Annotated in this window: 38 protein-coding genes and 1 tRNA gene; 11 read left to right on the forward strand and 28 right to left on the reverse strand. The window is 59.5% G+C overall.

Translation table 11 applies throughout. The features are described from left to right. Positions 1-294 precede the first annotated feature (294 nt). The 21 genes from tyrS to infC all read right to left on the reverse strand — a co-directional run bounded on the left by tyrS (position 295) and on the right by infC (position 21,948). Positions 295-1,599, reverse strand: coding sequence for a tyrosine--tRNA ligase (gene tyrS, locus CRD18_RS04990; RefSeq protein ID WP_187406559.1), 1,305 nt, complete (start codon positions 1,597-1,599; stop codon positions 295-297). Between the two features lie 12 nt (positions 1,600-1,611). Next, a complete protein-coding gene (locus tag CRD18_RS04995; protein WP_049189982.1) occupies positions 1,612-2,262 on the reverse strand; it encodes a DNA-3-methyladenine glycosylase in 651 nt (216 codons plus the stop codon). After that, on the reverse strand, positions 2,263-2,436 hold the full coding sequence (locus tag CRD18_RS05000) for a Trm112 family protein (RefSeq protein ID WP_016422889.1): 174 nt from the start codon (positions 2,434-2,436) through the stop codon (positions 2,263-2,265). Next, positions 2,426-3,073, reverse strand: coding sequence for a hypothetical protein (locus tag CRD18_RS05005; protein WP_049189983.1), 648 nt, complete (start codon positions 3,071-3,073; stop codon positions 2,426-2,428). The genes CRD18_RS05000 and CRD18_RS05005 overlap by 11 nt, the downstream gene beginning before the upstream one ends. Further along, positions 3,060-4,691 (reverse strand): VWA domain-containing protein, encoded by a 1,632-nt coding sequence (locus CRD18_RS05010; protein ID WP_187406560.1) that lies wholly within the window; start codon positions 4,689-4,691, stop codon positions 3,060-3,062. Before CRD18_RS05010 ends, CRD18_RS05005 begins: the two co-directional genes overlap by 14 nt. Positions 4,692-4,697: 6 nt before the next feature. Next, positions 4,698-5,849, reverse strand: a complete 1,152-nt coding sequence (locus tag CRD18_RS05015; protein ID WP_069359382.1) for a hypothetical protein — start codon at positions 5,847-5,849, stop codon at positions 4,698-4,700. A 517-nt stretch (positions 5,850-6,366) separates the two neighbouring features. Then, positions 6,367-7,806: an argininosuccinate lyase gene (argH, locus tag CRD18_RS05020; protein ID WP_016422893.1), complete on the reverse strand. Its 1,440-nt coding sequence runs from the start codon at positions 7,804-7,806 to the stop codon at positions 6,367-6,369. A 45-nt stretch (positions 7,807-7,851) separates the two neighbouring features. Then, positions 7,852-9,051 carry an argininosuccinate synthase gene (locus CRD18_RS05025; RefSeq protein ID WP_070652652.1) on the reverse strand — a complete coding sequence of 400 codons (1,200 nt, stop codon included), beginning with the start codon at positions 9,049-9,051 and terminating at the stop codon, positions 7,852-7,854. 49 nt (positions 9,052-9,100) lie between these two features. Further along, complete coding sequence (locus tag CRD18_RS05030) at positions 9,101-9,583, reverse strand: arginine repressor (RefSeq protein ID WP_005511719.1); 483 nt, start codon at positions 9,581-9,583, stop codon at positions 9,101-9,103. A 4-nt stretch (positions 9,584-9,587) separates the two neighbouring features. Beyond that, entirely contained in the window at positions 9,588-10,529 is a 942-nt protein-coding gene (argF, locus tag CRD18_RS05035) for an ornithine carbamoyltransferase (RefSeq protein WP_187406561.1), read from the reverse strand. A gap of 6 nt (positions 10,530-10,535) precedes the next feature. Further along, positions 10,536-11,741, reverse strand: coding sequence for an acetylornithine transaminase (locus tag CRD18_RS05040; protein ID WP_187406562.1), 1,206 nt, complete (start codon positions 11,739-11,741; stop codon positions 10,536-10,538). A gap of 59 nt (positions 11,742-11,800) precedes the next feature. Then, positions 11,801-12,694 carry an acetylglutamate kinase gene (gene argB, locus CRD18_RS05045; RefSeq protein WP_005511727.1) on the reverse strand — a complete coding sequence of 298 codons (894 nt, stop codon included), beginning with the start codon at positions 12,692-12,694 and terminating at the stop codon, positions 11,801-11,803. A gap of 21 nt (positions 12,695-12,715) precedes the next feature. Then, entirely contained in the window at positions 12,716-13,924 is a 1,209-nt protein-coding gene (gene argJ / locus CRD18_RS05050) for a bifunctional glutamate N-acetyltransferase/amino-acid acetyltransferase ArgJ (RefSeq protein ID WP_070560048.1), read from the reverse strand. Further along, positions 13,921-14,961: an N-acetyl-gamma-glutamyl-phosphate reductase gene (gene argC / locus CRD18_RS05055; protein WP_187406563.1), complete on the reverse strand. Its 1,041-nt coding sequence runs from the start codon at positions 14,959-14,961 to the stop codon at positions 13,921-13,923. The genes argJ and argC overlap by 4 nt, the downstream gene beginning before the upstream one ends. Positions 14,962-15,110: 149 nt before the next feature. Then, a complete protein-coding gene (locus CRD18_RS05060) occupies positions 15,111-15,950 on the reverse strand; it encodes a trypsin-like serine protease (protein ID WP_070652654.1) in 840 nt (279 codons plus the stop codon). A 27-nt stretch (positions 15,951-15,977) separates the two neighbouring features. After that, positions 15,978-18,470: a phenylalanine--tRNA ligase subunit beta gene (gene pheT, locus CRD18_RS05065; RefSeq protein ID WP_187406564.1), complete on the reverse strand. Its 2,493-nt coding sequence runs from the start codon at positions 18,468-18,470 to the stop codon at positions 15,978-15,980. 32 nt (positions 18,471-18,502) lie between these two features. Next, positions 18,503-19,552 (reverse strand): phenylalanine--tRNA ligase subunit alpha, encoded by a 1,050-nt coding sequence (gene pheS / locus CRD18_RS05070; protein ID WP_049170371.1) that lies wholly within the window; start codon positions 19,550-19,552, stop codon positions 18,503-18,505. A gap of 98 nt (positions 19,553-19,650) precedes the next feature. Beyond that, positions 19,651-20,481: an RNA methyltransferase gene (locus CRD18_RS05075; protein WP_016422903.1), complete on the reverse strand. Its 831-nt coding sequence runs from the start codon at positions 20,479-20,481 to the stop codon at positions 19,651-19,653. Positions 20,482-20,664: 183 nt separating this feature from the next. After that, the gene (rplT, locus tag CRD18_RS05080) at positions 20,665-21,048 is read right to left on the reverse strand and encodes a 50S ribosomal protein L20 (protein WP_016422904.1); all 384 of its coding nucleotides are present in this window, start codon (positions 21,046-21,048) and stop codon (positions 20,665-20,667) included. A gap of 77 nt (positions 21,049-21,125) precedes the next feature. Next, complete coding sequence (gene rpmI / locus CRD18_RS05085) at positions 21,126-21,320, reverse strand: 50S ribosomal protein L35 (protein WP_005511726.1); 195 nt, start codon at positions 21,318-21,320, stop codon at positions 21,126-21,128. Positions 21,321-21,396: 76 nt separating this feature from the next. Next, positions 21,397-21,948 carry a translation initiation factor IF-3 gene (gene infC / locus CRD18_RS05090; protein ID WP_172954614.1) on the reverse strand — a complete coding sequence of 184 codons (552 nt, stop codon included), beginning with the start codon at positions 21,946-21,948 and terminating at the stop codon, positions 21,397-21,399. A 411-nt stretch (positions 21,949-22,359) separates the two neighbouring features. Between infC and CRD18_RS05095 the strand changes: the two genes are divergently transcribed. Beyond that, entirely contained in the window at positions 22,360-24,813 is a 2,454-nt protein-coding gene (locus CRD18_RS05095; RefSeq protein WP_070652656.1) for a DUF2339 domain-containing protein, read from the forward strand. Position 24,814: 1 nt separating this feature from the next. On the opposite strand, the gene uvrA is transcribed toward CRD18_RS05095, so the two are convergent. Further along, positions 24,815-27,667 carry an excinuclease ABC subunit UvrA gene (gene uvrA, locus CRD18_RS05100; protein WP_070437626.1) on the reverse strand — a complete coding sequence of 951 codons (2,853 nt, stop codon included), beginning with the start codon at positions 27,665-27,667 and terminating at the stop codon, positions 24,815-24,817. A gap of 139 nt (positions 27,668-27,806) precedes the next feature. Here uvrA and CRD18_RS05105 point away from each other — a divergent pair, with 139 nt between their 5' ends. The 4 genes from CRD18_RS05105 to CRD18_RS05120 all read left to right on the forward strand — a co-directional run bounded on the left by CRD18_RS05105 (position 27,807) and on the right by CRD18_RS05120 (position 34,362). After that, on the forward strand, positions 27,807-28,514 hold the full coding sequence (locus CRD18_RS05105) for an MBL fold metallo-hydrolase (RefSeq protein ID WP_187406565.1): 708 nt from the start codon (positions 27,807-27,809) through the stop codon (positions 28,512-28,514). Positions 28,515-28,741: 227 nt separating this feature from the next. Beyond that, on the forward strand, positions 28,742-29,611 hold the full coding sequence (locus tag CRD18_RS05110; RefSeq protein ID WP_187406566.1) for a DoxX family protein: 870 nt from the start codon (positions 28,742-28,744) through the stop codon (positions 29,609-29,611). A gap of 133 nt (positions 29,612-29,744) precedes the next feature. Then, the gene (locus CRD18_RS05115; protein ID WP_187406567.1) at positions 29,745-32,243 is read left to right on the forward strand and encodes an AAA family ATPase; all 2,499 of its coding nucleotides are present in this window, start codon (positions 29,745-29,747) and stop codon (positions 32,241-32,243) included. A gap of 910 nt (positions 32,244-33,153) precedes the next feature. Beyond that, positions 33,154-34,362 (forward strand): hypothetical protein, encoded by a 1,209-nt coding sequence (locus CRD18_RS05120; protein ID WP_187401592.1) that lies wholly within the window; start codon positions 33,154-33,156, stop codon positions 34,360-34,362. 418 nt (positions 34,363-34,780) lie between these two features. On the opposite strand, the gene CRD18_RS05125 is transcribed toward CRD18_RS05120, so the two are convergent. Then, positions 34,781-35,221 (reverse strand): universal stress protein, encoded by a 441-nt coding sequence (locus CRD18_RS05125; RefSeq protein ID WP_187401591.1) that lies wholly within the window; start codon positions 35,219-35,221, stop codon positions 34,781-34,783. Between the two features lie 133 nt (positions 35,222-35,354). Then, the gene (gene uvrB, locus CRD18_RS05130) at positions 35,355-37,487 is read right to left on the reverse strand and encodes an excinuclease ABC subunit UvrB (RefSeq protein WP_187406568.1); all 2,133 of its coding nucleotides are present in this window, start codon (positions 37,485-37,487) and stop codon (positions 35,355-35,357) included. A 598-nt stretch (positions 37,488-38,085) separates the two neighbouring features. Here uvrB and CRD18_RS05135 point away from each other — a divergent pair. From CRD18_RS05135 to CRD18_RS05145, 3 genes are all read left to right on the forward strand, one after another. Beyond that, positions 38,086-38,769, forward strand: a complete 684-nt coding sequence (locus CRD18_RS05135; RefSeq protein WP_224784222.1) for an endonuclease domain-containing protein — start codon at positions 38,086-38,088, stop codon at positions 38,767-38,769. 94 nt (positions 38,770-38,863) lie between these two features. Next, on the forward strand, positions 38,864-39,553 hold the full coding sequence (locus tag CRD18_RS05140; protein ID WP_242458675.1) for a hypothetical protein: 690 nt from the start codon (positions 38,864-38,866) through the stop codon (positions 39,551-39,553). A 104-nt stretch (positions 39,554-39,657) separates the two neighbouring features. Further along, the gene (locus CRD18_RS05145) at positions 39,658-40,872 is read left to right on the forward strand and encodes an aminotransferase class I/II-fold pyridoxal phosphate-dependent enzyme (protein ID WP_187406569.1); all 1,215 of its coding nucleotides are present in this window, start codon (positions 39,658-39,660) and stop codon (positions 40,870-40,872) included. Here CRD18_RS05145 and coaE read toward each other — a convergent pair. The 4 genes from coaE to polA all read right to left on the reverse strand — a co-directional run bounded on the left by coaE (position 40,805) and on the right by polA (position 47,359). Continuing rightward, positions 40,805-41,446 carry a dephospho-CoA kinase gene (coaE, locus tag CRD18_RS05150; protein ID WP_069359775.1) on the reverse strand — a complete coding sequence of 214 codons (642 nt, stop codon included), beginning with the start codon at positions 41,444-41,446 and terminating at the stop codon, positions 40,805-40,807. The two genes, CRD18_RS05145 and coaE, sit on opposite strands and share 68 nt — an antisense overlap. Positions 41,447-41,479: 33 nt before the next feature. Next, positions 41,480-42,589: a glutathione S-transferase family protein gene (locus tag CRD18_RS05155; protein ID WP_370550981.1), complete on the reverse strand. Its 1,110-nt coding sequence runs from the start codon at positions 42,587-42,589 to the stop codon at positions 41,480-41,482. 378 nt (positions 42,590-42,967) lie between these two features. Then, positions 42,968-44,431 (reverse strand): 30S ribosomal protein S1, encoded by a 1,464-nt coding sequence (rpsA, locus tag CRD18_RS05160; protein WP_005510285.1) that lies wholly within the window; start codon positions 44,429-44,431, stop codon positions 42,968-42,970. 282 nt (positions 44,432-44,713) lie between these two features. Further along, the gene (gene polA, locus CRD18_RS05165; RefSeq protein WP_242458676.1) at positions 44,714-47,359 is read right to left on the reverse strand and encodes a DNA polymerase I; all 2,646 of its coding nucleotides are present in this window, start codon (positions 47,357-47,359) and stop codon (positions 44,714-44,716) included. A 444-nt stretch (positions 47,360-47,803) separates the two neighbouring features. Between polA and CRD18_RS05170 the strand changes: the two genes are divergently transcribed. The 3 genes from CRD18_RS05170 to CRD18_RS05180 all read left to right on the forward strand — a co-directional run bounded on the left by CRD18_RS05170 (position 47,804) and on the right by CRD18_RS05180 (position 49,706). Continuing rightward, positions 47,804-48,394 carry a TetR/AcrR family transcriptional regulator gene (locus CRD18_RS05170; protein WP_049190009.1) on the forward strand — a complete coding sequence of 197 codons (591 nt, stop codon included), beginning with the start codon at positions 47,804-47,806 and terminating at the stop codon, positions 48,392-48,394. A 210-nt stretch (positions 48,395-48,604) separates the two neighbouring features. Continuing rightward, positions 48,605-49,582, forward strand: a complete 978-nt coding sequence (locus tag CRD18_RS05175) for a DUF368 domain-containing protein (protein ID WP_070652662.1) — start codon at positions 48,605-48,607, stop codon at positions 49,580-49,582. A 50-nt stretch (positions 49,583-49,632) separates the two neighbouring features. Beyond that, a tRNA-Leu gene (locus CRD18_RS05180) sits at positions 49,633-49,706 on the forward strand. Positions 49,707-49,781 lie beyond the last annotated feature (75 nt).

Consider the following 49,781-nt stretch of genomic DNA (forward strand, 5'->3'; position numbering starts at 1 on the left):
GATGGATATGAACTAGCGTTTTGCCTGTGGAGTAGAACGATTCATTAGGACCGACAGTCCCCACACCGTGACGAAAGCCGGGAGCTTTCGCTCATCGCTACCACCTTTGCTTCGGCTTCTACGCTCCCTTTAAAACAACTAAGGCTCCAAGCTGACCAGGAGCAGATGATTCTGAAATCATCGAACCCTTCGCCTGCCCGGAGCCTTAGCCCAGCTACCTAAAAAGAATCAAGCTGCATAAACACCAATTGATCTAGAGATCAACAATGCACCTACACGGAGACCAACCAGCGCTTACACGAACTTCACACCAGCGAAGTTCTTCTTACCGCGGCGCAGCACAATCCACTTGCCATGCAGCATGTCCTCGGCAGCCGGCTCCCACGCTTCGTCCTCGATGCGCTGGTTATTGGCGTAGGCGCCACCTTCCTTAATGGTGCGGCGTGCCTCGCCCTTCGACTTGGCAAGACCCGCAGCAACGAGAAGGTCAACAGCAGTACGTGGCTCGCCTTCGGCAATCTCCGCAACCTCGGTCTCGGAAACGGCGCCCGCCAGGGTGGCCTCGTCCAGCTCGGTCAGCTCAGCGCGGCCAAACAGGGCCTGCGCTGCCAGCTCAACAGCCTTGGTGGCCTCTTCGCCGTGGACCAGGTTGGTCATCTCCTGCGCCAGACGACGCTGCGCCTCACGCTTGAACGGACGCTCCGCAACAGCAACCTCGTACTCCGCGATTTCCTCCTGAGACAGGAAGGTGAACCAACGCAGGTAGTCAATAACCACCGAGTCACCCGCGTTGAGGAAGTACTGGTACCAGGAGTACGGCGAGGTCTTTTCAGCGTCCAGCCACAGCTTGCCGCCACCGGTGGACTTACCGAACTTCTGACCCTGCGCATCGGTCACCAGCGGCACGGTCAGGCCGTGCACCTTGGCGCCGTCGATACGCCTGTTCAAATCGACACCAGAGACGATGTTGCCCCACTGATCACCGCCGCCAATCTGCAGCACGCAATCGTAGTTGCGGCGCAGCTGCACGTAGTCGTTGGACTGCAGCAGCATGTAGGAAAACTCGGTGTAGGAGATACCGTCAGACTCGAGGCGACGCTTCACAGTGTCGCGATCGAGCATGGTGTTGAGGGAGAAGTTCTTGCCGACATCGCGAAGGAAGTCAATGACGGACATGTTCATAGTCCAGTCCGCATTATTGACCATTGTCGCCGGGGCCTCGCCCTCAAAGTCAATGAAACGACGCAGCTGGCCCTTGATGGCCTCCAGGTTGTGCTCAATAGTGTCCTGGCTGAGCATCGAACGCTCACCGACATCACGCGGATCGCCAATGAAGCCCGTGGCGCCACCGGCCAGCGCAATTGGGTGGTGACCGGCCAGCTGGAAACGACGCAACATAATCATCGGAACCAGGTGGCCCGCGTGCAGCGAATCGCCCGTTGGGTCAAAACCGCAATACAGAGTAATGGGGTTTTCGCACGCCTCACGCAGCGCGTCAACATCGGTGGACTGATTAATCAGGCCACGCCACTGTAGTTCGTCGATAATGTTCTGTTCAGTCACGTCCCCTATCGTAACGTCTCGCTTGCCGACGTTCACCGCGAGGGTGACCTAGAACTCCTCAACGGCCTTCTTGTGGCGCCGATAGGCTGAGACGGAATCGTCCGGAAGCCACAGCCGCCAAGGCCGATTCGCCGCTCGCCGAACGCCCACACGCGGGCCCGCGTGGATGTCTTTATCCGGGTTGATGCTCTCTGGCTGCGCCACGAACACGCGTGACGACGGATCCAGCGCATCTGCCCCATAGTCATTTAAGTCAAGGCCAAGCGCCTGACCAACATTGCCCGGACCACGTCCGAGACCCGCAACCGCAGGTTTTTCACCGCGGCGACGGCGCACCGCATCCAGGCCCTGCTCAATGCGTACGGAGCGGACTAATACTCCCCCGCCCGTGCCGTCCGTAGCGCTGGTGATGTTGGCGCAAAAGTGGATGCCATAGGAGCGGTAGATATACCAATGCCCCGCCGGGCCAAACATGGCGCGATTGCGTGCGGTTGGCCCCATGAAGCAGTGCGCGGCCGGGTCAGGATAGCGCTGGTCAACTGGGCCACCATAGGCCTCGACCTCCGTGATGGTGGCGATAACATGCTCGGCGGGGATGACAATTACGCAGCCGAGCAGCGTCTTCGCAGCCTCAATCGGAGCTCCCGACAGCACAGTGCGGTCGAGGACGCTGTAGCCGTCGGGAAGCGGGAAAGGCAATTACTTGTCCCAGGCGATAGCTTCGTCGGAAAGCATGACCGGAATGCCTTCGTCGATGCGGTAGGCGATCTTTAGGCGAGGATTGACCAGCACCTGCTCGTCTTCGAGGTATTCAAGCGGCCCCTTGTCACGCGGGCAAGCGAGGATTTCAAGGAGTTTCGGATCAAGGCTCATAGTCCACTACCTTACCGAACTGAATTGCCAGGGTGTCACGCTGACCTTCCAAAGCAATCAGGTTGTCCTGACCGATTGCATCCTGGATCTTCTGAACCGCGGAATGCAACAGGTCGATGGACTCCCGCGCCGGATTCTCGGCCTTGTGACGCAGACGCTCCGGGACCGCGAGGTAGGAGTTGACTGTCTGCGGCAAGTACTCCTGGATAATGCCGCCGATGACCACCTTCTGCTCGGGATAATCTTTGAGGTACTTCCACTCGCTCAGGACGGATTCCAGCGTCGCACCCAGGTCATTTGCGGCGTTGCCAAGAGCTTCGCCAGGCTGGGCATCGAAAAGCCTGCCCAATGTCCGGTGAAGATTCCTACGCAGCTCAGATGGATTGAGCGGGCGACGCTGTGGGACCTCAGGCTTCGGCGCCGAGCTAACGGACTTCTGAGCCCCTTTGCTCTGCCTCGGCAACAAAGCAACCGACGCGCCCCAGGCGGCAATCGCAACAACCGGCCACAGGAAACCAAGCCCCACGGTCAGGTGCAGCAGCACGACGGCGATGGCAAGGATGAGCCCGACAATGTTGGCGGGACTGTTGAGAAAGCCACCGCCAGAAGAAGTGCCGGAGGATTTACTGGTAGCCACGAATCTCCTTGAACACATCAGCAAGCTCGGTCTCACGGGATTCAAAGACCTTACCACCAGTCAGGTTCGCAAGTTCCTGCATTTCTCCCGGATCCGCCTCTCCATAGCGGATGACGAATACCGGCGGCAGATTCCCGCCCTTGGACTGGTAGAAATCACGGAATTCCGCAAAGCTCTTGCCCGACGTCACCTGACCATCGGTCAACACCACGATAGACGGGATGGAGTTCTTATCCGAGCTGCCGAGAAGGTCGAAGGCCTGAATCAGTGCGTCGTAAAGCGCCGTCTCGCCCTCTGCGTACAGACCATCGACGGCGGCGGTGAGCTGCGCGCGCGATTCCGGGCCGTCAATTGTCGTGGTCGTGGGCTCGCCGACGCTCGTACTGAACGGCAGGATCGTCGCGATCTCACGGTTTCGCAATCCCACGCTTCCCGTTTCGGTGCGTGCACTGCCGTCGACGATTGCGCGCATTGTCGCCTGTAGATCAGCGATGCGCTCCCCGAACATTGAACCGGAAGTGTCGAGAACAAAGACCGACTCTCCGGGCACGCGCAGGTCATTGTCGTACGCCTCGATGAGACGATCCGTGACTGCGCGATCACCCGGGAACGGCAGCTCGATAATGACGCTGTTGGTCATGCTTTCCGGCAGGTTGGCGTCATCGGAGACCGGGCGAAGGAAGTGGTCGGCGAGAACCTGCGAGTTCGCTTCCAGCCACTGCCCGAGTGCCTCCGTCTGCCGCGCGGCAAGGTCGTTAGCCGGCTGAGCTAGTGGCGTCAGCGGGTAATCCGCACTGATGACACCGTCGCTCGGAACAACAACTTCCAGGTCAGCGCCCTCTTTATTCATCTGCTGCAACACAGCTTCATAGTTGATGAGCGCGTCGACGGAGTCCGGCTCATCCAGGAACTTGTCGCGCAGCCACCCCGACGAACCCGAGGTCATCTTCTGCCCCTCGAAGAACTTCTGCAGTTCAGGCGTGGTGCGGTTGATATCCCCCGTAGTCAGCGCCGATCCGGTGTCGGCGAACGCGGTCGCAACCGACACCACACCGGAAAAGCCCGAGTTCGATTCCGCGGGGTTGGTCATGCCGTAGGCCAATTTGCCTGACGACGCAGCCTCCGCGATCTCAGCCCACGTCGGCTGCTTGGTATCCCAACCGAGCTCCCGAGCCTTCGCCGAATGGATACCGAACGCTACGGGTGAGGTGGCGACTTTCTTGGCTTCGCCCAGCTTGTCAGCCCCACCGAGCAGATCAACGTACCGGTTGGTAGCAAACCAAGTGGCGTCAAATTGGTTGTCGAATTCGCCTGAGACAAGCGCGTGGCTGTTCTTCACGGTGCCGTCGAGAAGCTCAAGGTTAATAGTAAAACCGAGGTCGTCGGAGGCCTTTTGCATCAGTGGCTGGAGCTCTGCAAGCTCCGTGGCCCCGGCGATGCGCATAGTCGAGCCCTTGAGGTCAGAATCGACGTCGACTTTGTTGGTCTTCTCCCCGTCGGAGCCCAGCGGCAGGTTCAGGCCACCGTCGGAGCAGGCCGCGACAGCGAAGATGCCGAGCACACCGACGAGGCCAAGAAGCATTTTGCGGAGGGCAGTTGGTGCCTTATCCATGTTCATTCGGCTTTACCCCTCTTCTGTTTCCGGCCTCGGTGGGCTCTGGTATCCACGGGACACACCCTCAATAAGCTGCTCGAGGATGTCGAAACTCGGCGGATCAATGGAGTCCACAAAATCGGTGGAGACCTCCTGGCCCGTCTTCAACTGCGTCTGGAATTCCTCCATCGCCTCAGGCTGGCTGGAGCGGTAACCGTGCTTGGCCGCCAGCTTCTGAAGCTCAGGGTCTTCGGCGAGGAGCCGTGCGACCGCAGCTCCATTGTCGTTAAAACCCAGCGCCACGTGAGTACTCAGAATCGTCGGCGATGGATACGCCAGGCGCATTTCCGACTTCAACCGGCTGTTCGGGGCACTGTTCTCCCCCAGGAACTGCGACTCGTAAACCATCACCATTGGCTTCGAACCGACACCCTGCGAGAGGTAGTCCGAAAATGGACCAGCCGACGAGGATTCCGTGTACCCCTGGCCGGTGAACAGAGGGGTGAGCTCCGGCAAGACCGCATTGACCTGCCCATTGTCAGACACAATCCGGCCTTCATTGGTAATCCAAGACATGAGCGACAAGTACATTGCGGCCGAGTTCGACGAACGAATGTCCGTTGTGGACATCTGCACCGTGCGCGGCGACGGATAATCGCTCTCCGCGAAGTCACGCCAGCGGACATTGTCGTGCTGCATCGTGGCCAGCGCTGCCATATCTACCTGCCACGTAGTGCCCTGTTGGCGAGCAACATTTTCCCGCGCCAATGCCTGCAAGATGTTGTCGAAAGTAGCGATCGCCATCGGTGTGTAGAAGACGTCGTACCGCTCAGCGCCACTCATTTTCTCGGCAATTTTCTCCGCTGCCGGTGCCGACGACGGGAATGCCAAGTCGAAGGAATCCAGATCCACATCCGTGGCCATCCGACGCGAACCCGCCGTCTTTACTTCCACCACATAGCCGTGAGAGGCAAGAGCCTTCTGGACCTCTTTGTCTTCGAAGAAGGGCTTTTTCTCAGAGCCAACAATCGCCTTGACGACGGTCTTTTCACCACCGAAGAAATCACGGTTTCCTCCGGAGCTGCCACCAGAAAAACCTGGAATACTACCGCCGCGACCGACATAGACTGCAACAGCCGCGATGACAATCAAAATGACTGCAAGAATTGCCCCCGGGCCCATGCACCCTTTCTTGCTACCACTCTGATTTTTATTTTTATCTCGTGAGCTGCGATTTCCACCGCTCGACCGCGTACTTTCCGCCATGAAATTATGGTAAGAGACCCGGCCAAACCTGGCAACAGATATAGAAATAATCAGTAATCTGCGTCACTTCGGGGGGGGGCACCCTGGCATTACAAGGTTACTGGTGGCGTCGGATCGATCCGAGTTACTGACTGCGTTTATGACTGGCGGCGGCGGGTCGAGCCGAGTTACTGACTACGTTTATGACAAAAATGGCCTGAAAAATGGCCTGAAAGTGTCATAAACTTACACAGTTTCACATTTGCAGCCCGTATTCGCACGTGGAGCCCGTAATTTTTCGGGTTGCTAGTTACCGGGTCATCAGTTGTCGGGTTGCTGGTTTTTCTACTCTCCCCCCCCCCGGGCTGTAAAAAATCGGCGTGCGGTCGATTGACCGCACACCGATTAATTAGCCGCTTTAGCTGAGCTAGCAGGTTTGCTAGCTCTAGCAGCTTTAGCCGCGAACCGGCTTTTCAGCCCACTGCTTCAGCTCGGTATTCTTCTCGTCAACGCGAGCGAGCTGCTCTGCAACACGGACACCCGCGGTGCCGCCGCGAGTATCGCGGGAAGCGACAGCGCCGTCAATAGTAAGCACTTCACGGACCTTCGGAGTCAGTGCCGGGTGGACACCGGCGAGGTCCTCGTCGGAAAGCTCGTCCAGACCGATACCGCCCTTGGACTCTGCGATGCGGACACACTGGCCGGATGCCTCGTGAGCGTCGCGGAACGGTACGCCCTCGCGGACCAGCCACTCAGCCAAGTCCGTGGCCAGGGTGTAGCCCGCCGGAGCGAGCTCGCGCAGACGGTCTTCGTGGAAGGTCAGCGTTGCCACCAGGCCGGTCAGGGCCGGCAGCAGCAAGGTTAGCTGCTCAACCGAGTCCACCAAAGGCTCCTTGTCCTCCTGGAGGTCACGGTTGTAGGCCAGCGGCTGCGCTTTCAGCGTGGCCATAAGACCAGCGAGGTTACCGATCAGGCGACCGGTCTTACCGCGGGTCAGCTCTGCCACGTCCGGGTTCTTCTTCTGCGGCATGATGGAGGATCCAGTCGACCAGGCATCAGCCAGAGTGACGTAGCCGTACTCCGGGGTGGCCCAGTAGATGATTTCCTCTGCCAGGCGAGACATGTCCACAGCAATCTGGGCGAAGACAAAAGCCGCCTCAGAGGCGAAGTCACGCGAAGAAGTGCCGTCAATGGAGTTGTCCGTGGCAGAGTCGAAGCCGAGCTCCTCCGCGATGGCCTCCGGATCCAGGTGCAGCGAAGATCCCGCGAGCGCACCGGAACCGTACGGGGACACAGCCAGTCGACGGTCGAGATCGCGGATGCGGTCCAGATCGCGCAGCAGCGGATGCGCGTGAGCCAGCAACTGGTGGGCCAGCAATACCGGCTGCGCTGCCTGGGAGTGGGTCTTGCCCGGCATGATGGCATCCGGATGTGCCTTGGACTGAGCCACCAGGGCGGCAACCAGGTCAGTGACATCCAGTGCAACGCCGCGCACGGCATCGCGCAGCCACATGCGGAACAGAGTTGCCACCTGGTCATTGCGGGAACGACCAGCGCGCAGGCGACCGCCGACCTCCGGGCCGACGCGATCAATCAGACCGCGCTCCATGGCACCGTGGACGTCCTCATCTGTCGGCTCTGGACCAAATTCGCCGGAGGCAACGTCGCGACCGAGCTGATCAAGGCCTTCGATCATGGTGTCAAAGTCGGCATCGCTGAGCAGCCCACGGGCATGCAGCACTCGGGCGTGGGCCTTGGACGCAAGAACGTCGTAAGGCGCGAGCACCCAGTCAAAATGGGTGGACTTGCTCAATGCGGCCATCGCCTCGGACGGGCCACCGGCAAAGCGGCCGCCCCACAGGGAGCCTTCGTTGGTACCGTGCTTTTCGACCATTGTCTTTTCCAATAGGCCTTTCGCTCTAGTCGCTCTGGAGAATCTTTACAGTTTGAAGTCGCGCTTTGCGGCCATCTTCGAGGACAGGCCGTGCAGCTCGACAAAACCGCGAGCCAGGGTCTGGTCGAAGGTGTCGCCCTCGTCGTAGGTAGCCAGGTTGAAGTCGTACAGCGAGGTGTTCGAACGACGACCGTTGACGTTGCAGTGACCTGCGTGCATGACCATGCGGATGTCACCGGAAACGCCCTTCTGGGACTCCTCGATGAAGGCATCCAGCGCGCGCTTCAGCGGCGAGAACCACAGGCCGTCGTAGACCAGGTTGGCCCACTCGCCCTCGACCTGACGCTTGTAACGGGCCAGCTCACGCTCAACGGTGACGTCCTCGAGCGCTGCGTGTGCGGTCATGATGGCAACTGCGCCCGGAGCCTCGTAAATCTCGCGGGACTTAATGCCGACCAGGCGGTCTTCAACCATGTCCAGACGACCGATGCCCTGAGCACCAGCGCGGCGGTTCATCTCTTCGATGGCCTCAAGCACGGAAACCTTCTTGCCGTCGATGGCAGTCGGCTTACCGTCCTCGAAGGAGATGATGACCTCGTCCGGGGAGCTGAAGTTCAGGGTCGGATCCTCGGTGTACGCGTAGACATCCTTGGTTGGTGCGTTCCACAGGTCCTCCAGGTAGCCGGTCTCAATGGCACGACCGAAGAGGTTCTGGTCAATGGAGAACGGAGAGGACTTGGACTGCTCAATTGGCAGACCCTTTTCCTCAGCGAAGGCAATAGCCTTGTCGCGGGTCCAAGCGAAGTCACGAGCCGGTGCAATAATCTTCAGATCCGGGGCGGTGTTGGCGAAACCGACCTCGAAACGGACCTGGTCATTGCCCTTACCGGTGCAACCGTGAGCAACGTGGGTGCCACCGAACTCCTCTGCAGCCTTCGCCATGTGCTTAACAATCAGCGGGCGCGACAGTGCAGAAACCAGCGGGTACTGCTTCATGTAAAGACCATTGGCCTTAATGGTCGGCAGGCAGTACTCCTCGGCGAACTCGTCCTTGGCGTCGACAACGACAGCTTCGACAGCGCCGGCGTCCAGAGCGCGCTGACGCACGGACTCCATGTCCTCGCCGCCCTGTCCGACATCGATAGAAACTGCGACGACCTCGCCGTCCGTCATTTCCTTGAGGTACGGAATAGCAACGGTGGTATCGAGGCCACCAGAGTAAGCAAGAATAACCCGGTTGGTCATAGGGTAAGCGCTCCTTTAATCGGTGCTTTAAAGCATTTCGTGAAATAGTTTACTGGTTCGTTCCGGCGGCTAGACGCTGGGCTAGGTCAGCGCCGGAAAGTGGTTCTCTAGCCAGGCACATTACGGTGTCATCTCCCGCAATTGTGCCAACGATTTCTTTGAGTCCCGCACGGTCAATCACACTGGCTAGATACTGTGCGGCTCCCGGTGGTGTACGCACAACCGCGATGGTGCCCGAATGATCAATGGAGACCAGCAGCTCGTCTAAAACGCGCCGCATCCTGGCCACTGCCCCGCTGGAGACAGCGAGTGCATCTTCGACGATGGAATAACGCGAACCGTTGGCTCCATCGCGAATCTTTCGGGCGCCCAGCTCATCGAGGTCTCTGGACAACGTCGCCTGCGCAATCTCAATGCCTTCGTCGGCAAGCAGCTCGACGAGCTGAACCTGACTGGACACGTGATGCTGCGCCAACAGGTCAGCGATGCGCGTCTGCCGAGCTGTGCGAGAACCTGGTTGTGCTGCGGTCATGACCTTACTGCCTCTCCACCAGCCAGGTCAGCAACGCCTTCTGAGCGTGCATGCGGTTTTCCGCCTCGTCAAAGACTACCGACTGCGGGCCATCGATGACCTCGGCAGTAACTTCGTTGCCGCGGTATGCCGGCAGGCAGTGCAGGAAGATGGCATCCTCATTTGCCTTCGCCATCAGCTCAGCGTTGATCTGGTACGGCAGAAACGGAGTGCGACGATCCAGGCCGTCGTTCTCCTGCCCCATGCTGACCCAGGTATCGGTGATGACAACGTCGGCACCGGCAATGGCCTCATCGACGTCTGCGGTCACGGCCACGGCCGCACCGGTCTGCTCCGCGACCTTCTTGGCGCGGTCGACGTAGACCTGCTCCGGCTGGAAGGTCTCCGGTGCACAGATGGTGACGTCCAGCCCTGCGGTGGCGAAGCCTACTAGGTAGGAGTTGGCCATGTTGTTGGCACCATCGCCGAAGTAGACAGCCTTCTTGCCACGCAGTCCCGCCTGGCCTCCTTCCGGGCACTTGTGCTCGATGATGGTCTGCAGGTCAGCGAGAATCTGGCACGGGTGGAACTCGTCGGAAAGCGCGTTGACAATCGGCACCGTCGCGGTCTCAGACATGGCCTCCAGCCCTGACTGTGCGTAGGTACGCCAGACGATTGCCGAGACAAAACGGCTGAGCACAGCAGCGGTGTCCTGGTAGGTCTCACCCTTGCCCATCTGCGAGTTTCCGGTTTCAACCACAATCGCGTTGCCGCCCAGAGCCGCAATGCCAGCGTCGAAGGAGAAACGGGTACGAGTCGACGTCTTGTCGAACAGCACCGCAACCGACTGTGGCCCCTCAAACGGCCGGCGGGAGTACGGCGCTGCCTTCAGCTCTGCAGCCAACTGCAGCACCTCAGCCTGCTCCTGTGGAGTCAGGTCATCATCGGCGAGAAAATGACGGAGCATCAGTTCCTAATTCCTTCCATTGTTGGCGACAGCCTCGGCGGCGTCGTTCAGGCAGGCATCAATCAACTCGACGGCGCGGTTGATTTCCTCATCACTGAGGTTCAGCGGCGGCACAATTCGCAGCACATTCGCCTGCGGCGCGTTCAGAATGACACCGCGCTCATAACCGGCGTTAACTGCTTCCTTCGCCAGGTTCTCGCACAGCACCAGCCCAAGCATGAAGCCGCGACCGCGCACGTGATCGACATGGTTTAACGACGCAAGCTTGCGAGCCAGGACTCTGCCCTTCTCGGTGACTCGATCGAGCAGCTTTTCTTCTTCCAGCGTCTCGATAACGGACAAACCAGCGGCGGCACAGACCGGGTTGCCACCGAAGGTGGTGCCGTGCGCACCTGGGGTGAACAGTTCTGCTGCGCGGCCGTTAGCGATGACAGCGCCCAACGGCAGTCCGCCGCCGAGCCCCTTAGCCAGGGTCATAACATCCGGCACGATGCCATCGTGCTGATGGGCAAACCACTGGCCGGTACGGCCAATGCCGGTCTGCACTTCGTCGACAATCATGAGGACGTCGAAGCGCTTGGTCAGTTCGCGGACGTCGGCGAGGTATCCCTCTGGCGGTGCGACCACGCCGGTCTCACCCTGAATTGGTTCCAGAATCACCGCTGCGACACCCAACGGATCGGATTCGATGGTCTTGGTAAGGAAGTCAATGTCACCGTAGGGCACGAACTCGACTCCACCCGGCATCGGTTCGAACGGGGTGCGCTTGTCCGGCTGACCGGTCATGGCAAGTGCTCCCATGGTGCGGCCGTGGAACCCGTGGTGGGTCGCGATAATACGGTTGCGCCCCGTCAAACGCGCCAGCTTGAATGCAGCCTCGTTGGCCTCGGTGCCGGAATTGCAGAACATAACCCGGGTGTCATCGGTGTCCCAGCCAGTGAGCTCAATGAGCTTCTCACCCAGTGCCAGTGGCGGCTCAGAGGCGAAAATGTTGGACACGTGCCCCAGCGTGGAAATCTGCTTGGACACGGCTTCCACGATCGCCGGATGCGCGTGACCCAACGCGTTGACTGCAATACCGGCGAGCAGGTCCAGGTATTCCTTGCCCTCGGAATCCGTGACAATAGCGCCCTTACCCTGCACAAGCTCAATGCGCGGCGTGCCGTAATTGTTCATCATCGTGTGTTGCCACTGCTGCTTGAAGTCGCTCATGTCGTCTTTCGACCTGCCTAACGTGTGTGTAGGTAAATTCTTGTCCGTCTTTTTCTGCCTTATCCGGGCTCTACCATTGTGCCGATACCGCCGGAAGTCATCAGCTCCAGCAGCACCGAGTGTGGCTGGCGGCCATCGATAACGTGGGCCGCAGGCACTCCCTGATCCACTGCGTTCAGGCAGGACTCCATCTTCGGAATCATGCCCGAGTCCAGCGTCGGAAGGATTTCTCGCAGGTGCGAAGTGGAAATCTTGGACACCAGCGAATCGCGGTTCGGCCAATCCGTGTAGAGACCCTCGACATTAGTCAGAATCACCAGACGGTTCGCGTTAATTGCCGATGCCAGTGCACCTGCTGCCGTGTCGGCGTTGATGTTGTAGACCTCTTTGCCGTCAGCGGACGGCGCAATCGTGGAGACCACCGGAATACGGCCGGCATCAATCAGGTCCAATAGCGTTTCCGAGTGCACCTCGGTGATATTGCCAACCAGCCCGATATCTGTCTCCTTGCCACCGACGTTTACCGTGCGTCGAGTACCGGTGAACAGGCCACCGTCCTCACCAGAGGTACCTACCGCATACGGCCCGTAGGCGTTGATGAGGTTCACTAGTTCGCGGCCGACCTGCCCGAAGAGAACCATGCGGACAATTTCCATGACCTCCGGAGTCGTGACGCGGAAACCGCCTCGGAACTCTCCCTCCAGCCCCAGGCGCTTGAGCATCGACGAAATCTGAGGACCGCCACCGTGGACAACCACCGGCTTCACACCCACGGTGCGCAGGAAAACCATGTCCTGCGCGAAGGCCTTCTTCAGTTTCAGGTCGGTCATCGCGTTACCGCCGTACTTGACCACCACAATCTTGTCACGGTGGTGCTGCAGCCACGGCAGGGCTTCCGCCAGCACATGTGCCCGCTGTTCGAAGGACAGCCCTTCGGTCAACTGGTGAACCATTGCAGAGTCTCCTCAAAACCTTTAGGACGAATATGCCGAGTTGATGTGAACGTAATCGTGGGAAAGGTCCGTCGTACGAATCGTGGCCTCTTCCGGATTACCAGTACCGAGGTCAACCTCAACGGCGATGTCCTTGCCGGACAGATCCACTTCACGAGCATCAGGCGTGCCACCAGTATCGCGACAGACTACGTGACCGTTGAAGGAAACCGTGATGTGCTCCGGATCCATATCCACCGGCGCGGTGCCGACAGCCGCCAACACACGACCCCAGTTCGGGTCCGAACCGAACATCGCACACTTGAAGAGGTTGTCGCGGCCGATAATGCGAGCAGCTACCAGGGCATCTTCAGCGCCACCGGTGCCACGCACGGTCACCGACACACGTTTGGTCACGCCTTCGGCGTCCGACTGCATCTGGCGTGCGATGGAATCACACACGCTGAGCACTGCCTGATCGAGCTCCTCCTGCGAGGGCTTCACGCCAGAGGCACCGTTGGCCAAAATGATGACGGTGTCATTGGTGGATGTGGAGCCATCAATATCTAGGCGGTTAAACGTAACCTCGCTCGCCTTGGCAATAGCCTCGTGCGCCATTTCTGCGCTTACCGACGCATCCGTCGTAATCACACCGAGCATCGTGGCCATCGACGGGCTAATCATGCCAACACCCTTGCCCATAGCACCGACAGTGAATCCGTCACCATGCGCAACGGCCTGCTTTGCCACCAAGTCAGTGGTCAAGATGGCCTCTGCTGCAGCCGTACCTGCGGCGACATCGCCGCCCAGTTTCTCAATCAGCTTCGGCACACCTGCCAGCACAATGTCCATCGGCAACCGGTCACCAATCAAGCCAGTGGAACAGGCGCCAATCTCGGTAACGTCGACGCCGAGCCCATCTGCGACCTTTTGGCAAACTTCGAGGGCGTCGGCAATACCCGGCTGACCATTGCAGGCGTTGGCATTGCCGGAGTTCAGCACCACTGCCGACAGCTTGCCGTCAGCGATGTGCTTCTTGGATACCGTCACCGGCGCAGCCTGGACACGGTTGGTGGTAAAGACAGCCGCCGCGGTCTTCTCCGGCCCCTGGTTTACGATGAGCGCCATGTCCGGGTTTCCGCTGACCTTGATGCCGGCAATGACACCGCTGGCCGCGAACCCCTGAGGTGCACATACGCCGCCTTCGTCACCAGCGACGTTGACAAGACCTTCTTTTTCTTCCTTCATCATGGGGCAACTCCTACCAGGGGAAGTCCTGCAGTTTCATTCTGTCCAGTAACCAAATTCATGCACTGAACTGCGGCACCACCGGTGCCCTTTGTCAGATTGTCAATCGCCGAGGTCAGCACCAGGCGCTTGGCGCGTTCATCTACCTCGACCTGAATCTGAACCAAGTTAGAGCCAATTACCGACTGTGTCTGCGGCAGCAGCCCTTCGGCCAACACCTGCACAAACGGCTCATCCTTGTAGAACTCGAGGTAGGCTTCCCGTGCGGCTGCCTCCGTAACCCCGTCGACAAGCGGGGCGGTAATAGTGGTGAGAATGCCGCGCGACGTCGGGGCGAGTACGGGCGTGAAGCTGACGGTGAGATCCTCTGCGTACGGTTTGAGGTTCTGCAGGAACTCTGCGGTGTGGCGGTGCCTGCCCGCAGTGTTGTAGGCGCGGAGATTGCCCATAACCTCGGACCCGAGCAGGGGCACAGCCGCCTTCTTGCCCGCACCGGAGGTACCGGTGATGGAAACAACGGACAGGTCCGGCTTAACCAGGTTCTTTGCAACTGCCGGCAGCGCCGTAATTGTACCCCCAGTGGGGAAACAACCCGGCACAGCAATGCGCTTCGAAGCAGCCACTACTTCCCTGTTGCCCGGCAGCTCTGGAATACCGTAAGTCCAGGTACCGGCGTACTCCGAGCCGTAGTAGTGCTCCCACTCAGCGGCATCCTGCAGGCGGAAATCCGCGCCGCAGTCAATAATCACCGTGTCATCCCCCAACTGCTCTGCAATCGCAGCCGAATGACCGTGGGGCAGACCGAGGAACACCACGTCATGTCCAGCGAGTGTGTCACCATTAGTCGGCTCAATACGACGGTCAGCCAAAGGTGCCACATGAGGCATAATGTCGCCCACACGAGCACCCGCGTTGGATGCTCCCGTCAGTGCGCCGATGGTTAGTTCGCCGGAAAGGTACGCCGGGTGCGACAACAGGATGCGGAGGATCTCTCCTCCTGCGTAACCGGTCGCACCGGCAATGGCAACGGAAATACTCATGTCAAACATTCAACACTTTTATTCACTGCGTTGCAAGATATTCATAGAATTCGTTGCCAAAGTGCTGGAATCCTACCAATGTGACGTGAGTGATTTATGAATATAACGCCGTCGTCGGTACATACATCGCGTTCGCCGAGCACGGCAGATTACTCAACGAACGCGACGCTTGGCTCCTGACTCATCACGCCATCTGCCCACTGCGCCACCGATGACGTCGTGGTGTAGAGATAGTAACCTGACTCCTCCGGTGCGACGCTGCCATCAAAAGCCACCGCGCCCGAGAACACCGCCGCTAGCTGGCCGTCGATAAAAAGCGGTCCGCCCGAATCGCCTACCTGCAACGCCGCGGGGCGCTCCATGCGCGCCAACACCGAGTCTTCCCGCACGCACTGTTGATACTTCACCGGACACATCGAAGCGGTGACGGTCGCCGACGGCAGCGTGCCATCCGCAACATCGCCGAGCAGCGATCGCCCATAGACCGTGCCTGCCGTTTCTTGCTCCGAAAACGCTTGACGACGTTCCATTGCGGGATACCCCGGAAGAGCTGCGTCGCCCGCAAGGTGAACAAGCGCTACGTCACCGGTGGGCGCAATTTCCCAGCTATCGATAGGAACACGGTGGGAATCCTGACCGAAACCGACCTCTACTTCCCCAGCCTGCTGCGGGACATCACGCACGCAGTGGGCGGCGGTCATTACCCACTGCGGGGCGATTGCAGTTCCTGTGCAAAAGTTTCCGGTATGGGGACTGGTCCGGACCATGATCGCCACCACGGAGTCCGCCGCCACACTAGGCGCAGCAGCCTCCCCGCCAACCAGCGCAGCCGCACTCGGCGCGCCGGTGAGCAATAGACCTGCCGTGACAGCAGCTGCAGCCACAGTCGCCGCAGGCTTCGCGCTGCTCACAGCGCACGCCCCAACGCGCTGCTCTCGCGCCTCTGCGCTATTCAGCCTGTTGCCGCGGTGCCGCAAGATGCCAATCATGGGTATCTCTCCCTGTGGTCTCCCCTTTTAGCCGCGCAACTGAGCGCCATGACGGGTAGTGGCCAGCTCAATGGCCGCTTCACGAGCTGCGGAAGCTTCCTCTTCCTTCAGCGTACGGTCCGGTGCGCGGAAACGCAGGGAGTACGCCAGTGAGCGAACGCCTTCGCCCATCTGCTCGGAACGGTAAACATCGAAGATACGAATGGATTCGAGGAGCTCACCGGCACCTTCCACCAGAGTCTTCTCCACCTCTGCGGCGGAGACCTCATCGCTGACAACAAGCGCGACGTCCTGGTGGACAGCCGGGAACGGGCTGAGTACCGGCGCCGGCAGGTGCTCCGTCACTGGCAGTGCATCGAGATTAATCTCCATCGCGCAGGTGCGCTCCGGCAGACCAGCGTCCTTGCACACCTTCGGGTGCAGCTCACCGGCGTGGCCGACGACCTCGCCGTCGACAAGCAGCTCAGCGCAGCGGCCCGGGTGCCACGGCAGCACCTCAGCGTTGCGGATCTCCAGCTCGACGTTGGCAGCACGGGCTACGGCTTGCGCGGCTTCGATGGCGTCCGCGACGGTGTACGCGGCCTCGTCACCCCACGGGCTATCCAGGCGGATACGACCGCAGGCGACAGTGGCGACGTGCAGCGGCTGCTCCGGCAGCGAGTCCAGCAGCTCGGCGCGCTCGGCCTCGCTCGGCAGACCCGCGGTAGACGGCATCGGCGAGACACCGTTACCGCGCTCGATGGATACCTGCTCCACACCGTAGAGCGACAGGTCGACCTGGCCGCGAGCAACATTGCGCTTCAGCGATTCAAGCATGGACGGCAGCAGAGTCGTGCCCAGCTGAGCGTGGTCGGACTCCAACGGGTTGATGACCTTGACGGTGTTACGACGCGGGTCATCAGCGTCCAGGCCCCAGACGTCGAAGACATCGTTGGCAATGAACGGTGTCGGCAGAATCTCCAGGTAGCCATTGTGAGCCAGCGCGTGGCCGACGAAGCGGCGACGCAGCTGACGCTCGGTCAGACCGCGACCGGCCGGGGCGATTGGGAGGATAACCGGAATGTCTTCCAGGCCCTCCAGACGTAGGATTTCCTCAACCAGGTCAGCGGACATGGTCAGGTCCGAGCGCCAGGTCGGCGGAGTGACAGCCAGGCGGTCACCGTTGTCGACGACCTCGCAACCGACCTCGCGCAGGCGTCCAATGACGGTCTCACGCGGGTAATCAACGCCCGCAACTTCGCTGGCGCGGTTGACGGCAAAGTCAATAGTCGGCATGGCGGCAACCTCACCGAGCAGGGTGCGACCAGTGTCGATAGTGCCGCCGGCGATGTCAGCGAGCAGCTGGCAGGCCAGATCCAAAGCCGGCTCGACCAGAGCGGTGTCCACGCCGCGCTCGAAACGTCGTGAAGCCTCAGAGCTCAGCTTGTGGCGGCGACCACTGCGGAAGACGTGCAGCGGCGACCAGTTGGCGGCCTCGAAGACAACATCGGTGGTGTCGTCGGCGATCTCGGAGGTGAGACCACCCATGATGCCGGCCAGCGACTGAATACCGTTGTCGTCGCAGATGACAACGTCCGCCGGGTCGAGCTTGCGGTCCACGTGGTCGAGAGTGGTCAGAGTCTCGCCGGCCTTAGCGTTGCGGATGTGCAGGCCACCAGCGATCTTGGAACCGTCGAAAGCGTGCATCGGCTGACCGAGCAGTAGCATCACATAGTTGGTGACGTCCGTGGCCACGTTGACCGGACGCTGACCAGCCAGCAGCAGGCGGCGACGCATCCACCACGGGGTCTCGGCGTTCGGGTCGATGCCGGTGACTCGGCGCAGACCAAAGCGGCGGGTGTCGGTGTCCTCGTCGATAGTGACGTTCAGGACCTCACCTTCGACCGGCAGCTCGTTGACCTTGGCTGGATCGGCGAAGTCGAGGTTGAAGGCGGAGCAGATCTCGCGGCCCAGACCGCGGGCCGACAGCGCGTAACCGCGGTCCGGGGTGATGTTGACCTCGAACTTCTCGTCATCGAGACCGATGAATTCCTTAGCGCACGAACCCAGCTCAGCTGGGGCCGACGGCAGCGTCAGAATACCGGCGGAGGAATCGGTCATACCCAGCTCAGCTTCGGAGCAGAGCATGCCGTTGGAAACCTTGCCGTAAGTCTTCCGTGCGGAAATCTCGAACCCACCCGGCAGCACGCAGCCCGGCAGCGCGACGATAACAATGGAGCCCTCTTCGAAGTTGCGGGCACCACAGATGATCTCCTGCAGCTCGCCGGTGCCATTGGCATCACCGACATTGACCTGACAGAAGCGAATTGGCTTCTTAAAGCCCTCGAGCTCCTCAATGTGGTCGACGCGACCGAAAACCAGCGGCCCCTCGACCTTCTCCAGCGGCTCGTGCCCCTCGGTTTCAAAACCAACGCGGACAAAGCCCTCATCCAACTCGTCCGGGGTAACGGACCAGTCCGGGTTGATGGTGTTCTCTGGGCCGCGAACGATTTCAGTGACCCACGACTGTGGAATGAACATGTAAGTAAAACTCCTATCTGTAGGTCAGTGAATTAGCCGCGGATACCGAACGGCTGCGTGAAGCGGACGTCGCCTTCGACCATGTCGCGCATGTCAGTCAGGCCATTGCGGAACTGCAGGGTGCGCTCCAGGCCCATGCCGAACGCGAAGCCCGAGTACACCTCCGGGTCAATGCCAGAGGCCCGCAGCACGTTCGGGTTGACCATGCCGCAGCCACCCCACTCGATCCAGCCTGCGCCGCCCTTCTTATTCGGGAACCAGACGTCAACCTCAGCGGACGGTTCAGTGAACGGGAAGTAGTTGGTGCGCATGCGGGTCTTGGTCTCCGGACCGAACAGCGCCTTTGCCATGTGATCCAGCGTGCCGCGCAGGTGCCCCATGGTCAGCCCCTTGTCCACAGCGAGTCCCTCCACCTGGTGGAAGACCGGGGTGTGGGTGGCGTCGAGCTCATCGGTGCGGAAGGTACGGCCCGGGCAGATAACGTAAATCGGCAGGTCACGTGACTGCAGAGTGCGAACCTGGACCGGCGAGGTGTGCGTACGCAGCACCTGCTTGGATCCTTCCGGCGCAATGTGGAAAGTATCCTGCAGAGTACGAGCCGGGTGATCCGGCAGGAAGTTCAGCGCGTCAAAGTTGAAGTACTCGGCTTCGACCTCTGGGCCCTCGGCGATTTCCCAGCCCATGCCCACGAAGATGTCACCAATCTGCTCGGACAGGATGGTAATTGGGTGCATACCGCCACGCTGACTCTGCGTGGTGTCCACCGACACGTCGATACGCTCCGCGACCAGGCGACGCGCGTTTTCCTCTTCCTCCAGCACTGCAAGACGCTCAGCATAGTGCTTTTCGACGGCTCCGCGAACAACATTTACGCGACGACCAGCATCCTTGCGCTCAGCCTTCGGAATGGAGCCCAGCGCGCGGCGAGCCTGCGGAATGTAGCCTTCATCCCCCAAGTGCTCACGGCGGGCGGCAGAAAGCTCATCCAGGTTGCCGGCAGCATCAAAGGCACCCGTGGCCTTCTGCGCAGCCGCCTGGAGGGCTTCCTCGGAAAGATCGATAGGATTTGGCGAATCGCTCACGTGTCAACCACTTCTATATAGGACTATCAGTTCTTGTGATGGAACAATCATAGTCGAGGATAACTGCACACGTGCATGCACCTCACCATCGAGGTTTCCTACTTACCCCGAACCGTCTCCCACAGGCACATGGCCGCTGCGGTGGCGAGGTTCAACGACTCTGCCTCGCCCTTAATCGGGATGGACACACTTGCCCCCGCCGAGGCCGTAATCTCCTCCGACAGGCCATGGGCTTCGTTGCCGAAAAGCCAGGCGACGGGACCGTCGGGAAGCGCATCAACGCCGAGCGTGAGAGCGCCATCCATCGCCGTGGCGAGGGTGGTAAAGCCCGCTTCCCTGACTTTCTCCATAACGACATCAATATCGCGCTCGCGTGCGACAGGGGTATGAAAAACAGAACCTGCCGACGAACGCACGGCCTTAGAATTCAACGGGTCAACCGAATCGCCAGCAAGGATAACCGCACCAGCTCCGAGAGCATCAGTCATACGCACAATCGTGCCGACATTACCCGGGTCATTGCACTCCACCGGAATCACCAGACAGCCGGACTGCTTTCCAACCTCAATGGCCTCTTCCAACGAAATGGACACCGCACCTGTGTCGCAGACAGCGAAGAGTCCGGTGGTGGTGACAGTTTCACTTAAAGAGCGGGCGGCGGCGGCGTCGATAAGCGAAACAGACTTACGCTGCGTCCCCGATTCGAGATACCCCGTGAGCAGCTCGCGGAACTGCTCGGCGGCGGCAGCGGTGACGAAAATTTCTACGACAGCCTCTGCGCGGATAGCCGCATCGACGGAATTGAAGCCCTCGATGAGGAAGCGCCCGGCCTTCTTCCGCTTGGCCGCACGGTGGAGCTGAATAGCCGCCGAGACTCGCGGGGTGCGAGGAGTAAACGGCTCGTCGTTGAAGTACAGCGCAGAGTTCATAGTGATTAATCCTAGTGATGCGGCTCGGGATTCATAACCGCCAGCAGGCCAGTGCGGATACGAAAAACCACCGTCGAGGTTATTCGTTAACCCAATCGACGGTGGTTTTTCAAAGATGTTGGCAGGCGCACTGCCGGTCGCAGGCGCTTGCCGACGCTACGTACGAGTTACCTCGTAGCTGCTTTACTTAGCAGCAGGAGCGTTGACGTCCTCCGGCAGAGCATCCTTAGCGACCTTGACCAGAGCAGCGAATGCCTGCGGGTCGTTGACAGCCATCTCAGCCAGGTTCTTACGGTCAACCTCAACGCCAGCCAGGTTCAGACCCTGGACGAAGCGGTTGTAGGTGATGTCGTTAGCGCGGGCAGCAGCGTTGATGCGCTGAATCCACAGACGACGGAACTGACCCTTACGGTGGCGGCGATCGCGGAACTCGTAGGTCTTGGAGTGGAGCATCTGCTCCTTGGCCTTGCGGTACAGGCGGGAGCGCTGACCACGGTAGCCCTTTGCGGAATCGAGAACTTCGCGACGCTTCTTCTTAGCGTTAACAGACCGCTTCACACGTGCCACGGTGATACTTCCTTTTCGTTGTCTTTAAGAACTAGTGAAATTAAGAGGGCGATTGCCCTGGGACGAGACTTGAAAAACTAAGCCTTGCCCAGCAGACGCTTGACGCGCTTGACGTCCGACTTAGCAACGTCCGTGGTGCCCTTCAGGCGACGGGTACGAGTGGACGGCTTGCCCTCCAGGAGGTGGCGGCGGTTAGCCTGCTCGCGGCGCAGCTTGCCGGAACCGGTAACCTTGATGCGCTTTGCGGTGCCCTTGTGGGTCTTCTGCTTCATGTTAAAACTCTCCCCTACCGATCTTTGACGCTCGTGGCGCAAAAATCTCGTTTACAACCATTTCTGGTCAGGTCGGTTACTTCTTACCCTTATTCCGAACCGGCCCCAGGACCATAGTCATGTTGCGACCGTCCTGCTTCGGGCGAGACTCGACAATGCCGTACTCTTCGACATCGGCGGCCAGACGCTCCAACAGGCGGAATCCCAGTTCTGGACGAGACTGTTCACGGCCACGGAACATAATCGTGACCTTGACCTTCGAACCCTTCTCCAAGAAACGAACAACGTTGTTCTTCTTGGTTTCGTAGTCGTGGTCATCAATCTTCGGACGGAACTTCTGCTCCTTGACCACAGTCTGCTGCTGGTTCTTTCGAGCCTCGCGTGCCTTCTGGGCTTGTTCGTACTTGAACTTGCCGTAGTCCATAATCTTGGCGACCGGCGGCTTTGCTCGCGGAGCAACCTCAACCAGGTCAAGGTCTGCTTCGTAAGCGAGCTTGAGTGCGTCACCGGTGCGGACAACGCCCACCTGCTCACCATTCGGTCCTACAAGGCGGACTTCCGGTACTCGAATATCCTCGTTAATACGAGCTTCAGCGCTGATGTGGCCTCCTAGGTTGAACCTGAACAATCTTCGTTTCAAACCGCGATAGCAAGCGGGAAAGGAAGAAAAGCCACGCGTCTACAGCGGATTACTACACACTGTATAAGGACGCCTTCCAATCGTGCGATGTGACATCACCGATTAGGGTGGACCCCGGCGCTACCGTAATTCTTTGGCGCACCTAGGGTGGGACTTAAATCCTCTTCGCTGCCGAATGCAACTAAATGCTCCCCGAAGGCAGCAAGCATCGCATTCTGGCGGTCGTAGACGAGATGTTAACACAGCTGTTCTCGCACACCAAAACCGACTCTTATGCCAGGTTATTTACCATCAGCTCCCCGGCGCGAAACCGAGCGCTAAATAGCGCAATCCGAATTGTAATCAGATTGGTAGATTCTCTCCATAGTTTTTAGGCCAAACACGATTAAAGTCGTCACAATGAATACTGGCTCCAACGGCTTTGGCCCTAAAGCCGAGAACACCAATCCTAATCAGCATTCCGCCCGATACGGCAAGCCACCGACCGGCGATTTTGTCCTGACCGGCGACTCCGTCTCAGAGCTTTCCCATGCTCTGGCAGATCTCGAGGCTAGCTCGCTTCGGCTGGCTCAGCTCACCCATACTTGGCAGGTACGCCTTTCCCAGGCAAGCGAGCACGAGCCGACCGTACCGCGCTCGCCTCAAACTATGGGCACGGAATCTGCGCCAGCACCTCAAGCGCCGCCCCATGCTGCACCTCAAGGGACACCTCAACACAATCCGCAACCGCCGCCAGCACACAGTCCGCCACTAGAGCAGGCGCCTCCTCCCCGTTGGGAACCGCAGGCTGAGCAGGCACTGACCACACCGCAGTATCCCCAGCAGTCTCAGCAGATGCAGGTGCCACCACCGCCAACGCAAGCTGACTGGCGGAACCAACCAGCACCCCTGCCACAGAGCGACGCAACTGCGCAGCCGATGTTCGGCTTCCCCTCTGCCCACCAATGGCGGCGGGATTCGAAGTCGCCACAGTCTTCTCCCACAGACTCCACCCCGCCACCGAAGCTGCCAGAGGCATCGCGCGAACCTCGCGAGCCCTGGTGGCGCAACGAGAAGGCAATCATCAGAATCATCGCCATCTTCGGTGGTCTCATCACCGCTGCCGGTATCGCGTTTTTCGTCGCGGTCGCAATCCAATCCGGCCTGATTGGACCGGCCGGTCGTGTGGTCCTGGCTTACTTGTTGGCCGCTGTGCTCGCGGTCGCGGCTGTGCGAGCGCACCGTCGTCAAGCACCGCCTGCTGGTGTGACGGCGTTGATTGCGACATCACTAGCCGCTGCGCACCTGACAACGATGTCGATGTCCTACCTCCTCGACTGGATTCCGGTGGCCGCGACGCTGGTCATCATGCTGCCTTTCGCCGCAGTCGGTCTATACGGCGCGCGGTGGACGAAGTCGAGTGCAACCGCGGCGTGGACAATCACAATCAACACCGGATTAATGCTGTGGGCGACGATCGGCCTCAACTTCCACGCCCGCCCGCTGAGCTCTTCGCTCGCGCAAATCACCCTTCAACTGATGGTCATCGCCGCTATCGTCTGCCTCCTGAACGTCCCCTTCCGGAAGTACGTAGTCGCATTCCTGCTCGGCGCAAACGTTCTCATCGGCGTAATCACGACCAACAATGCACTGGTGATGCCCGCAATCGCCGCACTCACCATTGCCCTTTTCGTGTTTGCCCAGTTCGGTCCGCTGGCGTTGACTCGCCAACTCACTCCCGAGCTTGACGACGAGCCTTCGGAAACCAGCACTTGGGAAGACGATCTGGTCACCATCACGTCAGTAGTTGCCTTCTCGACTCCGGTTGTAGCTGCAGTCCCAATGGTCAACGCCGCACAGTCCGCCTCCAGCCTCTGGCTGCTGTTCTACGGCGGATTCGTGCTGTTCATCGCAATTGCTGCAGTATTCCTTTGGAACCGTGCCATCTTCCGCTATCTCGCCCCAATGGCCTTGGCCACGGCAATCCTGCCCTGGCTAGCGCTCGCGGTGGCAGGCCCGGAAAGGAGCTCAGGAACCGATACTGGAACCCACACTTGGGGTCTCATCCCAATCTCCATCGGTGCCGCGCTTTTTGTCTGGGCGCTGGCCACAGCACCGAAGCACGGCGCGATTGGCGCACGACTACAGGCTCCTGAACCAACCCGGGATGCCGTGGCACCATATACAAAGATTGCGGCACTGACCTGGCTGCTCGGCGCAACGGTAGTACACCTCTACATCCTGCCCGCAGCATTGAATGCCGGTGCTGCGGACGACTACTCGGCAACGTGGGCAGAAATGCTTTCGCTGTTGTTCCTGCTGTGCGCCGACGTCGGCCTGGCCGTGACGGCAGCGAGGTCGCAGCTACCGCCAGCTTTTGCACTGATTGGCCTGGCTGCACTGGGTATGCCATTTATCGTGCTGCTCACAACTATTGGCGTGAGCTTCAATGCTGCACACATGTTGCTGAGTATTTTCTGGGCCACGATTGCCGGCATGCTGGTGCTATCGAAGAGGTTCCACCACATTCCGGCGCGACTGGCAGCGGGTTTGACGATTGCGGCGCTGTCTATCGTCAAGCTGATCTTCTACGACATGGCAACACTCGATGGCGTTATCCGCGCCTTGGCGTTCCTCGGCTGTGGTTTGATTCTGCTGGCCATGGCGGTCTCCGGGGCGAAGCAGAAGAGTGCCGAGGAGCCGGCGGCACCGGAGCGTGACGGCACCGCCAGCGATACTGACGCTGCCGGCACTGCTGCCGACGCTGCCGGCGCGAGCGGCGCAGCAGATGCCGACCCCGCTGCTGACAGACTGGAAGGCTTCACCCGCACCGGCGGTCCTGGAATTTCCGACGGAAACGAGCCGACTACCTAAGCTACTTAAGCAGCGGCTTCAGGTACTGCCCGGTGTGGGAGCCGGAACAGTTCGCGACATCCTCCGGCGTGCCCTCTACAACCACGGTGCCACCGCCGGAGCCGCCTTCCGGCCCCATGTCGATGATCCAATCCGCAGACTTGATGACATCCAAATTGTGCTCAATGACAATGACGGTGTTGCCCTTGTCCACCAGGCCCTGCAACACCAACATGAGCTTGCGGATGTCCTCAAAATGCAGCCCCGTGGTCGGCTCATCCAAGATGTAGACCGTCCGGCCATTGGAGCGCTTCTGCAGCTCACTGGCCAACTTCACGCGCTGAGCCTCACCACCCGAGAGCGTGGTTGCCGCCTGCCCGAGACGGACATAGCCCAGGCCGACGTCGACAAGCGTATTGAGATAACGCGCAATCGACTGAATCGGCTCGAAGAACTCCGCTGCCTCGGAGATGGGCATGTCCAGAACCTCAGCGATGGTCTTGCCCTTGTAACGAACCTCCAGCGTTTCGCGGTTGTAGCGCGCGCCGTGGCAAACCTCGCAAGGCACATAGACGTCCGGCAGGAAGTTCATCTCAATCTTGATGGTGCCGTCGCCCTTACACGCCTCACAGCGGCCGCCCTTGACGTTGAAGCTGAATCGACCGGGCTTATAGCCACGAACCTTGGCCTCTTGCGTCTCGGCGAAGAGGTTGCGGATCTTGTCGAACACACCGGTGTACGTCGCTGGGTTGGAACGCGGGGTGCGACCAATCGGCGACTGATCAACTTGCACCAGCTTGTCCAGCTGATCCAACCCCTCCACGCGGCTGTGTCGACCCGGCACCTGACGAGCACCGTTGAGCTCGTTGCTCATCACCTTGGCCAGGATTTCGTTGACCAAGGTGGACTTGCCGGACCCGGAAACACCCGTAACGCAGGTCAACACGCCGAGGGGGAACTTCACGTCAATCTTCTTCAGGTTGTTTTCGCGAGCGCCCTTGACCGTCACCATGCGCGACTTATCAATCGCACGACGGTTCTCCGGCACCGCCAATACCCGACGACCCGAGAGATACGCACCTGTCAGTGATTCCTCGCAGTCAACGATGCCAGACGGTTCACCCTGGTAGACGATTTGTCCACCGTATTCACCGGCCTTTGGCCCAATGTCGACCAGCCAATCGGCCTCGCGAATCGTGTCCTCATCATGCTCGACCACAATCAGGGTATTGCCCAGGTCGCGCAGGTTTTTCAGAGTCTTGATTAGACGGTTGTTATCACGCTGGTGAAGACCAATCGAGGGCTCATCCAAGACGTAGAGCACGCCAGCGAGCCCCGAACCAATCTGTGTGGCCAGACGAATTCGCTGCGCTTCACCACCGGACAGCGTGCCTGCCGAACGAGACAGGGACAGATAATCCAGGCCAACGTCAAGCAGGAATTTCAGACGAGCCTGCACCTCACGCAGAACACGCCCGGCAATCATTTCCTCGCGCTTGCCCAGAGTCAGCGAATTCAGGAATGCCGAGCCATCGTGAACCGATAGCTCTGTCAGCTCGGCAATATTCTTCTGCCCGAACTCCGCCGAATCCAACGTCACCGAAAGAATCTCCGGACGCAAACGAGTACCGCTACATGCCGGGCACGGCACCTCACGCATGTACCCCTGGAAACGCTCCTTCTGAGAGTCGCTCTCCGCCTGTGACAGCTTGCGGTGCAGGTACGGCATCACGCCTTCGAAAGGTGCGGTGTACTGGCGAGTACGGCCGTAGCGATTGCGGTAACGCACCGTGACCTTGTGGCTGGAACCATGCAGCAGGGCCTTGCGCTGCGGCGCTGTGAGGTCTTCGAAAGGCGTGGTCGGGTCGAAGCTCATCTCGGTGGCGAGGCCTTCAACCAGCTTTTCAAAGTACTTCTTGTTCAGCGTCTGCCGCCACGGCGCAATCGCCTCAATCGTCGGCAGCGACGGATCTGGAATCACCAGGTCCGTGTCCACCTCCAGCTTGGTACCGATACCGTCACACTCCGGGCACGCACCATACGGCGAGTTAAAGGAAAACGACCGTGGCTCCAACTCATCGATAGCAATACGGTGCCCATTCGGGCAGGCCATCTTCTCCGAGAACCGCTGGGTTCGACGCGGGTCGTCCGCCTCTAGCCCGACGGCGTCGATGACCACGACGCCGTCGGCAAGCAGAAGCGCCGTTTCGACGGAATCGGTGAGCCTGCGCTGCTGCGACTCCTTCACCTGGAGACGGTCAATGACCACGTCAATGTCATGCTTGACCTGCTTCTTCAGCTTCGGCGGATCCGTTAGACGGTGCATTTCACCATCGACGATGACACGCGCGTATCCCTCGGATGCGAGGCGTTCAAACAGGTCGACGAATTCACCCTTGCGCGTGCGCACGACGGGTGCGAGGACCTGGAATTTGGTGCCCTCCGGCATCTCCATGACCTGATCGACAATCTGCTGTGGAGTCTGTGAGGAGATTACTTCCCCACAGGTCGGACAGTGCGGAGTACCGGTGCGCGCGTAGAGCAGACGCAGGTAGTCATACACTTCTGTGATGGTTCCGACGGTCGAGCGCGGGTTGCGGTTCGTCGACTTCTGGTCGATCGACACCGCCGGCGAGAGCCCCTCAATCATCTCTACATCGGGTTTTTCCATCTGTCCCAGGAACATGCGCGCATAGGAGCTCAGCGACTCCACGTAACGGCGCTGGCCCTCGGCGAAGATTGTGTCAAATGCCAGTGACGATTTACCCGACCCCGACAGACCGGTGAAAACCACCATCTTGTCTCTGGGCAAATCGATGTCAACACCCTGCAGGTTATGCTCGCGGGCGCCTCTGACCACTAGACGTTCAGCCACAGTGGGAAACCTCAATTCGTCGACGATTCACTGCCGACTAGTCTACAGTCCATAACCAGTTTTTCGCACATGTGTTCAGAGACTCGCGGTTACGTTGCGTTCCTAGCGCGCCGACAGACACCTCATTACCCTGGGGCGCATGAACGACGTCATTACAATTAGCCCCTACTCCAACGCGCCGAGCACGCGCGGCGTTGAACGCATTGACTACGGCAATGTCACTATTTATAAGACCTCCGTCGGACCGATGGACAACAACGTCTACCTTTTGGTCGACTCCCGCGAGCCCGACAGTTCTCTACTTATCGACGCCGCCACCGACGCCGAGCACCTAATCCGCCTGGTTGAGCACGTCGGCGCGCAGGTGCGCACGATTGTCACCACGCACTCCCACGGCGATCACGTCCAGGCGCTCGGCGAACTTCTACAGGCATTCCCGGCCCGCCACATCACGTCCAGCCTCGACGCTGCCGACATTCCCGAGCCCGCCGACCAGCAGCTCGACGGCGGCGAGACCATTACTTTCGGCCAGGGCATCACGCTTCCCATGTTCATCCTGCGCGGGCACACCAAAGGCGGCCTCTGTCTCGACCTGTCCGCCAAGGAAACCGGCGCGCTTTCCGACGACACCCCGTCACACCACCTCTTCGTCGGTGACAGCATCTTCCCCGGCGGCGTCGGTAAAACGTACTCGCCCGAGGATTTTTCGCAGCTTATCGACGATGTCGAGAGCCGTGTCTTCCACGTCTACCCCGCCGACTCGGTGATTCACCCCGGCCACGGTAAGGACACCACGGTCGGAGTCGAGAGCCCCGAGGTGGAGAACTGGCGCGAGCGTGGTTGGTAGAGATGGGCGCTGACTGTGCGTAGTTCGCTGAGCGTAGTGAGCTGTGCGTAGTCGACGGCGCCGACCTATGTCCGCTTGGTTTTTGCAGCATACGGTGAGTCGAGCCTGAAAACCTCGTCATTCCCACGACATAATTAGGCCAGGCTGCGTAGGATTAATAGTGAATTACAGCGACCAGGTGGCCAAAAACACGGTTTCACCTGGACGACAAAGGAGATGGAATTTAGATGATTCGCAAGTTTGCCCGACCAATGCTGGCCTCGGTTTTCGTTGCCGACGGTGTCGACACGCTGATGAACCAGAAGGATCATGAAGAGGGCGCACGCGACCTGATTGCCCGCGTCCGCTCCGTAACCCCGAACCAGTACAACAAGTACGTGCCGCGCAACGAAAAGACCGTCGTCCAGGTCATCGCTGGCACTAAGGTCGCTGCTGGTTCCCTCTACGCTCTGGGTAAAGCCCCGCGCCTGTCCGCAACCGCCCTGGTCGCTGCACAGGTTCCGACGATGCTGGCTCGCCACGCATTCTGGGAGACCCAGGATGAGAAGGAAAAGGCAGCTCGCCGCACGGGCTTCCTCACCAACATTGGCCTGCTGGGTGGCCTGTTCCTGGCTACTGCTGACACCGACGGCAAGCCGGGCGTCGCTTGGCGCGCCGAGAAGGCTGGCAAGCAGCTGAACAAGAAGGTTCAGTCCGCACTGCCGACCAAGTCCGAGACCGAGCAGCGCTCTGAGGAAATCAGCGCCGCCTTCGCTTCTGCCGGCGAGAACGTCCGCGAGAAGGCCGGCCAGCTCCGAGACCGCGCTTCTGAGGCCACCGATGGGGCTCGTGAATACGTCGAGGACAACAAGGACGGCTGGCGCGAGCAGCTCACCGACGCCTTCGACACCGCTAAGAGCTACGTCGAGGACAACAAGGACGACTGGATTGCCAAGGCTACCGAGCTCGCTGAGGACGCTCGCGACTACGCCGAGGACCTGGGCAAGGATCTCAAGAAGGACACTCGCAAGCAGCGCAAGGAACTGCGCAAGCGCGCAGCCAAGGCTTCCAAGGAGGCCAAGAAGTCCGCAAAGAAGGCGCAGAAGCGCCTGCAGTAAGTTTGCTGCCGCAGTTAAGGCGGTATACTTAAACGCTCCCCACGCCACTACGCGTGCGGGAGCGTTTTCATATTTTTATATTCATTCAGCACATCAGTTAGCACTAATTCAGCGATTCGTTGAGGAGACCAGGTTGGCGTCGCGCGCATCCGAGCCCGGGCAGGACCAGACAGGCCGCATTGGCCACACTGGCCAGGCAGGTCTGCCGGACCAAGCAAGTTCAGCACCACAGCGAGAAGAAGAGAGTACCCTCGCTGCCGAACAGGCCTACGTCGACCGTGCGTTCAGCTTCCTCGACCGGGCACGCGAGCGCGACCAAGAGTACCTGCGCCAGGTCATGCTCATCGACGACCCAGACCCGCAAGCCCGCGTTGAACGCGAGGTGGAATACCACCGACTACAGGCTAATCTGGACCGCTACCGCTCAGCCGAGATTGGCCTGGTCTTTGGTCGAATCGATATCGATGACACAGACCCCGACAATCCTTTGTCAGAGGAAGGGCCGGGGGCGACCGTCGATAAGCGATACATCGGGCGAATCGGCCTGTCCGATGAAGACGACGACTACCGCACGGTCATCATGGATTGGCGTGCCGACGGCGCGCGCCCGTTTTACCTGGCCACGACCGCGCATCCCGAGGGAGTCAGTCTGCGCCGACACCTGCGCACTCACGGCCGGAAGGTCCGCAGCATTGACGACGAATGGCTCTCCGGCGAGGAAGCCGACAGCGCACACGAGACCGAAGTTGAAGCGGGCGTCGGTGGCGAATCGGTCCTGCGGGAGGTCATGAATCAAGCGCGCACCGGCCATATGCGCGGCATTGTGGAGACCATTCAGCGCGAGCAGGACCTCATCATCCGCGACTCCACCCGCGGCACCCTGGTCGTCCAGGGCGGTCCCGGCACAGGCAAGACGGCAGTGGCGCTGCATCGCGTCGCATGGCTTCTCTATACCTACCGCGATCAACTGGCGAAAACCGGTGTCCTCATCATCGGCCCGAACACAACCTTCCTCGACTACATCTCGCGCGTGCTGCCGAGCCTCGGCGAAACGGGCGTGGTACTGACCACCATTGCCGATCTCTACCCCGGCGTGCGCGGTTCCAACGCGCTTATCGACGGACACAACCCCGAACCCCTGGTTGCGCAGGAAGTTAAGGGCTCGATTGAGATGCTCACTATCCTGCGCGAAGCCGTGCGGGCCTACCAGGAGCTCCCCGCGGAACCTCTTGAAGTCCGGAACGACAACATCACCCTGACGATCACACCTGACATGGTGAAAACTGCACGCACGCGTGCGCGGCGGACTCGGAAACCCCACAATCTGGCCCGGCCGATTTTCCGCGATCACGTGGTGGAGCTCCTGGCCGCGCAGATGGCCGAGGTCATCGGCGCCGACCCGCTGGGCGGCGAGAACCTGCTGTCCGTGACCGACGTTGCCGACTTACGTGACGAAATTGACGAATCGGGAGCAGTCGCCGACATCCTCGACGAGCTGTGGCCTGCGCTTACGCCCGAGCGGGTGCTGTCGGAACTGCTGAGCTCTCGCGAGGCCATCGACTACGCCGCCAGCGATTACGACGAGCTGACGCGCGAGGCTCTCTACCGGCCGGAAGGCACCGACTGGATGCCTTCCGACGCCCCGCTTCTCGACGAGCTGGCGGAACTCCTCGGCCCGGTTGGTGAATCGGAGGCCGATGAAGAGGATTGGCAGGCCCGCGTCGAGGAGGCGCAGGGCGCGTTGGATACCCTGTCCAGTTCTGCATCCCAGGATCTTGACGACGGCTTCGAGGCCGAGATTTTGTCAGCGTATGACGTCATCGATGCCGAGGCACTGGCCGAACGCCACCGTGAGCGCGACCTGCGATCCACCGCCGAGCGGGCGGCGGCGGATCGTCTGTGGGCCTACGGCCATGTCATCGTCGACGAGGCTCAGGAACTCTCCGCGATGGCCTGGCGAATGCTGCGCCGCCGCAGCCCCAACGGCTGGATGACCCTCGTCGGCGACGTGGCCCAGACGGGCTCCCCCGCAGGTGCCGCGACCTGGGATGATGTGCTGGAACCCATCATCGGCTCGAGGTGGCATCTCCACGAGCTGACCGTCAACTACCGCACCCCAGCTGAGGTGATGGAGGTCGCCGCCAGCGTCCTGGCCGAGATTGATCCGGAGCTGGAGGCGCCGCAGTCTATTCGCGCCACTGGCCGCAAGCCTGTTCAGGCCCCCACTGTGGCGGAGGCGCTGGCGCATGTGGAGCGGGTGGCGCAGCCTGATCGCCTGATCGCGGTCATCGCCCCGGCAGAGTTGCTCGAAGCCACGCGCGCGGAGGTGCGGGAGTTTATCGCTGGTGGTGGTGACAACGGTGCTGATGCTGCTAATGCAGCCGACGCGACTAGCACCGATGCCACACCTGCTACTCGCGCCAGCAAGCTCACCAACTGCGCGGTCTACGACATTACGACCTCAAAAGGTCTGGAATTCGACGAGGTCATCGTCGTCGCACCCGACCAGATTGTGGCGCAATCGCCGCAGGGGCTACAGGACCTGTATGTTGCACTGACTCGTGCGACCCAGGGACTCGTGGTCGTCGATAAGCAGCGCCCTGAGCATCTGCCGGAGCTGGATTGGGCCTAGGCCATCAAGTTGCGGTTAACTCCAGTTATGCGGGATGACCACCGGGCGAGGTAGAACTTAATCGCCCTGTATATTTCAGTAATCAGGAGTGGCGTCCGGCACCAGACCATTCGATTACAGCTAATAGAAACACCGTAAGAATCTCCAGGTGTTCTTGTATCGTGGGCGTGCGCCACAAATGCAGAAACATCTGCGACTGGCATATTCACGTCGTTTACCAGCAGCCCACTACCTCCATCGGTGCACCACCCGATGCCGTAGCTAGCCAGCATGGTTGCCACATCGGCTATCGCCATCTAAAAAGAACTGGCAACCAACATCGAAGCACTGAAATCCCAACGCAATGCTATCGCTTACCAGGACGATAATTTAGTGGAAGATTTCCCCGTCTCCACGATCTTGGATTTGCGTCAAGACCGCAGCACGAGAGTCCTGCTATCTATCGGTGAAGGATCTAGCTTTCCCAGTAATCAATTGGCTTCCTATGGAGGAACTGCCCCGTTTGAGCCCTCAGACCTGGATATTTGCTGACCTAGTTGTGCGCTAGTATTGCTCTCGTCGTAGCGGAAAAGAATGGCATCCAGTGTCAGCAATAATTCGAACACGAATCAGCTCCTGAGCATTCTCGGAAGCTTTTTGAAGTTCGAGCGGGCAATCAATCATCCGCGAACCCTGAACAGAAAGAATCGCTTCCGTGATAACAAGGAATTCACAAAGGAATAAAGCTCGTGCTCACCGCGCCGCTGATTACTAGAGCTTACGGGGGGGGGCACAACTGCAATGCCTGTGAGTGGATTACGTAACACTTCAGAGTTTATCGCTCAAAACTCGTCGCGCCTTAAGAACTGATTCCTCCTAATTTGTTTTGGCTGAAACACTACTAAGTGAAGCGCTTGATAGCATTAACCTTATGACACCTAAACCCCATGCTGCGTTGGCTGCTTCTCTCCTTGCGCTAGCCTTTTTGGCAGGCTGTTCTCCTTTCGATAAATTCGAGTACGACTCAACTGACCCGAATCTTCCAACCCAGCCTGAGGACTGGAATGAGAGCCAGCAATCGTATGCTCCGGAAGTAACTGGACTTTCGTGCAGGACAAATATCATCACCGGTGTTCAACACGATTTCAGCAACAACACCATTGTCTCGACCAAGGAGTTCGATATGGCTCTCATCGGCGCTGAACTCCTGGATTCTGGCCAGGATGGCGATGAGTTCGAATTCCATATGGCCCCCAATGATTCGCATGGTGTGGATTCCTTCGATCCTCATGCTGTGATGACCGTCGAGACTCAAAACGGAGTTGTATTGGACTATGAGCATGAGGATTCGGGCGACGATGAACAGGACGTAAAAGTTACGCTCTCTAAAGGAGGAACGAAGGAAGACGTAACCGACTCGATTCCTTACCGTATTGGTGGCTCTCGCGGGCTATTGTCGTTGCCCCTTCCGAAGGGGATTATCACCGAGAGTGACTCCCTGAAATCAGTCGAGCTGACTATCAACGACCAGCTCCTGGCTCGCTGTGAGCCAGCCGAGGGAAAAACGGTTTACCCGGTCGCGAGAGAGGAGAAGGAAGCAAGTCCAGCTGCTCCCACCTCAACGGGGAATCCGAAGCAGGACAAGTATCTGAAGACCATGACTAATGCTGGTATCGAAGTACGCAGCGGAAGCACAGACACGTACGACGTTGATGTCAAGATGTGCGAGGCAATGCGCAGCGGAGAGAAAACGGCTTGGGATTTAGCCGACCTTGAAAGACTTTCGACTCCAGATGATGAAAACGCTCGACGTGTTCAGCTGATGGTTCCAATTCTTTGCCCGGATCAGCAACACCTCGTCGATGAAGCTTTGTCGGGTGACGCAAAACAAACAGATTTAATTGACGGAAACTACATCGTTAAGCAGCAGCCTGAAAAGGGAATCCGTGTCGTTCAGCCGGGTCTATGGGAAACAAAGGGAGCGACTGTTTCTGATTGCTACTACGAGCGTAACGATGGAGCCGGCAACATCATCGACAACAATTTCGTCAACTTTGGTCAAACGATTACCGTTGAGATACTACCGTCCGACGGGGCTTTCATTAGTAAGTCGTGTGGCGGCTGGCAGCGAGTGAATTAGCCCGGCGCGGGGCATGCTGAGACGCCGTAGTTGGCGCGGCACCGACCAAATATGTGGCGTGTTCCTGCATACAGAAATCCCCTCACGTGCGAGGCGACAGGTCAGCTCCGCGCATGGATAGTAATCGACAGGTTTTCACGACAAACATCGGTGCCGCGTGTTTCCATTTCGCGCTCATCTTCTTGCCCAAGTGAGTCTCAACGTAATCCCCTGGGCTCCCGACCTTCGCCCACTCTGCTTTCCCCTCTATGAAGTATCTGCCCGAGCTGGATTGGGCCTAGCCTCTCAGCTCCTCACCGCCCCGAGACTCCACCCGCGTCCTGGCCGACAATAGGAAAACCGGCACCCCAACCCAGAAGTGCCGGTTTAAAGCGAAAGCTAAATTGTTAGCTCACTGTTTTGTTAGCTCACGGTTTTATTAGCTCACAGTGTGAACAATCATGACGTCACAGTCCGACTGACGAGCAACATCAGCCGGCACGGAGCCCAGCAGACGACCAGTCAGCGAGTTAATACCGCGGTTACCAACCACCAGCAGATCCGCGCGGCGGTCAGTGACCAGGGACATCAGAGCCTCAACCGGGGAGCCGGAGCGAACCTCGGTCTCAACCTTGGTCGCGCCGACAGCCTCTGCGGCCTCTTTGGCAGCAGCCAAGTTCTTCTGAGCCGGGTCGTCGCCGAGGACCTGGACCGAATCCTGGCGCAGGGTCTTGGACGCATCCTCTTGGGTTTCGTAGTAAGCGCAGCCGATAACCAGGGCCGCATCGAAAGCAGCGGCAATCGAAGCAGCGCGCTCTACCGCGAGCAGCGACGACTTAGAACCATCCGTGCCGACAACAATGGTCTTGTAATCACTCATGAAAACTATCCCTCACTGTGGAAGTTGCATTAAAACAGTTCATCGTGCGTACACGCTTTAATTGTCCCGAACCCACTGGCCAGAGACACTTTCGCGCATACACTGTTTTACTTCCCACAACAGTAGCAAAAAACTACTCGACACCGGCCTCAATCATGCCCTTAAGTTCCTTCTTGAGGTCGAAAATCTCATCGCGCAAGCGCCCCGCGAGCTCGAACTTCAACTCTCGCGCAGCCGCGGCCATCTGCTCCGACAAATCCGCGATAAGCGCCTCGAGCTCCGCCCTCGGCATCTGCTTACCGCTAGCGCCATCGGCCGCGCCCGAGCCGTCGGCACGCGAGAGCAGCGCATCAGCGGCCGCACCGGTCTTGCCTTCGTAATCGGTGTCAGCGTTGTCGTAGACCTGATCCAAGATGTCCGCGATCTTTTTGCGCAGCGGCTGCGGATCGATGCCATGCTCAGTGTTGTAAGCAATCTGCTTTTCGCGGCGGCGCTCCGTCTCGTCGATGGCGAACCGCATGGAATCGGTGATCTTGTCGGCGTACATGTGCACCTCGCCGGAGACGTTTCGCGCGGCACGACCAATCGTCTGAATCAACGAGCGCTCCGAACGCAGGAACCCCTCCTTGTCGGCGTCGAGGATTGCCACCAGCGAAACCTCGGGCAAGTCCAGCCCCTCGCGCAGCAGGTTAATACCGACCAGCACGTCGTACTCGCCGAGACGCAACTGCCGCAGCAACTCAACGCGCTTGAGCGTATCAACATCCGAGTGCATGTACCGCACCTGCACACCATTTTCGAGCAGGTAGTCGGTCAGATCCTCCGCCATCTTCTTCGTCAGGGTGGTGACGAGAACGCGTTCGTCACGCTCGGTGCGCTTTCGGATCTCGCCGATCAAATCATCGATCTGCCCCTCAGTAGGCTTAACGACGATCTTGGGGTCCACCAGCCCAGTCGGACGAATAACCTGCTCCACATACTCGCCACCGGTCTTTTCGAGCTCATAGTCACCCGGCGTTGCGGACATGAACACGACCTGGCCCACTCTGGCATCGAATTCGTCGAACGTCAGCGGGCGGTTATCCAACGCCGATGGCAGGCGGAAACCGAAGTCGACGAGGTTGCGCTTACGGGAGGCATCGCCCTCGAACATGCCGCCAATCTGCGGCACGGTGACGTGCGACTCATCGATGATGGTGAGGAAGTCCTCCGGGAAATAGTCAATGAGCGTCGCGGGGGCCGAGCCCGGCGCGCGACCATCGATGTGGCGCGAGTAGTTCTCAATGCCGGAGCAGAAGCCGACCTGTTCAATCATTTCGAGGTCGTACTCCGTGCGCATGCGCAGACGCTGTGCTTCCAGCAACTTGCCCCGGTTTTCCAGATCCGCCAGGCGTTCGGCGAGTTCGGCCTTGATGTCCGCGACGGCCCGTTCCATCCGCTCCGGGCCTGCGACATAGTGCGTAGCTGGGAAGATGCGCAGATCAGGGACTTGGTCGATGACGTCGCCCGTGACTGGATTGAGGTAGTACAGCGAATCAATCTCGTCGCCGAAGAACTCCACCCGCACGGCCTTTTCTTCGTAGGCCGGGATGATGTCGACCACGTCACCTTTTACTCGGAAGGTGCCGCGGGTAAAGGCAATGTCATTGCGGGCGTACTGAATGTCCACCAAAAGGCGCAGGAACTGGTCGCGGTCGACTTCCTCGCCCTCCTTCAGCCACACCGAACGGTCGAGGTATGACTGCGGGGTACCCAGGCCATAGATGCAAGAAACAGAGCTGACGACGACTACGTCGCGACGCGACAGCAGCGCTGAAGTAGCCGAGTGGCGCAGGCGCTCCACGTCCTCGTTGATGGAGGAATCCTTTTCAATATATGTATCGGTCTGCGCGATGTAGGCCTCGGGTTGGTAGTAGTCGTAGTACGAAACGAAGTACTCGACCGCGTTGTTTGGCAGCAGGCTGCGGAGCTCATTGGCCAGCTGGGCCGCAAGCGTCTTGTTCGGTGCCATGACGAGGGTTGGCCGCTGCACCTTTTCGATCAACCACGCTGCGGTGGCTGACTTACCGGTGCCCGTGGCACCCATCAGGACTACCTCGCGCTCGCCTCTATCTAGGCGCTCCGACAGTTCCGCGATTGCCTGCGGCTGGTCGCCCGAGGGCTCGAACTCGCTGATGACCTCGAAGTTTCCCTCAGCGCGCTCGACTTCACCGACGGGCCGGAACTCCGAGTGTGCGAGGACGGGTTGCTCTGCTGCAAATGCCATAGTTCCCAGCGTAGCGAAGGCTGTCTTGAAAGCGGCTGGTTACGTTACTTCCTGGGGCTTTGGGCTGTCCAGGGCTAGGGTCCAGAGCCTAGGAGCGGCTGTCGAGTTCCGGACCAACATTAAAATCGGTACAGATTTGGACAAGGCTGGCATAAAGTCGGTGCCAGGCCAGCAAAGGCGGGTTCCGCTTCACCAGCTGGCCCTTAGTGCGCATGGACTGACTCCTGGTGAAGCGCAAGCCGTCTTATCGATGGTCCGCGGCTGCGGCTGCGAGGCTGCAAGGCTGCAAGGCTGCGGGAGGCCTGGGTTATCCACACCCTGAAAGTTGTCCACAGATTGGACGTGGAGCCTCTCTCACAGAAAATCCCCTGGGCCGAAAAAGCTTAGAGTCCCGACCATGGGAAGTTTCACCACGGCCGAGTTGCGTGCACTCGGCATCGGAGAGAAAAAGACCAGAGCCCTCCTACAACAAGGCAGGCTAATTAAATTGGTACGTGGCCTCTACATTGACGACCACTCTCCCGCCTCAGTCGCCCGAGCAATCACGGGGCATTACAAAAGCATTGCGCTAACCGGTAAAAGCGCAGCTCAAATCCACTTGAGACTTCCCCTGACACTTCCTATCCAGGCAGAAGGCGCGGGATCAGTTCAGGCCGAGACCTTCTCCATTAGGCACAGCCGCCTACCGTCCTACACCAGCATCAATGGCCTCCCAGTTGTCGAAGCACTCTGGGCAGCACGAGCTTCAAAAGACTATGCACGCAGAATCCTGGAAACACACTACGCCGGCCGGGACGGCGAGAAGCGACTCAACCACGACCTCAGCCGGATGCGGAAAGTTCCCGCCTGGCTGCGTGAAACCATCGCCACCACGCCAATCGGCTCATGCAGCGAACTCGAGCGCAAGCTGGCCCGTCCACTAATCAAGCGCGGGTACCGCATCCGAATGAACCAGTACATCGGCCCCTACTGCTTCGACATCCTGCTTGACCAGTGGAAAATAGCTATCGAAGTCGACTCAGAGACGTACCACGCTAACGAGGACTCGTTCATCGCAGATCGCTGGAAGGCCAACTCCGGCACGCTGCACGGCTGGATAGTCCTGCGGTTCACAGACTCATGCATCAATTGGAATCTCGACAGTGTCCTCGACGAAATCGAGCAGGCAATTCGATGGGTGCAAAAGCGCCGTCCCCGCGTGGACTATAAACCAGGATGGCCTGCCTGTCAGAAAGTTTGGGAATGGAATCCAACGGTTGGCTACGCCAATAAGCAGCGATAAACAGCCGATATCGCGAGATAAACAGCCATCCACTTGCCAAATTGTTATTTATTTTGTAATGAAAACTGACCGAACAGCAACTAGCCTGGCGCCTATGAACACTTCGCGCCGCACACCAGTCCACACGCCCGCTACGACTCGCCCAGGTTCCACCACTCGAAAAGCAACCTCACACCGAGCCCTTGTGGCCGGCATCCTCGCTACCACCGCATTGGCTTTCACCGCCTGCTCAACACAGGAAACTGAAGCAGCGCCCGAATCTGCTGCTCCGGTTGAAACCACTACCGTTACTCAGACCGAGGATGGCGTGTCTGACAAGAGTTCGGGCAACACGCCAAACCCAACCGGTTCCGCACCGGACCAGGGAGGCGACACAACGACGGCGGAGACTGGTGGCACGTCGACGTCGTCAAGCGAAAGCGGCGACAACGGCGACGGGAGCGAGCTTCGTCAGGACATGACCGCTGAGATCTACAACAACCCCTCGCCGGGATCCACCTTCACGGCGGCGGGCGAACAGGCAACCACCTGCATCTACGGCGATGGGTACGGCCTCAACCTCATCGCAGCGGGCCCGAATACCAGCTGCGACTTTGCGAAGGCCGTTTTCAACCAGCAGACCGAGGGGCTTAACGCCTCGGAGGACAATATCCGCGACCACCTGCAGCCAAACATCAAGGCCAAGAGCCCCGCGACCGGGAAGACCTACGACCTCAGCTGCAGCACACAAGACGACGTTGTCGTGTGCACCGGCGGCAACAACGCGAAGATTTACATGTACTAGCGCACCAGGTGGCGGTCGGCAGTCGGTGCAACTGCTGGCCGCCAGCCGCGATTCGCCGATGGGGAATCGCAACAAGCCCGCAAACTCCCGCCTACAGTGAAACCATGACCGTTTCCCGCTTGCGCCCCTTCGGCGAGACCATCTTCGCCACCATGTCCCGCCTCGCCACTGAGCACGAGGCAATCAATCTTGGACAGGGCTTCCCCGACTGGGATGGGCCGGACGAGGTGCTCGCGGAGGCGCGACATCAGATAGCTGGAGGAAACAACCAGTACGGCCCCGGCCGCGGCATGAAGGTGCTCCGCGAGGCTATCGTCGCCGATCGCGCCCGCCGCACGGGGCAGGTCTACGACGCCGACACCGAATGCCTCGTCACGGTCGGCGCCACGGAGGCGATTGCCGCCACCGCCTTGGGGCATCTCGAACCCGGCAGCCACGTCATCGTCATCGAGCCGTACTACGACTCGTACAAAGCCGTCATCGCACTGGCTAACTGCACATATACCGCGGTGCCGCTCATCCCCGCAGCTTCCGGCACGGCACGCTCCTGGTCGCTCGACCGCAGCGCGCTTGCCGATGCCGTCACCGCTAAAACGGCCATGATTATCATCAATTCGCCGCACAACCCCACCGGCACCGTCCTCACGGAGGAGGACTTGCAGGCCATCGCCGATGTCGCCATCGCAAACAATCTACTCGTGCTTGCCGACGAAGTCTACGAACGCCTGTACTTCAACGGATTGTCACACTCTTCCATCAGCGCTCTGCCCGGCATGCGCGAGCGAACCATTGTCGTGTCCAGCGCCGCAAAAACCTTCAACGTCACCGGATGGAAGATCGGCTGGGCGCTGGCCCCGACCGAACTACTCGATGGCGTCGTCAAGGCCAAGCAGTTCTTGAGCTATGTCGGCGCCACTCCCCTTCAGCCCGCAGTCGCCCGTGGCCTGCAGGAATGTGCCCCATGGGTGGACGAGCTGGCGGGTCAGCTCGAGGGCAACATGCGGCTCCTCGCCGATGGGTTGGAGGGCCTTGGCGCCGACGTCTTCACGCCGCAGGCAGGGTATTTTGTCGTCGCCGATGTCTCGAGCTGGGGGCTTGGCGACGCCCTGGAGACCTGCACCCGCCTGGTCAAGGAATGCCGCGTCGCAGCCATCCCCGTCACCGCTTTTGTGGATGACCCAGAGTCAGAAAAGTACCGCTACCTGGTGCGGTTCGCTTTCTGCAAGCGCGCCGAGGTGATTGAGAAGGCTATCATCCGGCTGCGGGATTATCTTGCTGCCCGGCCTGCAGCTGGCGAATCTGATTCAGCGGCTGAATAATCCGCTCCCAAATCCGGTCGACCTGGCGCACGAGGTCCTCCTCGGTGCCTGAGTTTTCCAGAACTACGTCGGCGAACTGCAGGCGCTTGTCATCGCTGATTTGCTTAGCGATGCGCTGCTTCGCATCCTCTCGGTCTACACCGCGGCTTTCCACCAGACGGTCGAGACGGACCTCCACCGGGGTATGCACAACTACGACGAGGTCCTGTGCTTCCGACTGCCCCATTTCAATCAACAGCGGAGAGTCAAAAACAATGATGGCGTCACCTGCCGCGTTGAACTGCTCTTCGGTGCGCTGCTCAATACGCGGATGGGTGATGGAGTTCAGCAGCTCCGTCTTCTCCGCGGATACGAAGGCCCGCTTCGCAAGTTCGCCGCGGTTGAGGGAGCCGTCGTCAAGCAAAATGCCCTCGCCGAAAGCTTCGGCGAGTTCGGCCAGCGCCGGTTCCCCGGGTTCGACGACATCGCGAGCGATCTGATCAGCGTCGATGATGACAGCACCGAGCTCGGCAAACCTACGGGCGACCGTAGATTTCCCACTGCCCATGCCACCGGTTAGTCCTACTTTGAGCATGTCTCTAAGGGTACGTGGACACGCCCCCGCACGTTAGTGCTTTACGACGAGATCCTCGATGCGGTGACCCTCTTCAACGGGATCTGGGTTGACTGGGGCCGGGGCGGTGCCGTTACCGAATGGGCTGCCACCAAGGGCCTCACGGCCGTGCGGCTGGAGCAGGTCAGAGAGCTCCGGCCCCTTCGGGACAATCCCTAAAGGATTGAGGTCGCGGTGGACCTCGTAGTAATGGCGCTTGATATCGACGAGGTCAGTGGTGTCGCCGAAGCCCGGAGTCTGGAAGAGATCACGCAGGTAGTTGTATAGAACCGGCATCTCGGAGATCTTGCTCCGGTTGCACTTGAAGTGGCCGTGGTAGACGGCATCGAAGCGGATGAGGGTTGTGTAAAGGCGAATGTCGGCCTCAGTGATGTGGTCGCCCATGAGGTAACGGCGGGTCTCCAAGCGCTCAGAAACCTTGTCTAGGGCATTGAACAGCCGGTCGTAAGCCTTGTCGTAGGAGTCCTGCGAGCCTGCGAAACCACAGCGGTAGACGCCGTTGTTGATCTCGGTGTAGATGAACTGCATAAGCTCATCCATTTCCTCGCGCATCTCCACCGGGTAAAGATCCGGGGCGCCTTCGCGGTGGAACTCGGTCCACTCGGTAATGAAGTCCAAGGTGATCCAGGGAAAGTCATTGGTCACGACCTCGCCCGACTCGATCTCGACGATGGCCGGAACAGTAATGCCGCGCTGGTAGTCCGGGAAACGCTTGAGGAATGCCTCCTGGAGGCGCTCGTAGCCTAGTACTTCGTCACGGCCACCTGGTCCCTTGTCGAATGCCCAGGAGCGGGCATCGTGCACTGGCCCTGGAATTCCGACTGAAATTGCATCTTCCAAGCCGAGCAACCTGCGAACAATAAGCGTGCGGTGTGCCCATGGGCACGCGCGAGCCGCGATGAGGCGGTAGCGACCGGCTTCAACGGGCCACGTCTTAATTCCGTCGCCTACCTCGCGACCGTCCTTAACAATGCGGTCGTTGATATAGCGGGTGTCGCGGTTAAAGTCCTTACCCTCCTGCGAGTACACACCGCCTGTGGAGTGGGAGGAATCCTCTACCTGGTTAGCGTTATCTACCTGCTTGGCTTCGTCCTTTGTTGTCATGTCACCAATCATATGGGTAGAAAGATAGGCTGTCAACGGCAGTAAGGACAGCCAGAGCCACCAAAATCGACAGGGCCACCAGGTCATTAGAGCCATTAGGGCCAATAGGAGGGCTTGCGCTTCGCCAGCAGCCGGTTACTGTGCAGCAAACTACTTCTGGTGAAGCGTAAGCCCGCCCTAGACAACAGCGGCACCACCCTCATGGCCCAAAGCCCCATCACCCGGACCAAGGATGCAGCAAGCCCTCAAGCCGCCGATATAAGAACAAGGCCGAGCAGGTGCCCGTCGTAAAGCAAAGAAGGCACGAAAAAGCCCCAGCGAGGAAAACCTCGCCGGGGCGATTTCTCAAAGGGACGTGTAAGCCCTTAGCGGCCTAGCTTAGTTGCCAGCCAGCTTCTCGCGCAGAGCAGCGAGCTGCTCGTCGGAAGCCAGGGTGCCGCCTGCGTTGTCTGCAGCCGGTGCGGCCGGAGCAGCCGGGGCTGCCTCGCCGGACTCGGAGGAGTAGTTCGAAGCGGTCTCTGCAGCCTCGGCAGCTGCAGCGCGGTGACGCTCGATCTGGGCAGCGTGCAGCTGGTGGTGACGCTCTGCCTCTGCGTAGCGAGCCTCCCACTCTGCGCGCTGGGTCTCGAAGCCCTCCATCCACTCGTTGGTCTCCGGGTCGAAGCCCTCCGGGAAGATGTAGTTGCCCTGCTCGTCGTAGGAGTCGCCCATGCCGTACTTGGTCGGGTCGAACTCTTCGGTGAAGTCCTCGTCAGCCTGCTTGAGGGACAGGGAGATACGACGACGCTCGAGGTCGATGTCGATGACCTTGACCATGACCTGCTCGTCGACGGAGACGATCTGGTCCGGAACATCGATGTGGCGGGAAGCCAGCTCGGAGATGTGAACCAGGCCCTCGATGCCCTCCTCGACGCGGACGAACGCACCGAACGGAACCAGCTTGGTGACCTTGCCCGGTACAATCTGACCGATTGCGTGAGTGCGGGCGAAGACGCGCCACGGATCTTCCTGAGTAGCCTTCAGGGACAGGGAAACGCGCTCGCGGTTCAGGTCGACCTCGAGAACCTCGACGGTGACCTCGTCGCCAACCTGGACAACCTCGGACGGGTGGTCGATGTGCTTCCAGGACAGCTCGGAAACGTGAACCAGGCCGTCAACACCGCCGAGATCGACGAATGCGCCGAAGTTGACGATGGAGGAAACGACACCCTTGCGGACCTGGCCCTTCTGCAGCTGGTGCAGGAACTCAGAGCGGACCTCAGACTGGGTCTGCTCGAGCCATGCACGGCGGGACAGAACGACGTTGTTGCGGTTCTTGTCGAGCTCGATGATCTTGGCCTCGATCTCCTGGCCGATGTACGGCTGGAGGTCGCGGACACGACGCATCTCGACGAGGGAAGCCGGCAGGAAGCCGCGCAGGCCGATGTCGAGGATCAGGCCGCCCTTGACGACCTCGATGACGGTACCGGTAACCGGCTCGTCGTTCTCCTTGAGCTGCTCGATGGTGCCCCAAGCACGCTCGTACTGAGCGCGCTTCTTGGACAGGATGAGGCGGCCTTCCTTGTCTTCCTTGGTCAGGACCAGCGCGTCGATCTCATCGCCAACTTCGACCACTTCGTCAGGGTCGACATCGTGCTTGATGGACAGTTCGCGGGAAGGAATGACACCTTCAGTCTTGTAGCCGATGTCGAGAAGAACCTCGTCGCGGTCAACCTTAACGACGGTGCCTTCAACGATGTCACCATCGTTGAAGTACTTCATCGTCGAGTCGACAGCGGCCAGGAAATCCTCAGCGGTGCCAATGTCGTTGATGGCAACCTGAGGGACGTTAGAAGTGGACATATAAGATGTGCTCCGAAGCGGATAGAAATCGAAAAACGGACAATTTCGGCCTTGCCCCTCAAAGAAACCCCTGGACAACCGGGCCAAATCCGCTTTCGGCGAATCTCACCATTGGCAATTAGTTAACCCGATGTCCATGAAGCTCGAGGCTGCAAAGTCGGCACGCTAATGCATACCTAGCGAACAATACCGATTTGAGCTGCGACATTCAAGTCCGCAACACATCCGCGGCAAGCCCGCATCAAGTCCGCCGACCAGCACTACGGCCCGACCTTCGCACCACTAATGCGCAGCAGTATCCCAGTTCACACCAGCACCGATAGAAACATCCAACGGCACCAACAATTCAGCCGCCGAGTCCATCTCGCGATGCAACAGCTCCTTGATGGCTCCCTCTTCCCCATCTGCAACTTCAACAACCAGTTCGTCATGAACCTGCAGGAGGACACGTGAGCGCAACCCGCCCCGTCGTAAAGCATCGTCGACCCGGAGCATCGCAATCTTAATAATGTCTGCCGCCGACCCCTGAATCGGCGAGTTCAATGCCGCACGTTCCGCGTTATCGCGAGCGATGCGGTTGTCGGCGTTGAGTTCCGGCAGGTAGCGACGACGATCGAACATCGTGGCCGTAAAGCCGTCCTTGCGCGCCCGCTCAACAACCTTGTGCAGGTAATCGCGCACGCCGCCGAAGCGCTCGAAGTAGTCCTCCATGAGCTTCTTCGCCTCGCGCTGCGGAATGTCGAGCTGCTGCGCCAGACCAAAAGCACTCAGACCATAAGCCAGTCCGTAGCTCATCGCCTTCACACGACGACGCAGCTCGGGCGTGACCTCATCGATGCCGACACCGAAAACCTTCGAACCGACGTAGTTGTGCAGGTCCTCGCCCTGGCGGTAGGCCTCAATCAGCCCCGGATCCTGCGACAGGTGCGCCATCACGCGCATCTCAATCTGCGAGTAGTCCGCGGTGATCAGCTGCTCATAGCCATCGCCGACCACGAACGCCTCACGAATCCGTCGCCCGAACTCCGTGCGCACCGGGATGTTCTGCAGATTCGGCTCCGTCGACGACAGACGCCCCGTCGCCGCGACCGCCTGATTAAAAGTCGTATGAATTCGGCCATCATCAGCGACAGCCTTAATCAGCCCCTCCACGGTCGACTTCATCTTCTGCGACTCGCGGAACTTCAACAGGTAATCCAGGAACGGATGCGGGTTGACCTTCGCCAGCCCCTCAATTTCCTTCGCCGCCGTGGAATAGCCCGTCTTCGTCTTCTTTGTCTTGGGCATTCCCAGCTGGTCAAACAGAACCTCTTGCAACTGCTTCGGCGATCCGAGATTCAGCCCAGGCTTATCGACGAGGTTGCGAGCCTCACTCTCCGCCTCATCGGTAGCCGCCTGCGCCTGCTTGCGGAGCTCCTCGAGCGCATCAACATCGACAGCGATACCGGCGCGTTCCATCCGACCCAGCACTGGGGCGAGCGGGACTTCCAGGTCGGCGTACACACTGTAGAGCCCGGCCTCGTCGAGTTCGACAGCCAATCGCTCAGCCAGGTCGATGACGGCGGCGACATGGGAAGCGTCTTCGGTCGGGCCATCGAGCAGGGTCATCTGGCCATCGGCCTGCGAAAGAGTCTGGCCCAGGTGACGCTGGACGACATTGTCCAAGCTGTAGCTGCGCTGGCTTGGGCGCAGCAGATACGCAGCCAGGAAGGTGTCGTGGATGACCCCTGCCAGCTCGAAGTCGTAATTCCAGAGTGCATGCATGGCCGATTTAGAGTCATGCACCAACTTCGGATGGTCGCCAGCGAGCCACTCGCGCAGTGCGTCAGCATCTTCAGTGGAAAGCCCGCCCAAGTCGAGAGAAACAGCCTGGCCGGAGGTCTTGCCTTTCTCATCGGCGGAGCCAATCATCAGAGTGTGCTCCCCGACCTGCAACGCGGCCGGCTCGTGCAGATCATCGAGCCAAGCAGCCAGGGCGCCGTCGTCAAGCGAAACAGCCTCGAGCTTTGTCGCACTGTCGCTGGTGGAGGCGGTGACGCCCGCGCCTTCGATGGAAAGGGTGCGGAAGACGCGTTCGCGAAGGTTGTCGCCGAATTCGAGGCGGTCGAAGAAGTCGATGATTCCCTGGGCGTCGGCGGGACGGAGCTCGAGCTCGTTCGGACCGTACGGCAAGGGCAGATCCTTGACCATTTCGGTGATGTCGCGGTTCAGCTGGACGTTTGCGACGCGCTCGCGGAAGTTATCGCCGACTTTGCCGCGGATTTCGTCAGCGTGGTCGATGAGGTTTGCCAGCGTGCCGTACTGAACAATCCACTTCGTCGCGGTCTTCTCGCCGACCCCCGGAATGCCCGGGAGATTGTCGGAGGGGTCGCCGCGGAGAGCCGCGAAATCCGGGTACTGAGTCGGCGTCAGACCGTACTTCTTCTCGATAGCAGCAGGCGTGAAGCGATGCAGCGTGGTGACGCCGCGCATTGGATAAAGCACCGTCGTGGTGTCGTTGACCAACTGGAACGAGTCACGGTCACCAGTGACGATGAGCGTTTCGAAGCCCTCAGGCTTGGCTTGGGTAGCCAACGTCGCGATAATGTCGTCGGCCTCGTAGTTGTCCTTTTCCAGCGTGACGATGCCCATCTCTTTCAGCACCTGCTGAATAAGCGGCACCTGACCACGGAATTCCTCAGGAGTCTTCTCACGCTGAGCCTTATACTCCGGGAAGATCTCGTTGCGGAAGGTCTCGCGGGCGACATCGAAGGCGACCGCCACGTGCGTGGGCTTTTCCTCGCTGAGGATATTGGACAGCATAGAAAGGAAGCCGTACACCGCGTTCGTTGTCTGACCACCGGTGGTTGAGAAATTATCCACCGGAAGGGCAAAGAACGCGCGGAAGGCCATGGAATGACCGTCGATAAGCATGAGGGTCTTCTTCATGACATCCCAGTGTAGGAAAATATTGAACAGCGTAGGAAAACTGAGATGCGCGCTGAGGAATCACGAGCTGCGGAGGATGAGCTGTTGGCCGGTCAGCTTCAGTGAACAATAATTACGGTAATCAGGCTGCATTTTGAAACGGATTCAGCAGCCCCTTAGTCCACCTGAACAGTGATTCGCAAGAGTGAGCCTCTCGAGCGTCGCTTGGCACCTGGTTTCAGTTTCCGAAATGCTGTAATCCAACTTTAATATTCGCCTTATTTTCCTGGAGTTTTTCCATATTTTCCAGCGATTGTTCAACAGCATGCACGGAACCTGCCCCAAATGAGGCACCTAGAAATTACCCCCTCTTTGAGGTGGCCGCGAAAACATATCACCACGTCCTGCGCATGCCTCTGAAATCAATTGGCGTAGTTACGCTTTCATGGCTTTAGACTCTTCAGCATGAGTGAGTTCGATTCGACCGATTTCCAACGGAGCGCCCAGTCCACCCGCGAGCGCATCATCGCGGCTGCAGCTCGGCACTTCGCGCGCAAGCCTTTGCGAAGCGTGCCGCTGAAGGAAATTGCCAGCGATGCGGGCGTTAGCGCGCCGCTCATCATCAAGTACTTCGGCTCCAAAGAAGGTCTCATGGCCGAACTGATTGACTTCAGCCAGTTCAAAGGCACACTCAGCCGAGCTCCCTTCAATGAACTTGGCCAGCGGATGGCCAGCGCTATTTTGACTGGTCAAGGAATGGCCGGACAGTCCATGATTCCACTGATTGTCGGATCCCTCGACTCCGAGGAAACCGCAAAAGTCATTGCCGAGCGGTTCAATGAAGCTGTTGCAGATGACCTAATTCGCCGCGTCGAAGCGGACGGACCGGAAGACGTTAGCTACGACACTGCTGTGCACCGCAGCCAGATGGCTATTTCCCTCTGCGTCGGATACCTAGTTCTTTCCGACACCGGCCTAATCGATGAGGCCAACGCGCCGAGGATTTCGGTTGAGGCCCTGGGCAGCTGCCTGCAGCAAATCATCGAACACGGCTAAGAACCGAGCACGGCTAAGAAAGCAGCTCCACTGCCCACCGCCTACTGCCCCCCCCCCACTGCCACCGACTACTCCTGCGTAACTCACTGAATCAGCAGCGCCACCCCAGGCGCTGCTTTTTTGTTTTGTGTCTTTAATCGCACCCCGAAGCTACTAATACACACACGGAAATACGCTTCTTCTCAGGTGGAAGACATACAATGGCCTGCGATGTCTACTGAAAATACGAGCGCTCCTGGCGCAGAGTCGACCACGCTGCCGACCACGAGCCCCTACTCTGAAATCCCGAAGCCGACCCCGCTGGGTGTCATCGCCAACGCAGTTCGCGGTGGCCTCATTGGTCTCGCCGAGACGATTCCGGGGGTCTCCGGCGGCACCCTTGCGCTGATCACGGGCATCTACGGACGCCTGATTGAATCGGCAAAGCGCATCACCGACCTGCCGCGGGCAACTTCGAAGGGCACCTTCAAGGAGGACCTTCGCAGAATCGACTGGTGGCTGCTCATCCCGGTGGCTATCGGCATGGTTGCCGTGGTCTTCTCCATGGCAGGCATCATGGAGAACTTCGTCACCAACCAACCAGTCGCTTCCCGAGCACTGTTCATGGGCATGATCGCCGCCTCGATCACCATGCCGCTGAACGAGCTACCGCCAGGCGCTCTGCGTCAGCCGGGCATGCGCGGCAAGGCCATCGCCGTCTTCCTGTTCTTCAGCATCGCCCTGTTCGCGCTTACTTCCCTGCCACAGGCCGCACCGACGCAGCCGCCTCTCTGGCTCGTACTCATCGCCGCCTCGATTGCCGTGTGCGCACTGGTTCTGCCGGGCGTTTCGGGCTCTTTCTTCCTACTGGTCATCGGACTCTACGCACCGACCATGGGCGCAATTCACGACCGTGACTTCGCCTACATCGGCACGTTCTTCGTCGGCGCGCTGATCGGCATCGTCCTGTTCATCCGCCTCCTCGAATGGCTGCTGAGTACGCACCAGGCGCTCACGTTGGTCGCCATGTCCGGCCTCATGCTCGGTTCACTGCGCGCTCTCTGGCCGTGGCAGACCGAAAACAACGAGCTCCAGGGCATCGGCTCCGACTGGGGACTCGCCCTCGGACTGTTCATTCTCGGCGCCGCAATCGTCAGCGTCGTCGCTTATGCGCAGCGCCGTTTTTCTAATTCGGGGTCGATGGACTAAACTAGTCAAAGTCGCTTCGATAGAGCATTTTCGCTTATCGACGGCTTTGCGCCCCTGTAGCCCAATTGGCAGAGGCAACGGATTCAAAACCCGTCCAGTGTGAGTTCGAGTCTCACCGGGGGCACGATTTTAAAACCCGCCTTCACCTGACTTTTAGCCTGGTGGGGGCGGGTTTTTGGTTGGGTTAGTATTCACTATC

The sequence above is a fragment of the Corynebacterium sp. LK31 genome (assembly GCF_014335015.1).
Taxonomy (GTDB): Bacteria; Actinomycetota; Actinomycetes; order Mycobacteriales; family Mycobacteriaceae; genus Corynebacterium; species Corynebacterium jeikeium_D.

Coding starts and splice junctions, on each gene's coding strand:
- CRD18_RS05000 (WP_016422889.1), bottom strand. CDS start 2,436: ATGAGCCTTGATCCGAAACTCCTTGAAATCCTCGCTTGCCCGCGTGAC.
- argH (WP_016422893.1), bottom strand. CDS start 7,806: ATGGTCGAAAAGCACGGTACCAACGAAGGCTCCCTGTGGGGCGGCCGC.
- CRD18_RS05155 (WP_370550981.1), bottom strand. CDS start 42,589: ATGACAACAAAGGACGAAGCCAAGCAGGTAGATAACGCTAACCAGGTA.
- CRD18_RS05120 (WP_187401592.1), top strand. CDS start 33,154: ATGACACCTAAACCCCATGCTGCGTTGGCTGCTTCTCTCCTTGCGCTA.
- CRD18_RS05175 (WP_070652662.1), top strand. CDS start 48,605: ATGTCTACTGAAAATACGAGCGCTCCTGGCGCAGAGTCGACCACGCTG.
- CRD18_RS05170 (WP_049190009.1), top strand. CDS start 47,804: ATGAGTGAGTTCGATTCGACCGATTTCCAACGGAGCGCCCAGTCCACC.
- pheT (WP_187406564.1), bottom strand. CDS start 18,470: ATGTTCATTCCACAGTCGTGGGTCACTGAAATCGTTCGCGGCCCAGAG.
- CRD18_RS05140 (WP_242458675.1), top strand. CDS start 38,864: ATGAACACTTCGCGCCGCACACCAGTCCACACGCCCGCTACGACTCGC.
- rpmI (WP_005511726.1), bottom strand. CDS start 21,320: ATGAAGCAGAAGACCCACAAGGGCACCGCAAAGCGCATCAAGGTTACC.
- CRD18_RS05040 (WP_187406562.1), bottom strand. CDS start 11,741: ATGAGCGACTTCAAGCAGCAGTGGCAACACACGATGATGAACAATTAC.
- argF (WP_187406561.1), bottom strand. CDS start 10,529: ATGCTCCGTCATTTTCTCGCCGATGATGACCTGACTCCACAGGAGCAG.
- uvrB (WP_187406568.1), bottom strand. CDS start 37,487: ATGGCATTTGCAGCAGAGCAACCCGTCCTCGCACACTCGGAGTTCCGG.
- argC (WP_187406563.1), bottom strand. CDS start 14,961: ATGAGTATTTCCGTTGCCATTGCCGGTGCGACCGGTTACGCAGGAGGA.
- CRD18_RS05075 (WP_016422903.1), bottom strand. CDS start 20,481: ATGAACTCTGCGCTGTACTTCAACGACGAGCCGTTTACTCCTCGCACC.
- CRD18_RS05095 (WP_070652656.1), top strand. CDS start 22,360: ATGAATACTGGCTCCAACGGCTTTGGCCCTAAAGCCGAGAACACCAAT.
- CRD18_RS05010 (WP_187406560.1), bottom strand. CDS start 4,691: ATGAACATGGATAAGGCACCAACTGCCCTCCGCAAAATGCTTCTTGGC.
- polA (WP_242458676.1), bottom strand. CDS start 47,359: ATGAAGAAGACCCTCATGCTTATCGACGGTCATTCCATGGCCTTCCGC.
- CRD18_RS05125 (WP_187401591.1), bottom strand. CDS start 35,221: ATGAGTGATTACAAGACCATTGTTGTCGGCACGGATGGTTCTAAGTCG.
- CRD18_RS05145 (WP_187406569.1), top strand. CDS start 39,658: ATGACCGTTTCCCGCTTGCGCCCCTTCGGCGAGACCATCTTCGCCACC.
- argJ (WP_070560048.1), bottom strand. CDS start 13,924: ATGATGAAGGAAGAAAAAGAAGGTCTTGTCAACGTCGCTGGTGACGAA.
- CRD18_RS05060 (WP_070652654.1), bottom strand. CDS start 15,950: ATGATTGGCATCTTGCGGCACCGCGGCAACAGGCTGAATAGCGCAGAG.
- rpsA (WP_005510285.1), bottom strand. CDS start 44,431: ATGTCCACTTCTAACGTCCCTCAGGTTGCCATCAACGACATTGGCACC.
- CRD18_RS05030 (WP_005511719.1), bottom strand. CDS start 9,583: ATGACCGCAGCACAACCAGGTTCTCGCACAGCTCGGCAGACGCGCATC.
- CRD18_RS05025 (WP_070652652.1), bottom strand. CDS start 9,051: ATGACCAACCGGGTTATTCTTGCTTACTCTGGTGGCCTCGATACCACC.
- CRD18_RS05110 (WP_187406566.1), top strand. CDS start 28,742: ATGATTCGCAAGTTTGCCCGACCAATGCTGGCCTCGGTTTTCGTTGCC.
- CRD18_RS05015 (WP_069359382.1), bottom strand. CDS start 5,849: ATGGGCCCGGGGGCAATTCTTGCAGTCATTTTGATTGTCATCGCGGCT.
- CRD18_RS05105 (WP_187406565.1), top strand. CDS start 27,807: ATGAACGACGTCATTACAATTAGCCCCTACTCCAACGCGCCGAGCACG.
- argB (WP_005511727.1), bottom strand. CDS start 12,694: ATGGTTCACCAGTTGACCGAAGGGCTGTCCTTCGAACAGCGGGCACAT.
- coaE (WP_069359775.1), bottom strand. CDS start 41,446: ATGCTCAAAGTAGGACTAACCGGTGGCATGGGCAGTGGGAAATCTACG.